Origin of the sequence: Listeria farberi, assembly GCF_014229245.1 — a bacterium.
GTDB lineage: Bacteria > Bacillota > Bacilli > Lactobacillales > Listeriaceae > Listeria > Listeria farberi.
In genome coordinates this window covers 57,672-115,342 of record NZ_JAARZJ010000009.1, presented here as the reverse complement: position 1 = coordinate 115,342, position 57,671 = coordinate 57,672, and the positions used below count along the sequence as shown (strand labels likewise).

Genomic DNA, 57,671 nt, shown 5'->3' with positions numbered 1-57,671 from the left:
ATATCATTTTTGGGTCCTAGGTTTTGTGATAAATAAGGTCCAACAATCGCCATGATAATAACAAGTGCTAATACAATAAGTGAAACTAAAGCCGCTTTATTTTTACGAATACGAAGCCAAGAATCTTGCATAAACGTTAAACTTGGACGATTAATTTTTTCCGCTTCTGCATCAAGGATGTGTGCTGGCTGGAATCTTTCTTTTGCAATTTTATGTTCTGCCATTATTTTCTACCTCCAGACACACGGATTCGTGGATCAATCAATCCGTAAAGAATATCTACTACCAAGATAACAAATACAAGCATAGCAGCAAATAATAATGTAGTTCCCATAATTACTGGATAGTCATTCATTTGAATAGAAGAAACGAACTGACTTCCGATACCTGGGATACTATAAATGTTTTCAATAACAAGGGAACCAGTCATCAGTGCAACCGATAATGGTCCTAAAACAGTAATTAAAGGAATAAGTGCATTGCGAATCGCATGTTTTACTGCTACTTCAGTTCTGCTATTTCCTTTTGCTTTTGCAAGAAGAACATAATCAGATGCAAATACATCGATTAATTCTGTTCTCATAAAACGAGCTGCTGTTGCAAGTGGGAACATAGCAAGTGCGAACGCTGGCAAAATTGTATCTGCAAACGAACCCCATCCTGCCACTGGGAAAATTTGTAATTTAGCTCCTAACCAGTATTGCAACACAGTCGCAAATACAAATGATGGAACTGATTTACCTAATATTGCTATAAATGTACTCGTATAATCCGGCCACCTATTTTGATACATGGCCGCTACGACCCCAAGTAAAATACCAAATATAATACCAAAAACCATTGCCTCAAGTGCTAATTGGACAGATGGACCAATCAGTGCACCTAAAATCTCAGACACTGGTCTATTATCAAGTTGGAAGGAAACTCCTAAATCTCCTTTTACCAAACCTGTCATATAATTTAAGTATTGGACTGGAATTGAATCATTTAGTCCATATTTTTCATTCATCATGTGAATTTGTTCGTCAGATAGTTTCTCCTGATTACGGTAAGGCGTACCAGGTAAGAATTTCATAAGAACAAACGTAACCGAAGCAATGATGAATAACGTTATAAGCATATATAATACTCTTTTTAACGTATATTTAACCATCTATCTCTACACCTCCCAGTTTTAATAAATATATAAAAAAGTTATCCCTAACCAAATTCGCAAGTTTAGTGAGCCTTTTTCTTCATTTCTAAACTTTTATTGCATAAGTGCAAATTAGTTAGGAAAAAAACTTCATTTTTCGAATGTTAGGTTCTAGATAAACTAGAAAAGGATACTTTAATTTTTAATTATAACACATCAAAATCATCAGCAAAAGGAGAGAGCATATCGAAATATACTCTCTCTTTCCGTCAAGCATTTCTTAAAGACTAATATTTTATTTAGTCAAGTATGTTTCTTTGTAAGTGTAGTCTGGACCAAATGGATTTTTTTGCAAGTTTTTAATGTAGTCTTTTTGTAGGTATGCAGTAGAACGTTGATAAAGTGGTTGAACAGCTACATCATCCGTAAGAAGGATTTTTTCTGCTTTAACCATTTCATCCCAACGTTTTTGATCTTCAGCTGCATAAGTTACAGATGCATCATTTAAAATCTTGTCATAGTCTTTGTTAGAATAACTCATTCTGTTTTGTGCACCATCAGTTACGAATAGATCTAAGAAAGTGGATGGATCTTGATAGTCAGGTCCCCAGCCGCTCATAGAGAAGTCGTAATCTTGGTTTTGATCATTTTGTAAACGAACTTTAAATGGTACGTTTTTCAGTTTAACTGTAAGACCATCTAAGTTCTTTTGTAATTGGTCTTGAATGAATTCAGAGGATTTTCTTGCATTTTCAGTATCATCACTAGTGAATTCAACTGTAATTTCGGAAACTCCAAGTTCTTTCAAACCAGCTTTCCATGCTTTTTGTGCTTCTTTTACATCATATTCTAAATGTGGACCAGATTCTTTTGTATAGTCTTCTTTGTTACCTGGATCAAAAGTGAAGCCTTCTGGTACAAGATTGTTTGCAGGTTTAGATCCGTTTTTAAGAACTGTGTCAGTGTACGATTGTTTGTCAATCGCAAGTGCAAGTGCTTTACGGATGTTTTTGTTAGCAAATACTGTGTCTTTGCCAGCACGTTTTTGGTTAAATTTAATGTAGAAAGTAGAAGAATCATTCACTGTTACATAGTCTTTATTGTTTTTGTTTTGAGCTGCATAATCAGCACTTAATACTGTGCGGTCGACTTTGTCAGTGTTGTATAAGTTAAGTCCAGTACCGGAGTCTTGAACAACTTGTACGTTGATTTGTTTCAACTTAACTTTATCTTTATCCCAATATTTATCATTTTTTACGTAAGTCCATTTTTTATTTGTTCCAGTCCAATCTTTAAGTTGGAAAGGTCCGTTGAATAACATGTTGTCACTATTTTGTGCATATTTTTCGCCTTTTTCCGTAACGAATTTTTCGTTAAGTGGGAAGAAAGTTGGGAATGCGAATAGTGAGTTAATGTAAGCAGTTGGTTTAGAAAGAGTAACTTCTAAAGTATAATCATCTACTGCTTTAATTCCTAATTCTTCAGGTTTTTTCTTGCCAGCTACGATATCGCCACCATTTTTGATTGCATCAAATAGGTAAGAATAAGTTGCTGCAGTATTAGGGTCAACCGCACGACGCCATGAGTAAACATAGTCATTTGCAGTTACAGGATCTCCGTTAGACCATTTTGCATCTTCACGAAGTTTGATAGTATAAACTGTTTTATCATCGCTAATTTTTGGCTCTTCAGCAGCACCGGCAATGGTAGGAATACCATCTTTGTTAAGCGCATATAGACCTTCGTTTGTTTGGTTTACTACGTTTAAACCAACTTGGTCATCCGCTTTTGTGCTGTCTGCAGAAGGAATTAATGCACTTTCTGTCAAGTTAAGTACTTGCTCTCCTGAAGCTTTTCCTGAGTTTGAGCCTTTTTTGTCGTCGGATTTGGAATCTGATCCGCCTCCACATGCTACCAAGACTAAGCTTAGTAATAGTGTTAATCCAAGTGTAAGAAATAATTTAGATTTTTTCACTAAGTAGACCTCCCTTTTTTATTTTTCTGAAAAATTGTTTCGATACCTATTATACTCTAAGAATTCTGGCTTTGTAAATTATTTTTACAAGATAAATGAAAACAAGGATGAAAGATACAAGTTATTAAAATATTAAGGCAAAATTGAAATTGCGTGAAAAATCTGAACAGAGATTGTTACGCTATCCGCTATTTTGCAATAACTTAAATAAATTATGTATACTTTGCAAAACCTTTTGATTAAGTTTTCAGAAAACATAACCATTTAAATTGGTAAATTTACAATCGATTATGCCAGTTATGTATAAACTCAACGAAGCCATCTATTTTTGTATAAGAAAAAATATCGAACCCCTTTAAAATTTAAAGGATTATTATATTTATATACTTTTTTTGAGCTGTTGTCTAGATAAAAATATCAAAAATTTAATTAAATTTTGTAATAAATTCGAAAAACGTTGGTATAGTGGGATTTTTTTGTTAATAATATGTAAAGACAGTTTGGCGATTTTTTTGCGAAAAAGATCTAATTTCTAACATTGTATGATAGCTTCCTTCTATCATATAGTGTTTCTGTTAGAATTGTGATAAAGTGAATTATGAATTTTAAGTAGAGGTGAAGTTATGTTTTTACGAATTACTATTTATACACTTATTCAAGAAGGTATCGTATTTGGGATTTTGCTTTTTGGAAAAAATGGTGTAAGTTTAAGCGGTTATATAGACGTCTCGTTCCTTGTATCACTCATTACATTATTAATAGGTTTGTTAGTTTATATTATGAGGAGCGGTTTTTTAGACCGAGTTCATAACGGCTTCCGAAACATTTCTCGTAAAATCAAACGCGAAGAAGAAAGTGAGTTCTCGGATATGCTCCTTTCAGAACTTGTTGGGCTACAGTATGCCGGAATTTTAATTAGTGCACTGCTTGTTATGCTCTCCAGTATTCTCTGTATGTTTTTATGATTGACAAGCCGTTTTGTAAACTGATAAAATGAATATAATATAACTGATGCGTTAATAGGAAGAATAGTACATTTTGTAGCTTTATAATAGAGAGTCTGTGGTTGGTGAAAACAGATAAAGCGCAAAATCGAATGGACTTCTGAGGACTGTTTGTGAAACAAAAGTAGCAAGCAGCGGCTAAAGACCGTTATCTTCTTTAATAGAGTTTTTCTATTACTAAGAGCCTTTAAGAGGTACTTAGGGTGGCACCGCGGATAACCGTTCGTCCCTAAACATTTATATGTTGGGATGGACGGTTTTTTTATTTTCGCAATCAGTGAAAAAATTGGAGGAATACAAAATGAAAAAAGTAATATTTTCCGGCATTCAACCTAGTGGACAATTAACTTTAGGGAATTATATCGGAGCTTTAAAACAATTTGGACAGTTTCAAGATGAATATGAATGTTTTTATTGTATTGTAGACGAACATGCGATTACGGTACCTCAAAATCGACTAAAATTACGCGAACAAACAAGAAGCCTTGCCGCTCTTTATTTAGCCGTTGGACTTGATCCTGAAAAAGCAACGTTATTTATTCAATCTGAGGTTGCAGCCCACGCACAAGCTGCTTGGATTTTACAATGTAACGTTTATATTGGCGAATTAGAACGTATGACACAGTTTAAAGATAAATCAGATGGTAAAGCCGGTGTAAGTGCTGGACTCTTGACTTATCCTCCATTAATGGCTGCGGATATTCTACTTTACCAAACAAACTTAGTACCTGTTGGTGAAGACCAAAAACAACATATTGAGTTAACTCGTGATTTAGCAGAAAGATTCAATAAAAAACATGCGGATATTTTCACGATGCCTGAAGTATTTATCCCTAAACAAGGCGCTAGAGTTATGTCCCTTCAAGATCCAACGAAAAAAATGAGTAAATCTGATGCAAACTTAAAAAATGCGATTTTCTTATTAGACCCACCTGCTACAATCAGAAAAAAAATCAAAAGCGCAGTTACTGACTCTAGTGGTATCATTGAATATAATAAAGAAGAAAAACCTGGTGTCTCTAACTTACTAACTATCTATTCTGTTATCACTGGTGAAACAATTGCTACTATAGAAGAAAAATATGTTGGTAAAGGCTATGGCGACTTTAAAACAGATTTAGCAGAGTTAGTTGTTGCTGAGCTTGAGCCAATCCAAGAAAGATATTACGCTTACTTAGAATCTGAAGAACTGGATAATATTTTAGATGCAGGAGCAGAAAAAGCGGCTCGTGTTGCTAATAAAACATTGAAGAAAATGGAAAATGGTGTCGGACTAGGACGCAAACGCAGAAAATAAATAAAAGGCGAATACTTGGTTACCCAAGTATTCGCCTTTTTACTATTAATTAACCTACTTTAATTTCCACATCAATATTACCGCGAGTAGCTTTAGAATATGGGCAAACTTCATGTGCTTTTTTAAGAAGTTCTTCTGTTTTTTCTTTATCTTGCCCTTCAATAGTTCCTTCTAATAACACTCCGATTTTGAAACCATTGTCTTCCGGGTCGCTATACAAGCTAACAGTCGCTGTTACAGTACTTTTAGCTTCAATTCCGGCTTTTCCAAGTACTAATTCTAATGCGCTATTGAAACAAGCCCCATATCCTGCTGCAAATAATTGTTCAGGGTTTGTTCCACCGCCGCCGTCTCCACCAAGTTCTGTTGGTGCTGAGATGTCAAAATAAAATACGTTATCTGGAGAATGTACTTCACCGCTTCTTCCACCAGTGTTAATAACCGTTGTTTCATAAAGTTTTTTCATTTCCTATTCCTCCTAATTGATTAGTAAGTGCTTGTAATTTAGTAAGTAATTGTGTGTAATCTTGTTCCTCGAAACCTAGTAATTGAAGGCAAGTGTCCACGCTTTTTAACACAGCTGGTTGAATTTCTATTGCTTTTTCCGTTAGCTCAATATAGACACGGCGTTCATCTTCCGGATGACGGCTCCGCGTTACATATCCCAAATTCTCCATTCGTTTTAACATCGGTGTTAATGTTCCGCTGTCTAAAACTAATCTTTTTCCAAGATCAGTAACCGTTTGTTTCTGCCCTTCCCATAAAACAAGTAAAGTAATATATTGTGGATAGGTAAGTTGGAACGGATCCAGAGCTTCGCGGTAGAGTTTGGTAAATTGTTTGGATGCATTGTAAACAGAAAAACAAAGCTGTTCCTCTAATATACGCGTGTTCGTGTCCACCATGTTCTCCTCCTTTTAAGTTGTGTGCAATTTAATTTTATACAACTTTATTGATTAAAGCTAGTTTTTTGCTCAAAAAAAGCCTTGTTTCCATTTTAGGAAACAAGGCTTTAGTTATTTTAGTCTTCTATTCTTTTGAATACTAGTGTCGCATTGTGGCCGCCGAAGCCAAAAGAGTTAGACATTACGACATTTACTTCTGCTTCACGTGCTTTGTTTGGAACATAATCCAAGTCACAAACTTCATCTTGATTTTCCAAATGGATTGTTGGTGCGATAATATTATCACGAATACTTAATAAAGCAAAAATAGCTTCAATACCGCCTGACGCACCTAAAGTATGTCCTGTCATTGATTTAGTAGAGCTAATAGCTAATTTCTTCGCATGCTCACCGAACACAGTTTTAATCGCTTGTGTTTCGTATTCATCATTGTATGGAGTACTTGTTCCGTGCGCGTTAATGTAGTCAACTTTGTCAGGAGTAAGTCCCGCATCGTCAATCGCCATTTTCATTGCACGTGCTGCCCCTTCTCCATTTGGCGCTGGTGCAGTAATATGATAAGCATCACCTGTTGCACCGTAACCAACAACTTCCGCATAAATCTTAGCACCACGAGCTTTTGCATGTTCATATTCTTCTAAAATTACAATTCCTGCTCCCTCGCCAATAATAAAACCATCACGGTCTTTATCAAATGGACGACATGCTGTTTCTGGATCTGGATTTAATGATAAAGCTTTATTTGCTGTAAAACCTGCTAATGACATTTTTGTAATTGGCGCCTCGGCTCCACCAGTAATCATTGCATCTGCATCGCCTCGTTCGATAACTTTAAATGCGTCACCAATAGAGTTGGTTGCAGTGGCACATGCTGTTACTGTAGTAGAGTTAATCCCTTTTGCTCCAAAACGAATCGAAACTTGTCCTGAACCCATATCTGGAATCATCATTGGTACAAAAAATGGGCTAACACGGCGGTGTCCACGATTTAGGAAAACTTCGTATTGAGTTTCAAATGTTTCCATTCCACCGATACCGGATCCAATCCATACCCCAACACGAGTTGCATTGGAATCATCAATAATCAAACCAGAATCTTGCACAGCCATTTCTGCACTTGCAATGGCATAATGGGTAAAACGGTCCATTTTACGAGCTTCTTTTTTCTCTAAATATTTTTCTACATCAAAATCTTTTAATTCTGCTGCAATTTTAACCGGAAAGTCATCCGGATTAAGTCTTGTCATTTCTGCAACACCATTGACACCTTTTTTAGCGTTTTCCCACGAAGTTTCTGCATCATTCCCAATTGGTGTAACTGCTCCAACTCCAGTAACAACTACTCTTCTTCTATCCATTTACTCATCTCCTTATTTTGCAATTCATAAAAAACAACTTCTGTCTAAACGACAGCAGCTAGTATAAAATTAAGGCTTTATTTAAAATAAAAATATTGCACAAACAAAATAAACCAAAAGCCTGCTCTATTATAACATAAATAAAGAAGAGTTGCCCTAACTAAAATAAACGTTAGGGCAACTTTTCTTTTGAAGTATGTTATTTATTTACCCCAACGAATGATTAGGGCCCCCCATGTTAAGCCGCCCCCAAAGCCGACAAGTAACACGTTATCATTGTCTTTAATACGTCCTTCTTCAACCGCGTCTACTAATGCAAGTGCAATAGAGGATGATGATGTATTTCCGTATTTATGAACTGTCTTCATTAGTTTTTCTTCTGGGAGATTTAAACGTTCACGGGAAGCTTCCATAATACGAATATTAGCTTGGTGTGGAATTAGTAAATCTAACTCTTCTTTTTCAAGTCCAGCACGTTCTAATACACGTAATGAAGCTTCACCCATTTGACGAACAGCAAAACGGAATACTTCACGTCCGTTCATATAGATTTTTTCATTTTCATCTAAGTTTAAATACTTGCCTCCTGAACCGTCCGAACCCAAGTCAAAGGAAAGTAGACCGTGATTATCTGATACAGGGCCCATAACAACTGCTCCTGCTCCGTCACCGAATAATACTGCTGTAGAACGGTCATCCCAGTTAGTTATTTTAGATAATTTATCTGCACCAACTACGACAATATTTTTATAAGCGCCTGTTTTGATGAATTGAGCTGCAGTAACAACACCAAATGTAAATCCAGCACAAGCTGCTTCAACATCCATGCCTGCAGCATTTTTTGCTCCTAAGCGGTCTTGGATAATATTAGCAACGGATGGAAAGGTTGCTTCTTGTGTCACTGTTGCAACAATAAACAAATCAATATCATCTGGTGTAAGTCCAGCATTTTCAATAGCTACTTTTGCTGCTTCATATGCTAAATCATGTGTATATTCATCATCACGAGCAATTCTTCTTTCTTCAATTCCAGTACGAGTACGAATCCACTCATCCGACGTTTCCATCATTTTTTCTAAATCAAAGTTTGTTAATATTTTTTCAGGTACGTATTTACCTACTCCTAAAATTCCTGCGTTCATGTGTTCTCCTCCATATCAAACTATATCAGGATAAAAGTTCTTCTCCTGGTTATTTTTATGACCTGGTACTAATTTTAACAGAGAAACTCCAATTACGCAATTGGATTGCTACTTTTTATTTTACTTCAAGTGCCTTATTCGGATTATTTTCAGCAAAACCGCCTGCTTTAGACCAACCAATTATTTTACCGTCATCTGATGTTATACGGTACCAGTACTCATTTTTCACATCTGCTCGACGGTCAATGTCCACTTCTTTTCCTAAATAATTATTTAAATCTGCTACTACTTTAGAATTATCTTCTACTGGATACGCATAGATTTTTTGGTCTGAGTCTGTTACATATTTATCTAGTTTCATATTTGTTTCATTTTTAGGGGTGTAAAAAATAGTTACTGCATCACTATCTATCCATCCAATTGTTTTACCTTGATCCTGAAGTTGATACCAAGTTCCTTTTTCGGTAACCGCTTTTTGTGTTATTCGTAGCGTTTTATTTTGGAAATCTTTAGCACTTCCTACTTGCTCTGCGCCTTCTGTGTTATATGGTTTTGTCCAAATAATTTCGCTAGCAGGATTTGTAATTTCAGCATAAGCCAATTGTTTTTCCGTTGAGGTTACTGAGTCGTATACTTGATCATAGTCATCTAAATTATATGTTTCTATAGTAGAGATTAGTTTTTCTGCATAATTCGGGTCAGTTGCATAGCCAGCGTCTTGAATTGCATGGGCTGCTTTTTTATAGTCTGTTTCTCCGATAACCGCAGAATATAAATCTGAATTTCCAGATACTCCATTAATAAAAAGTTGTGCATGATCGACTAAAGATGATTTTTTATCAGGATATTTTCTGAAATCTGCTTGGGTATGATAAGCTTTTCCATTGCTAAATTCTTGTGTACCCATTGAAACTGAATTTCCTTCATAGCTACCTTTAATTCCAAACAAGTTATTAGCAGAAGCTGATAAGCCACTTTGACCCCAGTTGGATTCTAAGATAGCTTGAGCTAAAGTAACACTCGTTAATATTTTTTCTTCTTTTTGTAAATCTTGTGCATCGCTAGCAATAGATTGTATAAATTGCTGTTGTGATAAAGTCATTCCTGCCTGACTCACTGCGGTTGCGCTTGCCTCTACCGCTCCTGTATTAGCAAAAGGTAATAAAGTAGAACTTACGATAGCACTTGCTAGTAAAATCTGCGTGAATTTCTTTTTCATTATCAGTTGGCACTTCCTATCCAAATTAGTTAATTCCCCAATTTAAATGGCTCTGTCTCTGTTAACCTTCTCCATTCTAGCATTTTCATTCTGAGATCTTACTAACTTTTTGATGAAAAACTTATCATAAAAGTTAGTAAATGGCTATTTCAAAGGGTTTGAGAATACCTATTTACATTTGACAATATTATGTCATTCCATTTAATCCTCTATACACTAGTATTCTCTGTTCTAGATTTTATTCCTCCCTATTTTACGATAATCGTATTTTCAAAAGATATATGATTGGATAATCTATTTTTATGTGCTAAAATGTATAATGAAATAGATGAAATGGGGTGTAAGGATGCGTTACGTAGTGACTGTGTTTTGGGTATTCTTACTTTCTTTAATGGCGGAATTCGTTCTTTCTTCCATGTTATATGTATCATTTGATATGACGCGGGCTATTATTTTAACAGTAGGGTTATCCTTCTTCATTATTTTAATCACTTTCTTGATGCCTAAAGATAGCGAAGTTTATGACTTTAAGTAAACATCCAACTTTCTGATAGCGAGAACTCACTTTTCGAGTGCAGCTCAAAAAAACCTCTTTCCACATGGTGGAAAGAGGTTTTTTTTATTTATCCAAGTAATATTTGTTTACTGGTTTTAATTCATCATTTAGTTCATAAACAAGCGGTACACCTGTCGGGATTTCGAGCTCCATAATCTCATCATCACTAATACCTTCTAAGAATTTTACCAAGGCGCGTAAACTATTACCATGAGCTGCAATAACAACACGACGTCCTGCTTTAATTTCAGGTGCAATGGTATCCATCCAGTAAGGAATAACTCGTTCTAAGGTTACTTTCAAGTTTTCGCCCGATGGAATTGCATGGGTATCAAGAAGTTGATAACGGCGATCATTTTTCGCTTGTCTTTCGTCGTTTTCTTCTAATAATGGTGGAAGAGTATCATAGCTTCTGCGCCATTTTTGTACTTGGTCTGCGCCGTATTTTTCAGCCGTTTCTTGTTTATTAAGTCCTTGAAGCGCTCCGTAATGCCGTTCGTTTAAACGCCATGATTTATGGACTGGAACCCACATTTGATCAGATTCTTCTAAAACATAATTAAGTGTTTTAATAGCTCTGGTTAAAACAGAAGTAAAAGCTACATCGAATTCCAAGCCAGCTTCTTTAATTCGTTTTCCAGCTGTCATTGCTTCTACAACGCCTTCTTCTGATAAGTCAACATCATGCCAACCAGTAAATAAATTCAATTTGTTCCATTCACTTTGACCATGACGAATTAATACTAATTTCATCTTCCTCATCCTTCCATTTTCGCTTATTTTCTAAACGACTAATCCAACAAAAGTTTTCCCTCTCGAGTCGTGAATCAAACATTTTCCATATTATTCTGTGACTTTAAAAGTAAATTCTTTATCTTGTATATCAATTTTAACGGAAGAATGTGGCATGATTTTACCAGATACAATTTCTCTTGCAAGCGGCGTTTCGACATGACGCACGATATAACGTTTAAGTGGTCGTGCACCGTATACTGGGTCATAAGCTTCTTCTGCAATAAAGGCTTTGGCGTTATCTGAAATAGTAATTGTAATTTCTTGATCGGCAAGGCGAATTTGCAGTTCTTCTACTAATTTTTCCACAATGCCTTTAATATCAGCGAGTGTAAGTGGTTTAAATAGAATAATATCATCTACCCTATTTAAGAATTCTGGTTTAAATTCACTTTGTAAAATTTGCATTACATCTGATTCTAACTCAGGTGAGATTTCACCTTCTTCGGTTCTTTCTAGTAATAGATTAGAGCCGATATTGGATGTCATAATAATTACAGTATTTTTAAAATCAATTAAGCGCCCCTGAGAATCCGTAATCCGTCCATCATCAAGGACTTGTAAAAGGATATTAAATACATCTGGATGAGCTTTTTCGATTTCATCAAGTAAGATAATCGAATATGGGTTGCGTCTTACAGCTTCAGTAAGTTGTCCGCCTTCCTCATATCCAACATAACCTGGAGGTGCCCCGACAAGTCTTGATACTGAATGTTTCTCCATATATTCAGACATATCAATTCGAATCATATGATCTTCAGAATCAAACATATTATAGGCTAATGCTTTGGCAAGTTCCGTTTTACCAACACCGGTTGGCCCTAAGAAAATAAAGGAACCAATTGGACGTCTCGGATCTTTAATACCCGCACGTGCACGTAACACTGCATCACTAACTAATTGAACAGCGTCGTCTTGACCAATTACTTTTTGATGAAGCATATCTGCTAATTTAAGCAGTTTTTCACGTTCCCCTTCTACTAACTTAGTCACAGGTATTCCAGTCCATCGTCCGACAATTTCTGCGATTTCATTTTCTGTTACTTCTTCTTGTAAAATTCGATCTTCTTGTGCTGTTTTTTCACGATTTTCATTTTCTAACACTAATAATTCTTTTTCTACTGCTGGAATTTTACCGTGGCGAAGTTCAGCAGCTTTGTTTAAATCGTAGTTGTTTTCAGCTTCTTCTAACTCGTGACGTAGATGATCTATTTGTTCACGTACCTCGCGAATTTTACTAATTTCGCTCTTTTCCGCTTCCCATTTAGATTTCATTTTATTTGCTTCTTCTTTATAGTCAGCTAGTTCTCGTTGTAACATTTCTAAGCGTCGTTCACTTGCTGGGTCTTTTTCTTCTTTTAATGCTGCTTCTTCAATTTCTAATTGCATCACTTTTCTTGTCACTTCATCAAGTTCGCTCGGCATAGAATCAATTTCGACACGAATAGTTGCGCATGCTTCATCTACTAAATCAATTGCTTTATCTGGTAAAAAACGATCTGTAATGTAACGATTGGAAAGACTGGCTGCTGCAACTAAAGCATTATCATGAATATTTACTCCATGGTGAATTTCAAAACGTTCTTTTAAACCACGTAAGATGGATACTGTATCTTCCACTGTTGGTTCTGGAACAAGTACTTTTTGGAATCGTCTTTCAAGTGCCGCATCTTTTTCGATATACTGGCGGTATTCGTCCAAAGTTGTGGCGCCGATACAGTGAAGTTCCCCTCTCGCAAGCATAGGTTTTAACATGTTTCCAGCATCCATAGCTCCATCTGTTTTCCCCGCTCCCACAATCGTATGGATTTCATCGATAAATAGTAAAATTTGACCTTCACTTTGTTTAACTTCTTGCAGTACTGCTTTTAAACGTTCTTCAAATTCCCCACGGTATTTAGCTCCGGCAATAAGGGAACCGATATCGAGTGAAATAATTGTCTTATCTTTCAATCCTTCTGGAACATCTTTTCTGACAATACGTTGCGCTAAACCTTCCACAATAGCAGTTTTACCGACACCCGGCTCACCGATTAATACTGGATTATTTTTGGTTTTTCTTGATAAAATTCGGATAACGTTGCGGATTTCTGCATCGCGTCCAATAACTGGATCGAGTTTACCACTTCTTACTTCCGCGACTAAATCACGTCCATATTTTGTTAATGCTTCATAGTTTTCCTCTGCGTTTTGAGAAGTCACTTTTTTCCCTCCTCTTATTTTTAAAATTGCTTCTTTAATTTGTTTTTTAGATTTGTCTTGTTTTTTCAGTTCGGTTGTAATAGGATTTGAAGACTGGTCCATTACAGCTAAGATAAGATGTTCAGTTGATACAAAGTCATCGTCTAATTGTTTTTGCTCTTTTTCTGCATCTCTCATTAATTGGAAAAGCGCTTGACTCATTGCTTGACCATAGTTAACTCCACTTCCAGAAATCACTGGGATTTTACTTAAAATGTTGTCTACTACGTTTTGAAGTGAGTCTACGTCAACTTCTGCTACATCATACACGCGTTTTGCAAAGTCACTTTCTGTTAATAACACTTTAAAAACGTGTGCCACATCTATTTCTTGGTGCTCTGATGCAATAGCTAGATTTTGGGCGTCCGCAATTGTTTGCTGAACTTGTTGCGTAAATTTTTGTAAATCCATTTATTTGTCCTCCTTAAAAAATAAGTTTGACCTTTTTTGACCTTAATATTATTATAGAATTTTAAATTGCTTTTGTCTATCAAAAACCATCTTTTTTATAGAAAAAGACCTACCAATTTTTAGGTTGGCAGATCTTCAAAATTCTTAATTACGACCTGTGAATAGGCGGAGTAATAATAAAAATAAGTTAAGAAAATCAAGGTATAAATTTAGCGCAAGCATTGGTACATCAGCAAGTTCTACATCGCGCTTCATAATTTGGTTGAAATCATACAAAATGTATAATGAGAAAATAATTGTTCCACCAGCTGAAATAATTGTTGTCAGCATAGAACCTAATGGTAAAAAGACACCTAAAAAGCTGAATAGTATTAAAATAATAAGGGAAGCAAATAGCGCACTACTTAAAAATGAAAGGTCTTTCTTCATTTTTGCGCCAACAAAACCTAGTGTTGTGAAAGTAATCGCTGCTGTTATAAAGGCCATCAGAACTGCTGCACCTAGTCCAGCCCCAAAATAATATGTCAAAGTTGGGCCAAGCGTCAAACCAGTAACTAAGGCAAACGCTAATAAAACTGGATACCCGACAACTTTATTAATTGTTTTACTACGACGTACAATAATAGCAACAACAAGTAGTGCTACTTCTAATATGATAAGAGGTAAAAAAAGTTCTGGACTTAATTTACTCCCAATCGCAGCACCGACTGCTGCAAGTAGCAAAGAAAATACAAACCAATTGAGTATTTTTTGCATAATAATTTGTTTACTCGTTCTTTTCTCTATATTTATTTGTTCGGATGTTGAGTTGATTTCGTTCATGAACATTTCTCCTCTTCAGTTGATTAGTTTTATTATAACAAACTAATAATTACAATTCTATCGGTCTTACGTTGGAAATTTTAAAAAAAGAAGTGCATAAAGCACTTCTTTAAATTAAATCAAATTGTTTCAAGCCAAGCATTATGCCATCACTGTTGTTATCTTTCGTTACAAAGGTAGCTTTTTCTTTTAATAAGGGTACTGCGTTTTCCATTGCAATAGCATTATCCACCGCACTAAACATCTCTAAATCATTCATTCCATCACCAAAAGCATAAGTTGGAACATCTTGATACCCCATAACTTCAAGCAGTTTCGAAATACCCACAGCTTTAGAGCCGCCTTTTTTTAATACGTCGTTACTAAATGGTGTGTTACGAACGAATTGCAATTCTGGAAAACGTTCTGGGAAATAATCATCCCCTGATTCAAGTAAAAGAAGTGCCATATTGATGGTTTCTTCTTTATACATATTAGGTCTTACTTCTGGCATTGGTTCGCCTAAAAAATCATAATGCGCTTTTACAACTGGTGTATTCGCCGTTGCGCCAATTCTTTTATCATTATAATAGCAGACTTCGACATTTTGTGATTTCGCTTCTTCAGTCAAACGCTCAAGCAAATCAGCATTAATCACATCTTCGTACACTTTCTCCCCTTCAAAAATGGCCATTTGTCCATTCATCATTACTGCAGACTCAATACCGGTAATTTTCATTTGATGACTTATTTCTATAAATGTTCGTCCAGTAGCAATAACAGGAATAATATTATTTTGTCGAAGTTTTTCAAGTGCTTGAAGTGAACTATCAAGTACTTTGGATTCACTATTTAAAAGTGTTCCATCCATATCAAAAAAACAAATTCCACGTGGTTTCACATTATTCATCCTTTACTAACATAATATATCCATCATACCAATCTTACGGATGCAAAGTAAAGGTTATTTGTACATAACAAAATCTCCTGTATGTTCAAAACCAAGGCGGTGGTATATCTCGCCAGCGACTGGATTATCGTAAAATAAACATGGTTTCTTTCCTTCTGCTAATACATCACAACATAATTTTTTGAGAAGCGTACTTGCATAACCGCGTTGTCTATATCCATCAGTTGTCGCCACACCTGTAATCATTGCTGAGAAGGAATTTTCTGCAGAAGTTTCAGCTACAGCAACGATTTTTTGGTCTTGTTCAATATAATAAATTCGTTTCACGCCTTTTTCAATTTGGCGAATAATTAATTCTTCGTTTTCACCGCGCGAACCAAATTCTTTAATATGTTTGCGCATATTAATAATTGGTGCCACGTCTTCTTCTACTGCCGTTCTGACGATAACCTCTTGATTTACTGGAATACGGTTTACATGTTCGCACTCACAAAAATAAGTATCTTGTCTTTTTTTGGCAAGTTCTGGTAAAAATGGTTCTAGTTCCTTTGTGACACGAGAAATGCCGCTAACCTCATAATTATCATGTTTAGCAATAATTTCCGAAAAAGCTTTTGCATCGAAATTAGCGTTTTTTGAATAAGGTAAGAAAAACGTATCGAATCGAAGTAACAATGCGTGTAATTTACCCGCTGAATCGAATTCTCCCCAAAGGTCTTGCACATCACTTTCATAACCAAAATTTTCGATGTCCCCAATAATAAATAAATTTAGGGTTGCTTCGGGTTTTAAAAGTGTCATTACTTCTTCATTATCAGATACTGTTAGTTTTCTAATCATGTGCCACACTCCTATTTGGAAAATTGTCTTCATTTTACGTGACTTAAGTAGGTTCGTCAAGCCCCGAATCTTTCTATTTTGTAACACATAAAAAAACTCGGGACAATTAGTCCCAAGCTTTTATGATTCGTAATGAATTTCGCCAATTTTTAACATTAAGCTGATAGCATTGAATTTTTCGTCTCCAAGATGCATTTTGTTTGTATCTTGAAAAGTGATAGGTGCGGCTGTAATAGTTTCTTTCGGTTGTTCAAAGAATTTTTCTTCTAATGCCAAACTTTCTGTAATTTGTGTTATGTATTTTTGGAATTTATTTTCGCTTCTCATTCTCCCAATCATTAATGCTTTTAAAGTACTTTGGGAAACCCCAACAGCAAGCGCGAATGTTCTATGAGTATATCCATTTATTTTCATATAAAGTGACAAATTAGTGGCAATTCTTTGTTTTTCTGCCTTGTTTTTCATTTGGGTGAACCTCCTGTCTTTCTATAGTTATCATTATGCCCGGCAAAGATGAGAATCTGATTAAAACTTCATAGTATTTAGCTAAAAATATTGAAACCGTTTTCTTTTATTATAAAAAAGTGCTGGAATAACAAGTATCCCAGCACATATTTTTATTTTGTGTATGCATCCCAAATGACCGTTCTTAAAACTTCTAAAAATTCAGGGTCAGCATTTGGCATTGGAGGTCGGTGGTAAGCTGCACCTACTTCATCTGTTACTACTTTACATTCATAATCATTATCATAAAGTACTTCTAAATGTTCTGCGACAAAACCAACTGGTGTATAAATAAAATGTTTGTATTTTTCCCGGCCGTATAGTTCTCTTGTTAAATCTTGTACATCAGGTCCAAGCCAAGGTTCACCGGTTTTCCCTTCACTTTGCCAACCTAGCGCATAATGAGGTACCACTACTTTATCAAAAATTAAATCTGCTGTTTCTTGTAGTTGGTCTGGGTAAGGATCATTATGTTTTTTAATTTTCTCTGGTAAACTGTGTGCGGAAACAATTAACACAGTGTCTATTAATTCGTCTGTTGGAATTTGTTTCGCTGTCTCATTAATTCTATCAGCCCACATTTGAATGAATTTTGGTTGTTTATACCAATCATTAACCGCTTTAATGTGAATATTACCCAATTTATCAGCTGCATCTTTTGCTCTTTTGTTATATGCTTCGACGCTAAAACTAGAATAATGCGGTGCTAAAACGATGGAAATGGCTTCTTCTATACCATCTTTGTGCATAGCTTCTACCGCGTCTTCAATGAATGGTTCGATGTGTTTTAAACCGATGTACGTTTTAAATTCTACTTCATTTTGCGCGTCGTTTAATGCTTTTTCTAGTCCATAGGCTTGCGCTTCAGTGATTTTCGCAAGCGGTGAAAGACCTCCGATAGCGTGGTATCTTCCGCGCAAATCTGCAATCATTTCTTCACTTGGCTTATGTCCGTGACGAATATCTGTGTAGTAACGTTCAATATCTTCGTCTTTATACGGAGTCCCGTATGCCATTACAAGTAAACCTACTTTTTTAGTCATTTTTCATCATCCTTTTTTTAATAGAATTTCGCTTCTTTCGTGGATGTACTTAGTTAATTTTTTTAGCATTTCTGGTGGTACCTCTGGAAAAACACCGTGCCCTAAGTTAAAAATGTATCCTGTTTCTAGTACACCTTCTTGTAAAATTCGTTCCGTTTCTGCTATACATTTCTCTGGTGCAAGAAGTGTGGACGGGTCAAGATTTCCTTGAATTGCTTTTGTTGGAACTTTTTTCCGAGCACTTGTGATGGTTTCACGCCAATCAACACCGACTACATCTAGTGGCATTGTTTCCCACTCTGTTAAAAGATGGCTAGCTCCAACCGCTTGCATAATAATTGGTGTTGTTGGATGAACAGCTTTCACTTCTTTAACAATCATTTCAATGACAGGTCGGATGTACTCGGCATAATCCGCTCGGCTAAGTGCCCCTACCCAAGAATCAAATAATTGAACAGCAGAAGCTCCGGCGTTAATTTGCGCTATTAAATAATTCGCAGTCATGCGTCCAAGTTTTTCCATTAAAATAGCCCAAACTTCTGGTTCACGGTACATAAAACTTTTTGTTTGGTGATAATTTTTTGATGGACCACCTTCTATCATATAACTTGCAAGCGTAAAAGGTGCTCCAGCAAATCCAATTAAAGGTACATCTAACATATCATCCGCTAGTAGTTTTATCGTATCAAGTACATAAGGCACTTCAATTTCCGGTTTAAAAATCGTCAGTTTCTCAACATCTTGGAAAGTTCTAATTGGATTATGTATGACTGGACCAATACCAGATTTGATTTCAACGTCTACTCCCATCCCCGGAAGTGGTGTCATAATATCTTTGTATAAAATCGCTGCATCAACATCGTATTGATCTACTGGTAATTTAGTGACATAAGCACATATTTCTGGTTGATGGGTAATTTCAAATAGCGAGTATTTTTCTTTTAATTTACGATATTCTGGTTGAGATCTCCCAGCTTGTCTCATATACCAAACCGGAATTCGGTCTACTTGTTCTTTTCGCGCTGCTTTTAAAAATAAATCGTTCGTTATTTTTGTCATCAAGTCACTTCCCTTCTTTGTTCATTTACACACAATAGGCAACAGAACAATAAATAACTTCTCCAGATAAAAGAATACTAGAAATCTTGTATAAAACCAAACAAATTGCCTATCTACTGTTTCAATTATGAAAAACGTGGAAAACACAGGTGTAATCATTTATCTTAATTGAATAAAACCGAAAGAAGGACTTATCATGAAAAAAGTATTTATCACAACTGGAACAGAGCATTATCTTCGTCAACTAATGGAAAATTATATTGGCGAGAATGTGACACTTCTGCAAAACTTTTCGCAATCTCTTTTGTATCAAGAGTCAACTGGAGAAAAACTTTTCCAAGAAGGTAAAGCGTATCGAGTTTTACAAAGTAGTGGTTCTTTAAAAGGTTTTGGCATTGTTGTGTTTGAATATATTCAACTTCGCGATGAAGAGATTCCGATTTTCTTACAAATGTATCAACATGCTAGTTTACATTTTAGTGAAACACCTGGGTTACAGAGCACAAAACTTACCAAAGCAATGAATACAAATAAGTTTTTAATTATTTCTTTTTGGGATTCCGAAGTTTTCTTTCAAGAATGGAAAAAAACTCCTTTGCACAAAGAAATCACAAGTATTATGAAAAAAAATAATACGCAAGTTGGTTTCTCACATGAAGATATTTATCATTATCCAGAATTCTCGCATGATGCTAAATAGGAAAAAGCGATTTGGACCAAAAATCCAAATCGCTTTTTTTATTCGTACATTTTTTTCATTCTGATTGGAGCATAAAGAAAAGTAAAAATCACTACAAATGCTAAATTTATTCCTAAGATCACCATCCCACCAATTGTGCCGTTTTGAGAAATTCCAATTATACTAAAGAGTAATGCTTGTGCAAGTAGCAAAATTCGTAAAAAGTGAATAAAACTACGATGACGATAAGCATCATCAATCGGGTAAAGACGCAGCATAATTTGTGCATCATAATGTTTTAACATCGGGATAAATTGAAAACCTGTTAAATATAAAAATAACAATGAAAAAATAATATTCAAATAAAAACCTTGTACAAAAACAAGTAGAATAACAGCGATTACAGTAAGTCGAGCGTAAAGTCCTATATATTCATTCGTTCTTACAAAGGTGCGGCTAAACAAATAAGCAAAAGTTTTTCTTTTCGCATAAGGAATTGGTCGATAAAGGAAATCTAGATAGTTCCGTCTACGAACTGTGCCGCGTAGGTGGGGCACATCTGTAAATAAATTAACTAAACGATAAAACCGATTCATTCGTGCTTCTTCTTTGTCTACTAAATATTCCCATCTAAGAGTCACTTTAGAAGTTTTCTTCTTAATCCAGTAGTAACTTGCTAAAATCACAGATAGAACAATCGGAATCGAAATATACGGTGCAGAAATTAACGAAATATAAATTAAAATGGCATTTACAATAACGCGAACAAACATCCACGTTGTATCAGCGTCTTCCAATTTCATACTTTCAAAACCAAAATAAATATTCCAAGCTTTAAGTAAAGCAAGTACTATAAATAATGTAAAGAACTGACTATAAGGTATTCCTGTTACTTCTACATACATAGGCATACAAATACCAAGAACAATTACGAATACATAAAGTTGCATAAAGAAACTCGCAATTTTAGCTTGAGAAAAATAAGCATCCATCGCTTTTTCTTGGACAATTAAGTAAACTACATCCGGTTTTTGTAAGAGCGTCGCGACTGGGCTAATTGCTATAGAAGCTGTAAGTAAAATAACCATAAGTGGGATAACCGGAAAACTAGGCTCAAGCGATTTTACCCAACCGGCATAATAAAAAATACCAGCACCAAGTCCAATAATAAGAACAAAAAGCAAATGATCATTAAACATATAACGGAGATAGCGCATTACTTCTGTAGTATAAGCGCTAAAACGTTCCTTCCAAAGCGCTTTGCTATCAAATATCATTTTCATCAGCTTCCTCTTCCTTTGTCAACTGAATATAAATTTCATCAAGTGAAGCTCCTGGCATTTTAAAGTTCGTTTGTAAGTCTTTTAAGGTTCCTTCTGCGCGAATCTCGCCTTGGTGAATAATGATAAACGTATCGCAATATTTTTCAGCAGTCGCCAAAATATGCGTTGACATTAAAATACTTGCCCCTTCACTTCGCATTTCATCCATCCAATTAAGTAGCGACTGAATTCCAAGCGGATCAAGTCCAACAAAAGGTTCATCAATAATATATAATTTAGGCTCAATTAAAAAAGCCGACATAATCATTACTTTTTGCTTCATTCCTTTAGAAAAATGCGCTGGAAACCAGTTCAGTTTTTTCTCTAAACGAAACTCTTTTAAAAGCGGGGGCATTCTTTCTTGCAATTCTTCTAGTGAAAGACCATAAGCCATTCCGGTCAATTCTAAATGTTCTTTTAATGTTAATTCTTCATATAATACTGGAGTTTCTGGAATATAAGAAAATTGCTTTCTGTATGTTTCTGTATCTTCCACTAATTGGTGACCGTTGATTTTAATTGTTCCTTGTTTCGGATGCATTAAGCCGGTTATATGTTTAATGGTAGTACTTTTTCCTGCTCCATTTAAACCAATTAATCCAACAATTTGCTTTTCTTCAATTGCAAATGAAATATCTTTTAGGACTGGTCGCTTCGTATACCCGCCCGTTAGGTGTTCTACTTCTACTAAAGCCATTATAATACCTCCTTACATATCTTTAGTTAATAATAGCATATTCATCCCTTGAACTGTCAAAATAATCCATTGTTTACTATCTCATACATGCTTTTGCCTCGTTTTTATGTTAAATTAAAGTAGTACATAATTAATATGTTGTGAAAGGTGGTCATACTGAATGGACGATTGCATTTTCTGCAAGATAGTTCGCGGTGAAATCCCTTCTGCCAAAGTGTATGAAGATGAAGAAGTATACGCATTCCTTGATTTAGGACAAGTCACAGAAGGCCATACACTTGTAATTCCTAAAAAACATGCTAGGAATATTTTTGATTTACCGGATGATACCGCTGCTGAATTATTCCGCCGCGTGCCTAAAATTGCAAAAGCGCTAAAAGAAGCTTTACCGCTACAAGGATTAAATATTTTAAATAATAATGAAGAATTAGCTTATCAATCTGTCTTTCATTGTCATGTCCATTTAATACCAAGGTATAGCAAATCAGACGACTTTGGGTTAAAATGGAAAGATAACGCAGACTGGTATACACATGAACGTTACCAAGAAATTGCTGAACTTATTGCAGCAAAAGTAGACTAAAATGACTTTATGGATGGAGTGGAGTATAAATGAATAAAAAATCACTTATTTTTGGTATTTTAGCTGGTGGGGCAATTGGAGCGGCGGCCTCGGTATTATTTGCTCCAAAATCCGGCAATGAACTTCGAAAAGATATTGTTGCTAAATCAGGGGAAGCAAGTGTTATTTTAAAAGAGTTAGCCTATAATGCAAATGAACTTATCCAATCAGTTCAAGTTCTTGGCACAGAAGGCTCAACACTACTTAAGGACGTTTCTTCTGACATCATGGAATCTGTTTCTAAGTGGAATGAGGAAATGGAACCTGAAAAGAAACGCTTAAAGGACGAAATTAAAGATATGCAAAAAACAATTTCTGACCTAGAAAAGACATTGAAAAAAGATAATAAATAAAACGGAAAACTGGGCGTATGCTCAGTTTTTTTATTTACTTGAATGCAGCTTCATAAAAATGTCAAAAACAGACCATTTTTTTATTAAAAAAGGTTGAATTCTGTTGCAATTGAGCATACAATACTATGGTGCCTTCTGATGAGACACTATTCTAGCTTTAACTGGAGGAAAGTTTACAATGCGCTGCCTAAAATCAATCAACACAGAGCGACGAGATGAATTCAATCGACTTTTTCTAAAAGGTATTCTCGTCTGGTTAGCTGTCGTATGCATATGTTTTTTGACACAACATTTAATTTATCCAGGGGAACTCACTAATGATTATCAACTAATTAGCCTTATTGGTATTGTTTTAATTTACCCTATTCATAAATTACTTCATCTCATTGGATGTTTTAAATACCGAGAGGGAACTATAATTCAGTGGCGTATTCATTTCTTTATTCTTCCCTGTATAAAATTAAATATTAAGCGGATAATTCCAAAATGGCATTATATATTTTCATTAATTTTGCCTTTTGCTGTTATTTCCAGCTTTTTAATCCTATTAATGCTTTTAACTCCTATTGGTCATTCAGGTATGTTTCTTGTATTGCTATCCGTCCATTTTGGAATGAGTTTCTCTGATTTTACTCATATTAAAAAATTATGGAAAATGCCCAAAAATTGTTTTGTCGAAAGTGCAGAACGTGGATTTTCTATTTTAATTTCTGACTAAACCATAAGAATATCATTAAATTTCTTTCATCTTTTCTTTTTATCTTTAATTTGTGTTATGATAGTTATTGTGTTAAGCGGGAATTACATCAACAACTAAGGAGTGTGTTTTATTTAATGAAGAAGAAATTAATTCTTGGACTTGTCATGGTAATGGCATTGTTCAGTCTAGCAGCGTGCGGTGGCGGCGGTAATGTCGTTAAGACAGATTCTGGCGACGTGACGCAAGAAGAACTTTATGACGCAATGAAAGATAAATACGGTTCTGAGTTCGTACAACAACTTACTTTTGAAAAGATCCTTGGTGATAAATACAAGGTAACTGATGAAGATGTTGATAAAAAATTCAATGAGTACAAATCTCAATACGGCGATCAATTTTCTGCTGTTTTAGCTCAAAGCGGGTTAACAGAGAAAACATTCAAAAGCCAACTTAAGTACAACTTGTTAGTTCAAGAAGCTACAGAAGCTAATACCGATACTAGCGATAAAGCACTTAAAGAATATTACAAAACTTGGCAACCAAATATCACAGTAAGCCACATTTTAGTAGCTGACGAGAATAAAGCTAAAGAAGTTGAACAAAAACTGAAAGATGGCGCAAAATTCTCAGATTTAGCTAAAGAATATTCCACTGACACAGCAACAAAAGAAAATGGTGGTCAATTAGCTCCATTCGGTCCTGGCAAAATGGACCCAGCATTTGAAAAAGCAGCATATGCCCTTAAAAACAAAGGTGACATTAGCGCTCCAGTAAAAACACAATATGGCTACCACATTATTCAAATGGAAAAACCAGCTACAAAAACAACTTTTGAAAAAGATAAGAAAGCTGTAAAAGAGTCTTACCTTGAATCTCAACTTACTACAGAAAACATGCAAAAAACATTGAAGAAAGAATACAAAGATGCTAATGTAAAAGTTGAAGACAAAGACTTGAAAGATGCTTTTAAAGATTTTGATGGCTCTTCTTCAAAAGAATCATCTAAATAAGTAAGATAAAAACACGTTTGGAGATTACTTCCAAACGTGTTTTTTTGAGAAAAAACTGTTCAGTAGATTTCACTGAACAGTTTTCTATTATTCAAAAGTTGGGTTATAAAAGGAGCGATTATCTAATCCAAATACTCTTTCACTAAATTCGCCTGGTTTTGTATGTTTTAATACTTTGTCCATCATGTTAAGGGAAGCATCCATTAAATCAATTTGATGTAAAATTTCAGCTTCACGGACTAGAGGCGGCTTTGGACTTCCCCACTCGCCTTTACCATGATGGGATAAAAGTACATGTTTTAAGACCACTACCTCTTCCCCGTCAATTGATAATTCTTCAGCAATTTTACTTACTTCCTCTACAACGATGGAAATATGACCAATCAAGTTACCTTCAAGTGTATAAGTGGTCGAAACTGGTCCAGAAAGTTCCATTACTTTTCCTAAATCATGTAAAATAACTCCAGCATAAAGTAAGTCGCGATTAACTGTCGGATATAAGTCTGCCACTGATTTAGCTAAACGCAACATAGAAACAACGTGAAAACTTAGTCCTGAAACAAATTCATGGTGATGGCGCATAGCAGCTGGATAATCATAAAAATCATCTTGATATTTTTTTAGCAAAGCTCGCGTAATCCGCTGCAAGTTTGCATTTTTCATTTCGAAAATATATTGGGTTATTTCGTCAGCCATTTCTTCTTTATTGATTGGAGCTGTCTCCATAAATTCACTAGCACTAACACCATCAAGTGGTGAAGCTTGTCTAATTTGGCGAATTTTCAATTGTTTTCTTCCACGATAGTTTTGTATATCTCCCATAAGATGAACAATTTGCTGTATTCCGTAATTGACTTCATCACTTTCTTTTACATCCCAAAGTTTTGCTTCTAATTCACCTGATTTATCTTGTAAAACAAGACTTAAAAATGGTTTTCCGTTACTTGCTGTTCCTTTTACACTTGATTTAATCAGCAAGAATAGTTCTACTGTTTCTCCAACTTCGTAGTCTAATAATCTTTTTTCCATTGTATCGCCTTCTTTCTTTCTGTAGTAAGAAGTTTCTCCAACTATTATAGCATGCGTATGTCTTCACTGGAAAAATATTTGCGAGTTTCTTGATGACAGGTGAAAAAAATAACCTGATTTGTACTTTTTCTTTTCTTGAGCAGCTGCATCATTTGGATCATCCTAGCAGAGTCAAAATGGACAAAGCCATCATCAATAATTATAGGTAATGGAAAATCTTTGTGAATAACATCAATTAACGCAAATCTGATTGCTAAATACAATTGTTCTTTTGTTGCTTGACTTAGTTCTTCAGGGAAAAATGAAATGACATCTTTACTTTCGACTTGAATCCGGTTTTCTTGTAAATATACTTTTGTGTAGTTTCCGTTTGTTAGGTGGTTGAAATAGTCAGTTGCTAAAGTTAAAGTTTTAGGTAATTTCCCTTCTTGTAAACTCCGCATTGTTTCTTGAAGTATTTGAAGCGCTAACTTAGTTTCTGTCCATTCCCGAGTCATTTGCTGCAATTGACTTTTTTCTGAATAGAAGTCTTGCATTAGTGTAGAAAACGTACCGCCTTCTTCTAAAGTTGCTATTTCATGATTTTTTGAAGCTAACATGGCATGAATATTTTCTTGTTCCAATTCTATTTTGCGAAGTTTTTCTTCTAGTTGAAGTTCTTTTTCTTTAATGACTTCTTGCGCTGAAAATTGACTTAAAGCTAGTCGTTTTTCTGGTTCGAGTTGCGCCTCTAGTAGAATTAGACGTTCTCGCCATTGCTGCTCTTCTTTTACTCGCATTGCTACCAAACGGAATTCGTCTTCATTATTTACTTTAGCTTGTTTTAATAAGTCTTTTTTTTCTCCGTTCACAAGCAATAGATCGTGCTTCACTAAATCTAGCTGCATTGTAATTTGTTCCATTTTTTCAGCTAGTTTGGCATTTTCTGTCAAATTATTCCGGTAGTAGAGCAAGCCTTGACGCAAAAAAGATATTTTTTCTTCCATGTTATTAGATTCTATAGGCAAATGCAGATTTTCTAATCTAACTTGGTACGAGTGTTGCTTTTCTACTAGTGGTTCTAATTTTCGTATAAGTTCAGCAGCTAATTGATTTTTTTCACTATTTTCTTTATAGTCTTGAATGATTAATTCCCAGTCTTCTTCCGGAATTTCATTAATCTCTAAATCAGTGAATAGTTGATTTAGATTTGATTGATAGTTGTATTTGGCATTGATTATGCTATTTTGTCTTTCTTTTAATTGCGCTAATTGTGAAGCAACAACATCCATTTCACTTAGTAATTGTTGCCATTCTTGCCTTATTTGTTTTTGTTCTAAAAACGTTAGAATTTCTTGGTTGCTAGAAGATGTGGATGTTTTAGTTGTAACGAATAAAAAAATAGCAATAAGAGCAGCTGTGAAAGCAAAAGCCATACTCCAAATTGATTGAAAAATCACCAAAATCACTAAAGCTACAAGAAAAATACCAACTGCTACAATAGGTTTAGTTAAAGATGATTTTTCTTTTAAATTTACTTTTTCTTTTTCTTGCTGAAATCTTTTGTTTTCCCACATGTTGCTTTCTATTTGATCTATCTTTTTCTGTAATTTTTCTTCAGTTTCTTGAAGGAGCTTTAATTCTAGTTGAATATCATGCTGTTGCTGTTTGTTTCCTTGTTCTAGCCCTTTTATTCGAAGTAGTTTTTGTTCTAACTCTTTTGTCCATTTCTTTGGTGTTTGCTTAGCATTTGTTTGGTAGTACTTGATTTCTTTCTCCAAACTATTTTGTTGTAATTCACGCTCAGTATAAGCCCCATAAGTTTCAATTAAAAAGGTTATTTCTGCTTCGTTTTCAGTAAAAAAAGAAGTATGTTCAAAATTATTTTTACTAATTAAGTTCTTTTGACGTTCTTCTAATTGAATTAATTGGTTTTGCCATTCTTTTTCTCTTAGTTGTAAATGTTCCAAACGGATAATACCATCGGGTGGAAAAGTAGCTTCGGTTGAATGTGTTGCTTTTTCATTAAGAGCTTTCCATTCTTGATAGATAGGCCATAAATCTAACAATGTATTTAGTGAATCTAATTCAACACGGATAGCAGTTTTTTCTTCTTGCAATTCAATTTGTCTCACTTTTTCTTCTTCTTTTTCAGCCAAAAGCAGCTCATATTTTGCATTTAGTTTTTTTGCTTCTTGAAATGCCAATTGGCTATCTTTAACTTTTTTTAGTTGTTGATTGATTGCTGGATTTCTTCCACTTGGTTTAAAAAGAACTTCCAATTTTTTTTGTAATATTTCAGCCGTTTTTAAAAGCGCATCTGACCCTGTTGTACCCGTAGCAAGTAAATATCGTTCAAATTCTTTTTTCTTCCATTGGTGAATATTTTGTAATCCATGAATATCAAAAGAAAAAATAGCTTCAAAAGTATTTCGGTCAATTTCTCCCATAATTTCTGTTAACTTTTCTTCTCCAGCTACTTGTCCGTCTTCGTAGTAAATACATACATCTCCAGTAGCTTTTCCTTTTAAACGTTCGACAATGACCTTACCTTTTGGAGTATCTTCCAGTGTTAATCTTCCACCATATGGTCCACCATTTTTAGGTTCCATACGAGGTATAGATTGTTGTCTCGTTGGGAAACCAAATAAAATACTATGTATAAAAGCCATAATGGTCGATTTTCCTGCTTCATTTTCTCCAAAAAAAACTTGAAAATCTGAAACATGATTAAAATGAGCATCTGACCATTTCCCGTAACCAACTATATCAATGGACGTTATTCTCATTTTTCATCACCTTCCACTTCTTTAAGCGTTGTTCCTAATTCTGTCAAAGCTGATTTTAACATTTGTTGACGATCTTCTTCTGATAAGTCTTCTAAATATCTACTTACACCACTTTCAAAATAAAGTGCCTCCACAGTTTGATAGAAAACTGATTCGTCTTGTAACCTTTCGAAAGCTTGAGTTATTTCTTTACTCGCCAGATGACGCTCCTGCCAGTTCTTTAAGTCGCTCTGATTCGTCAGTTCAATTGTGAGTTTATGGACCCAAACAAAAGTATTGCTTGTTAAGTCGGTTTCTTCTTGAAGCATTTGTAGCCAGTCCGCGGAATTTATTTTTTGTTTATCAGGCATTTGAACAATAACATGTAGAAAAAACGAATTACTCTGCCCATAATAGGCAGCTAAGCGTTTCGTGATTTCCCTGTAAAATGTATTGATTTCACTATTTTCAGGCAAACTAATTATGACTTCTTCCCAAATAATCGGATTAGTTGCTATAAAATCAATTGTTGTATTTGAATCTGATAATGTGACAATGCTTGCTCCTTTTTCACCTGATTCTTTGCGATTTCGTCCCTGAATATTTCCTGGGTAATAAATGGTTGGTGATTCGGCTAATAACTGGCGTTTATGGATATGTCCAAGTGCCCAGTAATCAAATCCTTTTTTACTTAATTCCTGGATTCGGAATGGAGCATAAACATCATGATCCTCACTGCTTGATAATTCAGAGCCATGTAAAAGGCCAATATGGAAATTCGCCTCTCCTTGTTTATTATATTCATTAACGCGGCTAACACGAATGTGGCGCTCTCCGTAACTAAAGCCATAAATATGAACATTAACTCCATTCATTGTTTCCATAGTAACCATTTCAACTTGTTCTGAAAAAACATGGACATTTTTAGGCAATTGCAATTTTTCCTTATGCTTATCTATAAAATCGTGATTTCCATGAATAACAAATGCTTTTATTCCAGCTGCTTCTAATCGTTTCATTTCTTTTAAAAAACGAGCTTGAGCACGTACACTTTGATCTTCACTATCATAAATATCTCCTGCAATTAATACAAATTCCACTGCTTCATTTATTGCTACCGTTATAATACGTTCCAACGATTGAAATGTGCTTTCTTGCACGGCAGAAAAAAGTGGTTGTGGTAATGTCGAAAGCCCAATGAAAGGACTATCCAGATGCAAATCTGCTATGTGTAAAAATTTGATTTCTTTCATGACTTTCGCCTCCTTAAAAAACCGAATATACGTTCTTATTATACCTTACTATCACTTTACGTACAAGCATTTCAAATAAAAAAGTGGTTCTATTATTTGCTAAATAAATAACAAATAATAGAACCACTTCGATTAATGAAAATTAGTCGTTTGCTACGTTATATAGGTCTTGTAATGGTGTCATAATAATGCGATTTAAATCATTAATAATTGTACTCATCGCTTGTTCTTTTTCCATTAGTTTAACGATTAATTCATTTTCTTGAACTTCTTGTGCTACTTGTTGTGCTACATTTACTGTCTCATCGTCAATTTCTTGACCAGTCATTTGTTTTTCTTGGATTGTAACTTGAACATCACGAAAACGTTCGAATTTTGCTTTTGCATCAGCATTTTCGTTTACTTCGCGGTATGCATCTTGTAAGCTTAAGAATTCAGGTGTTTCACGAATTCCTTTGTCTAAATCATGTGCTACATCATAAATATTAACTGCCATTGATAAATCCTCCAAATATCTGTATTTGTCACTTCTGTTTCACTATAACAAAAAGTCATAGGTTATTCCAGTATAAAAGAACTAAATCCACATTGCGAGTATTCCTTGAATGATTCCAATAAAGCCTCCTAAAATCCCACCTAAATAGGTTATCATTTTTAACTCTCTACCAGAAATCTCTACAACAAGTTTTTCGATTTCAGGTAATGAAAAAGTTGCTATTTGTGTTTCAACAAGTTTTGCTAAGTCCATTCGCTCCACTATTTCTGCACTATGAGTCGCTACAAAATCAAGCATTCGCTCTACTGCAAAAGGAATCATTTTTTCTGTAATGGCAGATTCATAATTGCGTAGTATGCCTTGAATAGGTTGGTTAAATAGTTTCTCATGTGGAACAGCTTGAATAATTTCTGAAGTAAGTTGTCCTGCCAAATGTGCTTGTTTTTCTGTTGGAATAAGTTCTTGGAGTTCTTTTGCTTCAAAATTATGCCATTCTGTTGATAGCAATTGGTTGATGATATTTTTAGTGTCTTCTTGGCTAATAAGCTTTAAGCCTTCTTGTTGAATTTTTTCTGAGAAACTATCGATATTAATGAACATTCTCGCCATGCTGCCCATTTTCCCATGTTCTTCAAAGAATTTTTGAAGCATTTGTTTAATCTGGATTTTGCCTGCTTCACTCGCTATAAAAACACTCATTTTATTCGTTATTCTTTCTGTTACATGGGGCAGTTTTTTAGTTAATTCGTTTTCTAGCATGGAAGGAATTAACTCGCTCATTTGTGTTGATTGTTTTGTTGTTAAAAAGCGGCTAATTTGGGTCTCTAGGGTTCTTTCTAACCATGAAATAGAACGAACTTCTGCATTATCGTATCCTAAATGGTGAAGTAATTCGTTTGGAGTTGTCTCTAATTTCATTTTTTCACGAAACATTTTTGCAATGGTTTCTGTTACTTCTTTTTGTAAATTCTCATCCAGGAGTCTGGCGCGAATGGCATCCTCTGTTAGTAAGTGACTTACCACTACTTTTCCAATATGTTCCGCTAGTTCATCACGCCGTTTAGGAATTAATCCGGGTGTAAATGGCAAACGTTTATTAAATAGATAAACGGCCTTGTACGGACGAAAGAGCATTCGGATGGCGATATAATTCGTCATTGCCCCAATGAATCCGCCAATCACCGCCATTAAAAGTATTGTAAATAATACTGACATGTTTTGCATCTCCTATATTTTGTCTAGTAAAAGTGTTTTCATTATACGTGAAAAATCCCTAGACAACAATTATTTCTAGGGAAGTTCATTCTAAAGTATGAGATTACAAATTAGTCATTTTTAATGGGTCTATCCATAAATCGAATTCTTCTTCTGTTACAAAGCCGGTTTTAATAGCAGCTTCTTTTAAAGTCGTATTTTCATCGAATGCTAATTTAGCAATTCTGGCAGCTTTTTCGTAACCAATGTGTGGATTCAAAGCTGTAACTAGCATTAGCGAATCATTTACTTTAGCTTCAATCACACTTTCATTTGCAGTTAGTCCTTCCAAACAATGAATTCGGAAGGAACGCATGCTATCAGAAAGCAATGTGATAGATTCCAAGAAATTAAAAATAATTACAGGCTTATAGACATTTAATTCAAAATTACCTTGGCTTGCAGCAATATTAATCGTTGTATCATTTCCCATTACTTGAGCGGCAACCATCGTAATTGCCTCACATTGTGTCGGGTTCACTTTTCCTGGCATGATGGAGCTGCCTGGTTCGTTAGCCGGGATTGTTAGTTCACCAATGCCACTACGAGGACCACTTGCTAGTAGCCGAATATCGTTGGCAATTTTCATTAAATCAGAAGCAAGACTGCGAATTGCTCCATGGACGAAATTAATGGGACTATGGCTCGTTAAAGCAAAATATTTATTAGAATCGGAAGTAAAAGGATATCCAGTTTGTTTCATTAACTCTTCTGCAACTTTATCACCGAAATCTTTGGAGGCATTTAATCCCGTTCCAACTGCTGTCCCGCCAATGGCAAGTGGTAAAATTGCTTTCATACTAGATTCCAGATAGTTTTTATTGTTGGTTAGACATGCTTCCCACCCACTAATTTCTTGACCAAGCGTTAGTGGAGTCGCATCTTGTAAATGTGTTCTACCAATTTTAACGAGCTGCATATATTTATTCTTCTTCATCGTTAAAACTTCTTCCATTTTAGTTATTTCTGGTAAAAGTTTCGTTACTAAAGCTTGATAAGCAGCTATATGCATCGCTGTTGGGAATGTGTCATTCGAGCTTTGCGACATGTTAACATCATCATTTGGATGAACTTTTTCCTCACCTAAAGTTAAATTGGCAACGTGCGCAATAACTTCATTGACGTTCATATTGCTTTGTGTCCCGCTTCCTGTTTGCCAAACTACTAAAGGAAAATGTTCATCTAGTTCGCCTTTAATGATTTGGTCACAAACGTTACCGATTGCTACCGACTTCAATTCGGATAACTTTCCTTCCGATGCATTCACTATGGCAGCAGCTTTTTTTAACTGAGCAAAAGCGTAGATAATTTCTTTCGGCATATAATTATCACCAATAGCAAAGTTTCTTCTACTTCGTTCTGTTTGGGCTCCCCAGTACTTAGCTGCATCAACTGAAATTTCTCCAAGTGTATCACGTTCAATTCGTTCCATTTTGCCACCCCTTTTTATTCTATTTTATTATATTCCGGATGTTTACGCAAAACCAACAAATAATGTTCGCTATTCCGTTTTTTGAAGTGGTTTTATTTTAATCATTAAAATGGTAAGAATTATTAATAAAGCAATCCAAGCTATTGAAATGAACAGTGTTGGTATAAAGTAATCCATTGTTTTTTCTGACATTATTAGCATGGTTGCATTCTTGCTTAAGTAAGCAGGATTAAACATTTGTATCCAACCGCCAAAACCGCTAATGACTCCTAAGAGAATAGCTGTAAATACGCTAATCATCGCAACTACAGCATTGCTATCAAATACAGCACTGGCAAAAACGACCAAACTAATAACAAAAACAAACCAAAGAGCGTAGACAAAAAACCCTTCCATCAAAGAATTTATATCTAAATCACCAAATAAAAAATACGTATAATATGCTGCTAAAATATAACCAATGAATAATGAGCTTAATCCAACAATACACTGCATAACCCACTTGGATAGGACATACTCTACGGCTGATACTGGTCTAGTCATAATAAAAGCAAGCATGCCTCTAGACCGGTCATTTTGAATGCATGCCATCGCTACTACAATCATAATGATAATTCCGATTTGATCAAACTGAGAGCCAAGTGTTTGCGACATTACTTCTTGCGCTGATTGATTCCCCATCAAGGCGATTACTTGCTCCGTTTCTGCGCCAGTTCCAACCGCTTTAAGTATTTCTGGTAAAAAATAAAGCATTAATGGTTGTGTAAGACCAAGAAGTGAAAAGACAATTGGCATCCAAATGATTTTCAAACTCCGCCGCTGTTCTAACCATTCTTTTCCAAGTAAAGCACTAAAATGCGTCATTATCTCACCTTCTCCATAAAAATTTCTTCTAGGCTTTGGTGTCTGTTTTCTACGCGAATCAGCTCACCTTTCGTTTTTAATAGTGCTTCTAGAATAGCTTCTGAGCCAGCTTTTTTATCTATAGCGTACACTTGGTATACCATGCCTACCTTTTCGATTTTTTCAATATGCTGATTTTGATTAAGATGTGCTAGCCAGGCTTCCTCATCTCCAATAAATTCAACATCAAATACCGGGGAGCTTTCTTCTTGCATAAGCTGTTCAACTGTTTTATCCGCAACTAATTCACCATTTTTGATAATTGCAATACGGTCACAAATCTCTTCCGCATCTTTCAAAATATGCGTTGAGAACAAAATTGTCATTTCGCTTTTCAGTTTCTCTAAAAGCACGATAATTTCTCGACGACCAATTGGATCAAGCGCTGAAACTGGTTCATCTAAAACAAGCAATTCTGGTCGATGTAATATAGCCTGAGCGATACCAAGGCGTTGCCGCATTCCACCTGAATAAGTGCTGATTTTTTTGTTAGTACTATCTGCTAAGCCAACTAGTAGCAATACCTCTTTGATTCGCTCTTCTAAATCTTGTTTCTTCATGTTAGACAGCTTTCCCATAAAATGAAGACATTCTAATGCGCTCATCCACCCATAAAATTCTGGATACTGTGGCAAAAAGCCAATTTTATCACGCACTAACTTTGCTTCTTGGCCATCTAGTTTAATTTGACCCTCGTCTTGCGCTAAGATTTGGACAATCATGTTAATCATTGTGGACTTACCCGCGCCATTTGGTCCGATTAAAGCTACACATTCTTTATTATTTATAGTTAGATTGATGCCTTTAATAACCCATTTTCCGTTATATTTTTTCTTTAGTCCTTGGATTTCTAATTTTTTCATTAACTTTCATCCTCTTTTCGCCCAAAGATAAAATAAACAATTGGACCAAAGATATTAATAAATATAATGACAACTAACCAAATAATAGGGTTTTTACGTGTTTGCCAGTTTTTAGCTAAATCTATAATCGCTGTTAAAAGTAAGGCTAAATAAAGAATTAATACGGGAATTAATAATGCTATTTGCGTTTTATCCAATGTATTCACCTCGTTTAATTGTTATATTCATTGTATAACAGTTATAATATTAAAGCAATACAAAAAAGCACATTTTACTGAGAATAAAGTAAAATGTGCTTTTTATTAGTTGCCAATAGAATCAATTAAGTTTCCAATACCATCTGATACTTTTCCACCAAATTCTTTTACTTTTTCAGCACCTTTTTTAATCGTTTCGCCTGCTTCATCTGCTTTGTCTTTTACACCACTCCAGAAGTCACTGCCACTATTATTATCGGATTCTTCTTGTTTTTTCGCAGCAGTTTCTTGTGCAGCACTTTTAGTATCAAAGTCAGCAGATTTTTGGTAACGTAAGCCACTGTTCATTACATAATGAGCTAGGCTTGATACCCCAGCAGAGCTCGTTGTAGTGAGGTAATGGTCTTTGTCTGTTTTATCAAACCCCATCCAAACAGCGCCAACTAAATTAGGCGTGTAACCTACAAACCACTGATCTTTTGTCCCACTAGTATCATTGAAAGGAACTTGAGTCGAGCCAGTTTTACCTGCCATTTCGTGACCGGAAACTGCTGCACTCTGGCCAGTCCCTGTATTGATTACATCTAGTAACATGGATGTCATTTCAGTTGAAACAGTTTTGGAGATAATTTGTTTTGTTTTTGGAACTTTTTCATAAACAGTATTTCCTGATGGATCAACAATTTTAGTAATGATATGTGATTCCGGTTTTGCACCGTTATTAGCAAATGTAGCATAAGCAGTGGCCATTTCGACAGGCGATGCCCCTTTGCTCATACCGCCAAGTGCTAATCCAAGCGTTTCGTCTTTTTCTGGTACTTCAATGCCAAATTTCTCCACAGATTTAACGCCTTTATTAATACCAATCTGATCTAACAACCAGACCGCTGGGGCATTGATAGAGTTGGCTACTGCTTTATACATTGGGACTTCTCCACTATAGATTCCACCTACATTAGTTGGTGTATAGTTACCTTTGTATGTTACTTTTTCATCTTTTAACATCGAATCCACATCATAACCAGATTGAAGTGCTGGTGTATAAACAGCAAGTGGTTTCATCGTGGAACCTGGCTGAGCCTTCATTTGCGTCGCTCTATTAAAGCCACGGAAAACATGTTCACCTCGTCCGCCAACAAGCGCTCTAATTCCTCCAGTTGCTGGATCCATTAAAACGGCACCTGATTGAACAAGCGTACCATCGTTCGCATTGTTCGGGAATAAAGAATCGTTATTATATACTTTTTCTAAAGATGTTTGATAGTTTTGATCTAATTCTGTATAAATTTTGTATCCTTTTTGCATAATTTCATCTTGAGTAATATCAGCTTCATTTACTGCTTCATTGATTACAGCATCAACATACCAAGGATATTTGTTCGCAAGCGGATCTTTTGATTGGTCATTTAAAACGATTTTGGTCGCTTTATATTTGTCACCTTCTGCTTTGGTTATATCACCGGTTTCAACCATAGCATTTAATACCATGTTCCGACGATTAGTTGCCTTATCAATATGCTCATATGGATCATAGGCACTCGGAGCTTGAAGTAAGCCAGCAATAGTCGCAGCTTCTGGAATATTTAAATCGGCTGCTGACTTCCCAAAATATTTCAAAGAAGCGTTCTCAACACCCCACTCACCGTTTCCAAAATAAGACCTATTTAAGTACATTTCCATAATTTCATCTTTGGAATAAGTTTTTTCAATTTCTCGGGCCATAAATATTTCCTTCGCTTTTCGCGTAAAGGTCTGTTCTTGGGTTAGCAAGGCGTTTTTGGCAAGCTGTTGCGTAATCGTACTACCACCGCCAGAAATCCCTCCGTTTGTAATAAGATTAACTCCAGCACGAGCAATTCCTTTTAAGTCAAAGCCTTTATGTTCATAAAAACGTCTGTCTTCAATTGATACCACTGCATTCTGGAGATTTTTAGAGATTTTATCAATTGATACGAAGGTTGCATCTGTTGAAGATAATTCTCCCGCTTTATCTCCGTCTTTATCGTAAACAATTGTGGCGGATTCTAAGCCTTTTTTCAAAGCATCTATATCTGCTGACTTGGCTACTACAACAAGATAAATAATAAAACTTAATAAAAATACGAGTCCTGCAAGTAAAAAAATCTTGCCGATATGTTTGTTTTTCCAAAAGCGTCTAAATTTCCGCCAGAAAATACCAAGCCATTTTCCAATGAATCCAAAGAATAATTTAATGTATTTAATGAGTTGTTGTTTTAATTTGTCCATGTAACTCTCCTATCTTTCTACACGGTATTAAAGAAAACTGTAAACACAGTTATACACGTATTTTACGTTAAAACACAATTTTATGCCACCAACTTTAGACCGATTTTTGTAATAATTTTGTAATAATCCATATTTCCTACATATTTATTTACTTCTTTTTTACAATTTCTTCATTTTGATGTTTCCCGTATTTTAAAAAGGGTAGATATTACTGTTACCATTACTAGTGTTTTGGTAATAACAATCACCTATATACTGTGTACAACAAGTAATGGCAGCAAGTTTTACATGGGTTCATTAATAAGCCGGAAAGGATTTGGAATATGACGCAAAAGCTAATCTACTTTTTATCACAAACGCATATTCGAAGTGCCATTGCTGAAGCTTGGGCAAAGAAACTTTCACTTAGCAATGTCAAATTCATTAGCGGTTCTTGGCATAAATCCAAAGCAACTCCATTTATTGCAGAAGCGTTGAATGAGTTTGCGATTGAGCCACCTGAAAGCTTGTCTTATTCTCCTAGCTCAAAATTACTGGCAGATGCTGATCTCATTGTTACAATTTATGATTCTGCACATGAATCTGCACCGAGTTTCCCATTAGAAATACAAGAAAAAATTATTTATTGGGACATTGATGATCCAGAACAAGAAATAGCGTTACCAAAAAAATGGGCGAGTTATCAAGAAGTGTGCGATAACATTGCCTTATCTGTAAAAAAATTAGAGCACGTATTGATAGAGGCTTAGATTTCATTGTCCCGCCACTTGTAGGCGGGACTTTTATGTTAAAAGAAAGGGGTATTTACATATTATGGACGGATATAATGATTTAAAAAAAGCAGAAAAAGCCGCCTTTTTAAGTATATTTGCTTACCTATTTCTTTCCATTTTAAAAATTGCAGCTGGTCATTTTGGAAATTCTGACGCATTACTTGCAGATGGATTAAACAATACAACAGATATAATTTCATCCGTTGCTCTTTTGATTGGCCTTAGAATTTCACGTATTCCACCTGATGCAGATCATTCCTATGGACATCGGCGAACAGAAACGATAAGTTCCTTAATTGCATCTATTATTATGTTTTTTGTTGGTGTTCAAGTCATTTGGAGTTCTATTGTTCATATTATTGAAAAAGAATTTACTACTCCTTCAACGATAACTGCTATTGTAGCATTATTTTCTGGTGTATTCATGTATGCTATTTATTTATATAACCGCAGACTTGCAAAAAAGTTGGACAGTCAGGCAGTACGGGCAGCCGCTTATGACAATCGTTCAGATGCATTTGTAAGTTTTGGCGCATTTATTGGTATAATTGGAGCAGTTCTTGGAGTTCCGTGGCTCGATTCAGTTACAGCTTTTTTCGTTGGCGTTTTAATTGTTTATACAGCTGTCAAAATTTTTTATGATGCAGCTCATACATTAACAGATGGGTTCGATGTATCCAAGCTCGAAACAATTCATGATTTGATCGCTTCTGTACCTGAAGTTAAAAAAGTCATTGATATAAAAGCGCGGATGAATGGGAATCGTATTTGGATTGATGCAACTATCGCGGTAGATCCTGATTTAAATGTAGTAAAAAGCCATGAAATCACTGAAATTGTTGAGCAAAAAATCCGAAATGAGTATAAAGGGGCATTTACGTTAGTTCATATTGAACCATTTTTTGAATAATATTCATTGTCAATAATCATAAAGTCAACTATAATTTAGATTAAAGTATCATTTGCTGGGAGGGAATATTCAATGGGGCAGAGAAACTAATTCACATAAATTATCTAACTAGAATGAAAAGTATGCAACAACACATTGGAGGTTTTCTCTTCCATGGCGACTTTTCTTCTATATAGATAGTTTTACCATAAGCTTATTTATATTAAATTAGGAGGTGTTTGCCTTAGCAGAAACTATTTCTGTCAAGGCGATTTATTGATATTAACCATTAAATTTTTAATTATAGCTTTACTTATTGCTATATCGGCGTTTTTCGTGGCAACGGAATTTGCAATTGTAAAAATGCGACCGAGCCGTTTAGATCAATTAATTGCGGAGAAAGATAAACGTGCAGTCCTCGCTAGACATATTTACAATCATTTGAACGCTTACTTATCAGCTTGCCAACTTGGGATAACAATTAGCTCCCTTGGGCTTGGTTGGTTAGGGGAATCTACTGTAGAAGCTGCTCTACATCCATTGTTTAGCTTAATGGAATTACCTCAGTCTGCTATTACGATTCTTTCCTTCACGATCGCCTTTTTATTTATCACTTTCTTGCATGTAGTTGTCGGCGAACTTGTACCGAAAACATTGGCAATCGATAAAACAGAAACAGTTGCACTTGCGGTAGCTCGTCCGCTGCATATTTTTTATAAAATAATGTTCCCATTTATTTGGATTTTAAATGGTTCTGCGGTTTTCATCGCACGTCTTTTTGGCTTAGAGCCTGCCTCTGAGCATGAAATCGCTCATACAGAAGATGAGTTAAAAATAATCGTTGGTGAAAGTTATAAGAGTGGAGAAATTAATCAATCAGAATTCCGTTATGTGAATAAGATTTTTGATTTTGATGAACGTATGGCGAAAGAGGTTATGATTCCAAGGACTGAGATTGTCACAGTTGATACCGGCTCTACTATCGGAGAGTTGTCCGACATTATGCAAAATGAACGTTATACACGCTACCCAGTTATTGATGGCGATAAAGACCATGTCATTGGCGTACTTAATTTAAAAGAAATTTTGTCAGCATATGTCGAACATGGATCGAGTCCAAGTTTTAGTATTGACCCTTACGTAAAACCAATTATCCGAGTGATTGAGACGATTCCAATTAAAGAATTACTTTTCCGTATGCAGCGTGAACGCTCTCATATTGCCATTTTACTTGATGAATATGGTGGTACCTCCGGGCTCGTTACGGTAGAAGATATTGTGGAAGAAATCGTTGGTGATATTCGCGATGAATTTGATGCTGACGAAATTCCAGAAATTCGAAAAATCAAAGACGGTCACTATATTGTTGATGCAAAACTTTTGATTGATGAAGTCAATAATATTTTAGGTACTGAAATTGAGGAAGAAGAAGTTGACACAATTGGTGGTTGGTTCTTAACGCAAAATTATGAAGTGGAAGTCGGGGATGAAATTGATTACGATGGCTTTATTTTCCGCGTAAAACAAGGTGAACCCCACCATATTGAGTATATCGAGATTATCAAAAAAACAAATGATTAATAATAAAGGTAGCTATCCTCCTCTCACTTGGATAGCTACTTTTTTAAATGCGATGATTTAACATAAATTGTTTGAACCTTTCTGCTGCTGGAGTTAAAGTTTGATTTTTTACAACTGCTAAATAAAAGAAACGTTCCCAGTTCGGGCTTCTGATTGGCAATACTTTGACGTCTATATAATTTAATATGGGCATATTAGGAACAACGGCTATCCCAAAACCTTGCGCAACCATCCCTGCAATTACTTGATCTACTTCGATTTCATAGGCTATTCTGTAATCCTTACCAATTTTTCTGAATAAATCATCGATAATTGGTCGTAAACCGCTTTTTTTCGAGAAGGCAATATGCGGATACGACACGGTTTCAATTAAATCAATCCAATCTTTTTCAGCTAATGGATGACTTTTTGGTACGATGAGCACTAATTCTTGTTTAGCAATCGGCGTAAAATGAATATTCCGTTCATTCTCGAGCTTAGAGCATATGCCAATATCGAATTTCTTTTCTTTCAGTCCTTGAATAATGTCAATCGAAACACCCGTATGAAAAACGAAATCAATTTTCTTTTCTGGTTCTGTTTGTATGAATTCTTGAACAAGCTTAGGCACAAGTGAGGTTCCAAGCGTTTGTAAAAATGCTAAATCAATCTGCCCTTCCCCGTTTGCGGCTTTTTTGGTAGTTGCTACTCCGGCATCGATCATGTCTAACGATTCTTCTACATAATCCAGAAATACCTTCCCCGCCTTGCTTAATCCAATATTTCGACCCTCTTTTTCAAATAAAGGTATACCTAATTCTTGTTCTAACGAAGAAATTGCGTGACTTAAACTCGGTTGAGTGATGAGTAATTTTTCAGCTGCTTTTGTGTAATGTTCCATGTGCGCCAATGTGACGAAATAACGTAAATGGTGTAGATTCATGACTTCTCTCCTTACTAAAAATTATCTATGCAATTTATCTATCAATTAATAGAATAATACCAATTTGTTTTTATGGAATAGTCATAATACAATTAGACTGTAGTTACACCAGCAGAACAAACTATTCCTTAAAAACCAATATACGGTAGAATACGTTAACTGTCCAGTTGAAATTTCAAACATTGAAGGCGTTACCACATCAGCGATTATTAATGAATGGAATTTTATTTTTTTACTGGTGTTTGTGAAAATATTATCAAAGTTTCTTGTAATTTTTATGCTAGAGAGGAGATAATTTTTATGACAAATGCAAATGGCAACCTAAAAAAATGCCCCATCACGATTAGCTCTTACACACTCGGAACGGAGGTATCTTTTCCAGAAAGAGTGAAAATCGCAGCCCAAAATGGTTTTGATGGAATTGGCTTACGCGCGGAAAACTATGTAGACGCATTAGCCACTGGATTAACTGATGAAGATATGTTGCGGATTTTAGATGAGCATAGCATCAAAGTAACAGAAGTAGAATACATAACTCAGTGGGGAACCGCCGAGGACCGCACTGCTGAACAACAAAAGAAAGAACAAACCACTTTTCACATGGCACGCCTATTCGGTGTCAAACATATTAACTGCGGTTTGCTTGAAAAAATCCCTGAAGAACAAATCATTATAGCACTTGGTGAACTGTGTGACCGAGCTAAAGAATTAATTATCGGTTTAGAATTTATGCCATATAGTGGTGTAGCAGACTTAGCAGCAGCTTGGCGCGTAGCTGAAGCATGTGGCAGAGATAATGCACAATTAATCTGCGACACTTGGCACTGGGCTAGAGCAAACCAAACAGCAGAATCAATCAAAAATGTTCCAGCTGACCGGATTGTTTCCATTCAATTATGTGACGTACATGAAACACCTTACAAAGAACTTCGGAAAGAATCTCTCCATGACCGACTTGCTCCTGGCGAAGGATACGGCGATACAGTCGGTTTTGCTCGAATCTTAAAAGAACACGGCGTAAATCCTCGTGTTATGGGCGTTGAAGTTATATCAGACTCTATGGTAGAAACTGGTTTAGAATATGCTGCTATCAAAGTATATAATGCAACGAAAAAAGTACTAGACGAAGCATGGCCAGAAATCTCTCCAAAATAAAAACACAAACAGATATGTGAAAATAATAACTTAATTAAAAGATTCAATTTTGAAAGGGAAGTGTTTTTTTGAAATTTCATTCGATGTTCTCACCGATTGATATCGGACCTATGAGAGTACCAAATCGTTTTGTTGTATCTCCAATGTGTAATAACTATGCGAATACAGATGGCACTTTAACAGATACTTCATTAGCTTATTATAAAGAACGTGCGCTTGGTGGTTTTGGCCTAATTACTTTTGAAGCGACAGTTGTAGATGTTCGGGCAAAAGGCGGCGCAAATAAAGCGTGTCTTTATAGCGATCATCAAATTGCCAGTTTTAAACGAGTGATAGATGCTTGTCATGACGCAGGTGCCAAAATCTCTGTTCAATTACAACACGCTGGACCTGAAGGAAATTCTAAAGTTTCTGGTTATCCTTTAAAAGCAGCTTCCGCCATCGCTTCAGCAGAAGGACGAAATACACCGGAAGCTATTTCACGGGAAGAACTTTATGAATTAATCGAACTTTACGGAGAAGCGGCTTTACGAGCAAAAAAAGCTGGGGCTGATGCTGTGGAAGTTCACTGCGCTCATGGTTATTTAGTAAGTAGTTTCCTATCTGGACGCACAAATAAGCGTGTGGATGAATTCGGCGGCTGTTTTGAAAATAGAATGAGATTACCAAGACTTATCATCGAAAGCATTCGAAAACGTGTTGGTCATTCCATCGCAATTCTATGTCGAATTAACAGTACGGATGGTGTGGACGGCGGACTAAGTGTCCAAGATAGTGCGACGGTAGCTGCTTATTTAGAAGATTGTGGTTTAGATGGTTTGCATGTTTCTCGAAGTGTTCATATTCGCGATGAATACATGTGGGCTCCCACCGTATTACACGCTGGTTTTAGTTCTGATCTTGTAACACAAATTAAACGCGCAGTTTCTATCCCAGTAATTACGGTTGGGCGTTTCACCGAGCCGCATTATGCTGAACTAATGGTTCGCGAAGGTCGTGCTGACTTAGTTGCTTTCGGACGGCAATCGTTAGCCGATCCAGAAACACCAAATAAAGCTGCTGCTGGAAAACTAGACGAATTACTTCCTTGTATCGCTTGCCTTCAAGGTTGTGTCGCTAACATGTATGCTGGAAAACCTATTACTTGTTTAGTAAATCCTCTACTCGGCCGCGAATCGGAAGCCTATTTACCAAAAACACCTAGTAAAAAAGTTGTTGTGGTCGGTGGTGGTGTTGGTGGGCTTTATGCTGGTTGGATGGCTGGCTCAAGAGGTCATGATGTTACTGTCTACGAAGCGTCAGACATTATTGGTGGCCAAATGCGCTTAGCTGCCTATCCCCCAGGAAAAGGCGACCTAACTAATATGGTTCGCAGTTACATTAAAAAATGTGAACAATTCGATGTGGAAATTAAAACCAGTACACCTGTAACGCCAGAACTTATTCAAGAAATAGCCCCAGATGCTGTTATTATTGCGACTGGCGCTACTCCACTCGTCTTGTCAATTCCAGGTATTGAAGATTCCGGCTTAATCCACGCAGTCGACTTACTTGATGGCAAAGAATCTTGTGGCAAAAAAGTACTAGTTGTTGGCGGAGGTATGGTCGGTAGTGAGACTGCTGCATTTTTAGGTGAAGCGGGTCATGATGTAACAGTTGTCGAACTCCGTGATGAAGTCGGAGCGGATGTTATTTCTGAACACCGAAAATTCCTTATGCGCGATTTTGACGAGTATAAAATTAAAAGTATTACTAATGCTAAGGTAACGAGTTTCTTTGAAGATGGGGTAACATACTCCTTAACTGACGAAAAAGAATACCGAATCGACGGATTTGACTCAGTCGTACTGGCAATGGGCTCAAGAGCTTACAACCCACTTGAGGAATCCATCAAGAAAATTGTTCCAGAAACTTATGTTATTGGTGATGCAGTCCGTGCACGCCGAGCATTAGACGCAACAAAAGAAGCGTTAGATGCTGTATTGCAATTATAATTTATGGTTGTACTCGCTGTTAGGACAGCGAGTACAAACCTGCTTGGAGGTAAATGAACGTGGAAAAAAGAATTTCAGGATCAACTCGACTTCTAAGTTTAATTGGGACACCCGTAGACCATTCAAAATCCCCCATCATGTATAATTATAGTTTTCAAAAAGCTGGTTTAGATTATGCGTACCTTGCATTTGATATTCCTGTAAGTAAAGTCGCTGATGCAATTGCTGCTATCAAGACTTTTAATCTGCGTGGCTCTAACGTAACCATGCCTTGTAAAAGTGAAGTTTTAAAATACATGGATGACCTTTCCCCTGCAGCACGAATGATTGGTGCTGTAAATACCATTATAAATGAAGATGGAAAACTAACCGGACATATCACAGACGGGCTTGGTTTTGCTAGTAATTTACGAGATTCAGGTGTAGATGTGGCTGGCAAAAAAATGACCATTATCGGTGCTGGTGGGGCAGCAACAGCAATCCAAGTTCAGTGCGCACTTGATGGGGTCAAGGAAATCTCCATTTTTAATATTAAAGATGATTTTTATGAAAAAGCTAAACAAACGATTGCTTCTATTAAACAAGAAGTTCCTGACTGCATCGTACATATTTTTGACTTAAATGATACAAAAAAATTATATGAGGAAATAGCAACTAGTAATATTTTAGTAAATGCCACACTCGTTGGGATGCATCCACACGAAAACGAAACACCAGTCAAAAATACATCTGTTTTTAGAAAAGATTTAATCGTCACCGATGTTGTTTACAATCCAAAGAAAACCAAGCTGTTGTTAGATGCAGAAGCTGCTGGTTCAAAGACAATAGGCGGACTAGGCATGCTTTTATGGCAAGGCGCAGAAGCATATAAACTGTTCACTGGTAAAGATATGCCCGTTTCAGAAGTAAAAGATTTATATTTTAATTAATAAATTCATCAGGATTTCGAGAGGAGAAAAAAATGAACGCAAAAAGATTTTATCCAACAGCAATAGCACTTTATTTCACTTATTTTATTCACGGTATTGGGGTATCCATTCTTGGCCAATACAAACAAGATTTCGCCGGAGTATGGGGAGCAGATAAGCTTTCTGACGGTACCTTTGATGTCAGTATGGTCATTGCTGTTATCGCAGCTCTCGGCCTAGGACGTTTACTTACATTACCAATTTCCGGACCTTTTTCAGATAAATTCGGGCGTAAACCTTCCGCATTAATCGGTGTGGGTTTATACGCAGTTTATTTCATCGGTCTTGCATTTGCACCAAATATGTATATCGCTTACGCTTTCGCTTTTATCGGAGGAGCGGCGAATTCATTCTTAGACACTGCTGTAACACCATCTGTGCTTGAAATTTTTACTAAAAATGGCGCTATTGCCAATATGTTTACTAAGTTCTCTATTTCTATCGGGCAATTCGTGTTACCTTTTGCTATTGGTATGGTAGCGGCGGCGAATATGTCATTCCGCACACTATTTATTATTACGATGGCATTAATTGTTATCGACGGTTTAATCATCGCATTTATGCCCTTCCCTCCAATGAATAATAATGTGGGCGGTGAAAAAGTAAAGCCTGAAAAAATGAAATTCAACGCAACCAGTTGGGCTATTATCGGTATTGGTTTCACATGTACATCCACTTTCCAACTTTGGTTAAACTGTAACCAAGAACTAGGAAAATTATACGGCATGGCTGATCCGAGTAAAATTCAATCTTTCTATTCATTAGGAACTATGTGCGCTATTTTAATTACCGCGGTTCTCGTGAAAAAATTTATTTTACCAGTACGAATTCTCATCCTGTATCCAGCAATTGCTACTTTAATGTTATTAATCATTTACATCGTACAAACGCCAACTATATGCTTAATTGGTGGATTTGTTATTGGATACGCGGCTGCCGGCGGAGTTCTTCAACTTGCTGTATCAACTGCCAACGAATTTTTCCCTACGAACAAAGGAAAAATCACTTCGATTGTTATGATTTCATCCAGTCTAGCAAACTATATCGTTTTAAATATTGCCAGCTATATTACCAAAGCTGGAGGTATCGAAGGTCCGAAATATGTGTTATTATTCAATGTAGCGATAACAGTTATAGGGATATTGCTAGCGATTTTCGTCAATATGCGTTATAAAAATGAATCTAAAATTACAACTCCATAAAAAACCCTTCAACTGAGCATTCATGTGTTCAGTTGAACCTACATATAATTTGTGAATTAAAGCACAAACTTATGAGTTTTATCTATACTAAAGTTTTAAAAGTAAGGGCATTTCTCATGAAAAGGTCTTCCAAAGTAACTACATAAAGGAGAGTAGACTATGAAAAACAAGTATTTATCTACTTCACTAGGGCTTTATATGAACTACTTCGTTCATGGTATGGCATTAATCATCATTGCACAGAATATTGATTTTTTATCTCAAAAATGGCATACAGATTTAGCTGGTGCTGCTGGTGTGGTATCTTCTTTTGGGATTGGTAAATTACTCGCTGTTTTTATATCAGGAAAGCTATCAGATAAATTCGGGCGTAAATTATCCGTTATTCTCGGCGTATTTTTCTATATTATCTTTTTAGGCGGTATTCTGTTAAGTCCAAATACTATCGTAGCTTATGCATTCGGTATTTCAGCAGGAATTGCAAACTCTTTCCTTGATACAGGTACTTACCCTGCATTAATGGAAGCCTATCCTAAAAAAGCAGCATCAGCTAACATTGTTGTAAAGGCTTTTGTGCAAGCTGGGCAGTTTCTCTTACCATTTATGATTGCTTTTATTTTAGCAAATAACTTATGGTACGGCTGGAGCTTTATCGTGTTAATTGTGATTTTACTTATTAATTTACTGTATACTTTAACTCGGACTTTTCCACCAATGACAGTTGGAAAGCCCCTCGATTTTGAGAAAGAAATAATGGAAGAACAGAAAAAAACCTTTCGTTTTAGTATTGATGAAATTTGTTTGATTCTCTTTGGATTTGTAGCTCAAACGCTTCTTTATATTATGAGTCAATGGATAGCAAAATATGGTTCTGAAGTTATTCATATGACTGATAATGCTTCTAGATTACTTGTTAGCTATGCTAGTGTTGGCGCTATATTATGCGTATGCGTAACATTTATTCTAGGAAATCGTGGGGTTAAAACACTTTACATTTTAATAACATATGTAACGATGACAATGTTAGTTTCCTTTTCGCTTTTTGCATTCCCAACTGAAATTGTATGTCTAGTGGGTGCTTTCTTACTCGGTTATTTCTCTGCTGGCGGCATTATCCAATTAGGGTTAACTTTGCTTGCTGAAGTTTCTGCACGTGGTAAAGGTTTTGTTACTAGTCTTTATACTATCGCTGAAGGTATTGCCGTATTTGTTATTCCGCTCGTCGCTGCTGCTATTTCTAGAATCGATATTGCCGCTATTTTCTTACTAAATGCTGGTATCGCATTATTTGGATTAGTTCTTTTATTAATCGTATTTGCCAGAAAGAAAAAATTTGCACGTGATTATATTTAAAAAATACCGAGGTAGGAAGTTTCTACCTCGGTACTTTTTTTATGATTTTTTTAATGTTTTCCATTTGTACATTAAAAACCAGAAAGCTATTGCAGTAATAATGAAAATCAAAATCATTTTAATAATCAAAGTCACAACTTGTGTGGTTGTTATTAGGTTTTCATAATTAAAGGTAGCGTAATGTCCTCCCAAACATATTGTTGTATAAATAGAACCAATAATGAGTATCGGCATACGTAATTTATTATTCATTAAGAATTTACCATTGTTTTCAAGAGAAGCCGTTTTTACCGCATACCAGCCAATTAGTAACATTAAAATAGATAAGCCAACCAGTACAATGAATTCGCCCATAATCAAACTCCCACTTAAAAAGGAAGTTGGTAGGGCTGAAAAAAGCATAACTGCTCCACCATCCACATCAACTAATGATTTGCCCTCTAAATAGGCTTTAAAACCCACTATCAAATTAGTTGTTGCACCTGGAAACATATAGAAAAAGCTCATCACTGAACCTAAAACCACGATACCAGCAGCGATTATTTCTCCAACAAGATTTCCAACAGCTATTGCTACTGTGAAAGAGAACAAAAATAACAGTAAAAAAGAGGTAATATACATACCAGAATCCGAAATACTCGGCAAATATACATTCGGGATTTGCTGATATACATACAAAAATCTTAAGCAAATAATAATGGGAGCTGCAATAAAGATGAGTAATGCCGGAATAAGTAATTTATGCCAAAATATCTGTTTTTTAGAATAAGGTAAGCCAAACGTAAAATAATCCATTTGTTTATTTTTTTCAAATACTGTCAGCTTTAATCCTAAAAACAAAAACACATAAATAAATAATGCTAAATTCCCTTCAAAATCATAGGGAGTTAAACTTAAATCATTTTTAATTTCGTTTGGCGTTAGTTGTTGGTCATCTACATTCGCTTTTTGAAACTCTTCCGACTGATAATACTTATAATTTTGATTAAACATATCTACTGAATTAGTAGCTGTCATTGCTTCAGAACCAATAAAAGCAATAATTATAAATAAAAAGATCCAAGCGTTTTGACGCCATTCTTTATAGAGAAGCCCTGTGCTCATTATTCTTCTCCCCCTTGTTCCTCTAAATGATAAACAAACAAGTCTTCTAACGTAACCGCAAGTTCATCCATGAAAATTGGTTTTTCTCGTTTTATAGCAGTATATAATTCTGTATTCATATCTTGGAATAAAATTGTATAAACTCGACCATATTTATTAATTACTTTACCATTTTCAAGCAAAATAGTCGGTAATTTTTTATTTTCAAACGCAATTTGTATTTTGACTGCTTGTTCACGTAATGTTTCTAGATGATAGGATTCTTTAATACGATTTCCTTGTAAAATATGGATATAATCGGCAATTGGTTCTAAGTCATTTAGGCGGTGTGAAGATATTACAATACCTAATTTCCGCTGTTCTACTTCTTCTAATAAAATCCCAGTAATTTTCTTTTGAGCGATAACATCTATGCCTTCCATAGGTTCGTCAAGCAAAATAAAATCTGCACCAATACAAAGCGCTAAAACTAAACCAAAAAGTGCTTTCATTCCTTTAGAATAAGTTTGAAACTTAACATCCGTGGCAAGGTTGACTTGCTTCATTAGTAAATCAAATTTAGTTCCATCAAATAATGGATACGTTTTTTGATAGAATTTTTTTATCGTGGGAATTTTATAGCCATCCCAGCAGCCTAAGTTATCTTGTAGCATAAATATTTTTTGTTTTAATTCGGGGTGTTTACTTATTGGTTCATCTAAGTAAACGTCTCCTTCATCTGGAATGTAAAAGCCCATCATTGTCCGAAAAAGGGTTGTTTTTCCTATGCCGTTTCGTCCGACAATACCAACAATCTCACCAGGCTTGACTTCAAATGTTATCTTATCAAGCAAAAGCTTTCCATCAATTTTTTTACTTAGCGAATCAACTCTCACCTTTTGTCACCTCCAATGATGTCTTGACTGTATTCAACAGATAATTTATGTATTTCTTCCACATTAATTCCAAGGTAAACTAAATCTAAAATTATTTCTTTTAGCTTTAGTTTAGTTTCCGCTAACTTTTTTGGCGAACTATTTTTTTCCGTTTGGTCCGCAATAAATGTTCCTTTTCCTTTAACCGTGACGATTACTTCTTGACGTTCTAATTCTTGATATGCTTTACTCACAGTATTTGGATTCACTCCTATTCTGCTGGCAAACTCACGTATAGAGAGGATTTTTTCACCTTCTTGAAGTACGCCCTTGACAACTTGTTCTTTAATTTTTTGGACGATTTGTTCATAAATTGGTAGTTGACTTTTTGTATTAATAATAAACATCTCTCCCCCCGCTTTCATGTCTTTCAACTAAAGAGAACTAATTGTACTAGCTATAATAGTACAGTAGATGTAAAAATAAATCAATTCCCTTTTTAAAAAGGGAATTGATTTACGTTCGTTTTTTCTAAATTTAATAACGCTTGTTTCATTGGAATACCGCCACTATAACCTGTTAGTTTTCCGGTTTTCCCGATGACTCGGTGGCACGGGATAACCACAAGCAAAGGGTTTTTTCCAATAGCTGTTCCTACTGCTCGTACTGCTTTTGGACGGTTAATTTGTGCAGCTATTTCTGTGTATGTCCTAGTTTCTCCGTAGGGAATCTTTTTTAAAGCTTCAAAAACTTCTAATTGTAATGCTGTTCCGGATAAATCAATAGGGGAAGTGAAATTAATACTTTCTCCATTTAAATAAGCAAGTAATTCTGCTTTATATTTCCTCATTTTCTCTGGGTCATGTGTCGCTGATTGCAAGTTTTCCTCATTTTTCCCAACATAAAACAAACCTTTATCAGTCGCGGCGAAATAAATTTTTTCTCCAGCAATCTGGATGGAATCATCATAGAACTTCTCCATTTCCCTCACCTCTTTCAATTATTAATTATACGCTTACCAGATTGTTTTTCCTATGCATTCTTGCCATAATAGCAAGATTAGAAAAGTTTTTCTCGCAATTTTACTTTATAACGTTTATGATTAAGAAGAAGTTGAGGTGATTACATTGACAGATTATTACTTAACTAAAAAAAGATGGCAAGCAATTTCAACGAATGACCACGCTGCTGATGGTAGTTTTTTCTATGGTGTAAAGTCTACGAAAATATTTTGTTTTCCTTCTTGTAAGTCACGTTTACCTAAAAAAGAAAATATTGTTATCTTTCATAGTAAAGAAGAAGCAATTACTCATGGTTATCGCCCTTGCAAACGATGCAAATCTGGAGGGAAGAATTTGCCCGATGCAGAATGGGTAGGTAACATCAAGGCTTATATTGAAGAAAATTTTGCAAACCCACTAACTTTACAAATTATTGCCGAAGATTGTCATGGTAGTCCCTATCATCTGCACCGGACATTTAAAAGGATTACTAACATTACACCGATTACTTATTTAGACAATATTCGAATGGACTATGCAAAAAATCAGCTCCAAAACACAACCTTATCTATTGAACTTATCGGAAAAATGTCTGGCTTTCCTAATTCCTCCCATTTTTCTACTACTTTTAAAAGACATACAGCTTTATCGCCAAACCAATTTCGAAAAGAACAAAAATAAATTAGAACGGATGAAACTTATATGACGCATTTAACTTTACCTATTTTAGAAGACTGGGAAGGTCTTACTTTAACAGCTATTTTGCAAGAAAAATTTCACCTTGGAAAAAAAGCACGACATGAAATTAGAATGTCTCAGGATGTTTTACTAAATAATAAACCGCTAGACGACTGGAATACCCCGCTTTTTGTGGGCGCAAGTCTTTCTTTACCAATTATCTTGCACGATAAAATCCCGGTTTACGAGTATGACTTAGAAATTATTTATGAAGATGACTTCTTACTAGTAGTTAATAAACCTACCGGGATGAAAACTCACGCAAATGACAGCTACGAAACAAATACGTGCGCAAATGCAGTGCAATATTATTTAGAAAAAACAGGACAAGAAGCAAATGCCTTAGCTGTTCACCGGCTTGACCAAACAACTTCTGGTTTAGTCCTTTTTGCTAAAAACAAGTTAGCTATCGCTGGATTATCGTGGCAAATGGAAAATAGAGCGATTCACCGGACTTATCTTGCTGCAGTTGATGGCACGTGGGGACTTGTGATGCAGACGATTAATAAACCTATTGGTGAAGACCGACATCACGGATCAAGACGTCAAATCAGTCCTTATGGTCAACCAGCCGTGACTCACGTCAAAGTTCTAGAAAATAACAATGAAAATAACACATCTCTTGTAGAATGCCAAATTGAAACTGGCCGGACGCACCAAATCCGTGTTCACTTAAGCGGAATCGGTCATCCAATCATTGGCGATACACTTTACGGTGGTTCAAGTCGTGCAAATCGAATTATGTTACACGCAGAGAAATTACATCTTAATCATCCTTTCAAAGGTAAAGAAATGAATTTTTCCGCACCTGCTGGAGATGATTGGGTATTTTAAAAAGCCACAATATTAAATTGTGACTTCTGTACAAATCTCTACTTTCAAACCATCCGGATCTTCAAAAAACACAGCATAATGATTTTTACTACCAGCAAAAGGAAACTTGTCTTCGTATAGAAGCTTGATTCCTTTTGCTTTTAATTTAGCTCGAAAGGCATCCACGCATTCCTTTGTACCACCGTGAAAAGCTAAATGGTTAAGCCCAATTCGCTTACGATGATAACCCTCTGCTAGAAATGGTTCCTCGGCTTGCACAAAGACTAAATACGTCTCTCCAAATTTATAGCTAAATCCTTCATCCCACGTTTGATTTAATTCATAAGAAAGCTCTTCTAACAGCTCAGACCAAAATAGCCGGCTTTTTTCGATATTAGCTACATAGATTTCCACATGATGTAACATTTCACGCCTCCCCAATATGTTTAAGCGCTTCTCTGCGACTAAGTGGTGCAAGTGTATGGCTGTTTACAAAGTCGCGAACTGCCTCACTATCTACTTTTGCATATTGTCTAAGCGCCCATCCAATTGCTTTTTGAATAAAAAATTCTTTGGAACCGAACCATTTCTCACAATTGGAGAATAAGAGATCTACATCTGTTTCTTCTTTATATTTTAATTGAAATAAAATGGCCGTTCGTGCTAGCCAAATATTATCTCCGTTTATCCACGCCTCATTATAGATAGGGATTAAATCGGGATATAGTTTAAAATGATTACTTACAACCGTTCCAGCTAAGCCATCCACCGTATCCCACCATGGTTTCGTCGTAATTAATTGCTCATAGATTTCAATTGCTTCACTGGCTTGCTTTTTCCCATAGCGACTTAATAAATCAATTGCCGCGTATTGAAATTCACGCTCTTCTTCTGCAAACAATTCCACAACAAGTCCCAGTAAATCATCCGGCATACCATTTCCTCTTAAAAAATCAGCTACTAATTTTTTTCGTTCAGCGGCTCTAATTCCTAAAAATGAGAATTGGTTTTTCATGTATGCTTCCATTGGCTTGGCATCTACTACAGAACGATTAGCACGAAATAACGTTTGAATAGTCGTCATTCGGTTTCCCTACCTGTTAAATAAGCACGTTCTCGTTCAATACTGCTTAAAAAGTATTCTAAATCATCTGGGTCTGGCCCAACTCGTTTACCTGTTTCTAGTCGGTCGACCTTTTCCATATCACTTGCATCCAGCTGGAAGTATGAAAGTCGCGAATTTTCTTCAATGCGGCTAGACGTAATCGATTTAGGGAAAATAATCGTATTTCGGTTCAAATGCCACTGTAAAATCACTTGGTCAACAGAAGCTTGGTGTTTTTTCGCAATTTCTGTAATAACCGGATTTTGCATTAATATTCCTTTAGCGAGCGGTGACCAGGCAGCATGCGCGATATTCTGTTCCGCCAAATATTTCCGAAGGTCATTTTGCGGTAAAAGTGGATGCGTTTCCACCTGGTTTAAAACTGGTTTTTCATTTGCGGTAACCAATAAATCACTTAAATGATGTTGTTTAAAATTCGCAACCCCAATAGATTTAATAAGTTTTTCATCATGAAGTCGCTCCATAGCTCGCCATGAATCTCGGTATTTACCCGCTACTGGCCAGTGAATTAAATACAAATCCAAATAATCCAACTTCAAATTTCGAAGCGTACGTTCAAAAGCAATTAAGGTTTCATCATAGCCAAGATCCCCGTTCCACACTTTCGAACTAATAAATAATTCTTCTCGCGAGACTGCACTACTTGCAATCGCCTGCCCAACAATGGCTTCATTATTGTAAACTGCCGCTGTATCAAACAACCGATAACCAACTTCAATGGCCTTCTCTACAGCGCCAGCGATAAATTCTTGCTCAGTTACTTGAAAAACGCCAAGCCCAATATAAGGAATTGTCTCATTCCCTGGTAATACCATTCTGTCTTGTAAAGTTTTTGTCAAAACAAAACCCTCCTCACGAAAACTATTTGTGAACTTTTTCTCTTAAATGAATTATACACTATTTTCGCAAATTTATATTTTAAAACCAGTATACCGAAATGCACCTTACTCTCCTAATAAAAAGCCACAAAAAATCCACTTTTTTTATTCATTTAATGAAACACCTAAAAACAGCCATTGGAAACGCTGTCAGGTCGTTTATTTGCGCTTTCAGCAAAAAAAAGTTTCCTATTTATTCCCATCCTATGTTAGTATTAATTTGTGGTAAAGATCTATCAAATTTTTTATTTGTTTTTGTTAACTTATCGTTAAGAAAAAAGCTCCCTTTTCAAAGTAAAAGCGAGCTGATTATTAATGACCAAAAATGATCGGGGGAATTAAGAAAATGGCTTTTAAAAATAAAAAAGACCGTTTTGCTTCGTTGTTGCATGACATTGCAGTAAATTTACATGAAGGTGCAAATTTCTTTGCAACTTACAACATTAATTCGGTGGAGGATTTACATACTTTCTCGAATAAAATCAAAGAATATGAAACAGCTGGGGACTCCATGGTTCATAAAATGATTATGGAATTAAATGACGCTTTTATCACACCAATCGAACGTGAGGATATGTTAGAACTTACTAACCGCCTTGATGACGTGATGGATGCACTTGATGAAACAGCTTTCTCACTTGAAATCTGCCAAATCACTCATTACGATGAATACATGACTAAATTTATCCAAGCTATCCAAGCAAGCACTGTTGAAATTGAAAAAGCAGTTGACCTTGTTTTTGATAAAAAATTAAAAGATGTTCGTAAACTTGCAATTCAAATTAAAGATTACGAATCTCAATGTGATGATGTTTACCGCGAATCACTAATCCAACTTTTCCAAAACGAAAAAGATCCAATTAAACTTATTCGTCTAAGAGAAGTTTATGAAAAATTAGAAGACATTGCTGATAGTTGTCAAAGCGTTGCCAATACGCTTGAATCAATTGTCATGAAAAATGCGTAAGGGACCTAGATAGATGGAAGGAATGTTTCTAATCACCCTTGTCATCGTACTTGCTGCGCTTGCATTTGACCTAATCAATGGGTTTCATGATACAGCTAACGCAATTGCGACTAGTGTCTCTACAAAAGCCTTAAAACCACGACATGCGATTATTCTTGCAGCAGTAATGAACTTTGTGGGTGCTATTTCATTCACAGGAGTTGCCAAAACTATTACAAAAGACATTGTTAACCCATTTGATTTAGGTCACGGGGAACTTGTTATTTTAGCAGCATTACTTTCGGCAATCGCATGGAACTTAATTACTTGGTATTTCGGGATTCCTAGTAGTTCCTCTCATGCCTTGATTGGTTCCATTGCAGGTGCAGCTATTGCATCAGCCGGATTTGCAGCTATCGAATATAGTGGATTTACTAAAATCATTGTTGGTTTATTAGTATCTCCTGTACTTGCTTTCGTAGTCGGTTACACGATATATTCACTCTTCAAGATTTTCTTGAAGAACTTAAACTTAGCCACGACCAATCGGCGCTTCCGAATGATTCAAGTCGGTACAGCCGCCCTACAATCCTATACACACGGAACAAATGATGCACAAAAATCAATGGGGATAATCACAATGGCTTTAATTGCCAGTGGTTTCCAATCAACAGATGATGTGCAATTATGGGTTCAAGTATCCTGTGCGGTAGCTATGGCAATTGGTACGAGTATTGGTGGTTGGAAAATCATCAAAACAGTTGGTGGTAAAATTATGAAAATCAAACCCGTTAACGGTGTAGCAGCTGACTTAAGTTCTGTTATTATTATTTTCGGTGCGACTTTCATTCATTTACCAGTTAGTACAACACACGTAATCAGCTCTTCTATCCTTGGTGTTGGAACAGCTCACCGTGTTAAAGGAGTAAAATGGGATACAGCCCAGCGCATGATTATTACATGGGTTATCACACTTCCTATTTCTGCAACGATTGCAGCTCTTATCTTCTACGTACTAAGATTCATCTTATAATTTATTTAGAGCCTTGTTATAGCAAGGCTCTTTTTATACATTTTTTTGAATAAAACTAATAAAAACAAGAACAAATCAAGATTATCTTAAAAACTTATTGCATATTTACTCATTTTGATGTATTATAATAAACATCGATAATAACGATTCATTTATTATAAATTACTCAAATATTAAAGGGAGTTGTACTTATGCAGAAGCATGTATTACAAAAGTTCACAGCAATTTTACTTATTTTTATATTTGTATTTTCTGGCTTCACAACAGTGTTAGCCGCTGATACGCAAGATGAAACTTTAACTAAAATTCAAGAAAAAGGTGTTTTAACAGTTGGACTTTCTGCTGATTATCCGCCGTATGAATTTCATCAAACCATCGACGGTAAAGATAAGGTTGTCGGTTTTGATGTAAGTATCGCTGAAAAAATTGCCAAAGATTTAGACGTTAAGTTAGATATTAAAGAAATGAACTTCGATAGCTTGCTCGGTTCACTAAAAACTGGCAAAATTGATATGATTATTTCTGGTATGTCACCAACTCCAGAACGTCAAAAAGAAGTCGATTTCTCTGACCCGTATATGTTTGTACAACAACGCGTTGTAATTAGAAAAACGGATAAAGAGAAATTTACAAGTGTAAATGATTTTAATGGCATTAAAGTTGGTGCCCAAAAACAAACAACGCAAGAAGAATTAGCTAAAAATGAACTAGTTGGTTCAGACGTTGTTTCCCTTCAAAAAGTACCCGATTTAATCCTGAACCTTAAAAGCAATAAACTTGATGCAGTAGTATTAGAAGGTCCAGTTGCAGAAGCTTATATTAGCCAAGATAAAACACTCGCATTAGCAGATATTAAATTTGTCAATGGTAGCAAGGAGACAGCCATTGCAATGCCAAAAGGTTCCACCGCTTTACAAGAAAAAGTTAACGCTTCTATTAAAAATATTCAAGATACCGGCTTACTGAAGAAATACCAAAACGAAGCCAACAAACTAATGTTCCAAGACGGTAGCTTTTACGAAAAATACGGTAATTACTTTATCACTGGTACATTAATTACGATTGCTCTTGCTGCAATTGGCGTATTATGTGGCGCAATTCTCGGATCATTACTAGCCCTTATGAAACTTGCGAAAACAAGATGGTTACGCTGGCCAGCAGCATGTTATATTGAATTTGTTCGTGGTACGCCACTTCTAATTCAGATTTTCATCGTCTTTTTCGGGACACAAATTATCGGTATGGATGTATCCGCCTTTGTTTCTGGTTGCATCGCCCTATCGCTAAACAGTGCTGCTTATGTTGCTGAAATTATCCGCGCAGGTATTTCTGCTGTCAATAAAGG

57 protein-coding genes and 1 other annotated feature (2 of these 58 cut by a window edge) are annotated in these 57,671 nt (G+C 35.7%); of the genes, 21 read left to right on the top strand and 36 right to left on the bottom strand.

The window, feature by feature from the left end:
• From opp3C to HCB45_RS09675, 3 genes are all read right to left on the bottom strand, one after another.
• Positions 1-224: the 5' end (the start) of an oligopeptide ABC transporter permease gene (gene opp3C, locus HCB45_RS09685; RefSeq protein ID WP_185619699.1), read on the bottom strand. It extends 811 nt beyond the left edge of the window; 224 of the gene's 1,035 nt are visible here — the first part of the coding sequence; it begins with the start codon at positions 222-224; its stop codon lies off the left edge, out of view.
• Positions 224-1,153: an oligopeptide ABC transporter permease gene (gene opp3b, locus HCB45_RS09680; protein ID WP_185619698.1), complete on the bottom strand. Its 930-nt coding sequence runs from the start codon at positions 1,151-1,153 to the stop codon at positions 224-226. Before opp3b ends, opp3C begins: the two co-directional genes overlap by 1 nt.
• Positions 1,154-1,430: 277 nt before the next feature.
• Positions 1,431-3,110: a peptide ABC transporter substrate-binding protein gene (locus tag HCB45_RS09675; RefSeq protein ID WP_185619697.1), complete on the bottom strand. Its 1,680-nt coding sequence runs from the start codon at positions 3,108-3,110 to the stop codon at positions 1,431-1,433.
• A gap of 623 nt (positions 3,111-3,733) precedes the next feature.
• Here HCB45_RS09675 and HCB45_RS09670 point away from each other — a divergent pair.
• Both HCB45_RS09670 and trpS read left to right on the top strand, forming a co-directional pair.
• A complete protein-coding gene (locus tag HCB45_RS09670; RefSeq protein WP_185319351.1) occupies positions 3,734-4,075 on the top strand; it encodes a DUF3899 domain-containing protein in 342 nt (113 codons plus the stop codon).
• A gap of 42 nt (positions 4,076-4,117) precedes the next feature.
• Positions 4,118-4,348 (top strand) — a binding site (T-box leader).
• A gap of 67 nt (positions 4,349-4,415) precedes the next feature.
• On the top strand, positions 4,416-5,411 hold the full coding sequence (trpS, locus tag HCB45_RS09665; RefSeq protein ID WP_185619696.1) for a tryptophan--tRNA ligase: 996 nt from the start codon (positions 4,416-4,418) through the stop codon (positions 5,409-5,411).
• 49 nt (positions 5,412-5,460) lie between these two features.
• On the opposite strand, the gene HCB45_RS09660 is transcribed toward trpS, so the two are convergent.
• The 5 genes from HCB45_RS09660 to HCB45_RS09640 form a co-directional block, all read right to left on the bottom strand.
• Complete coding sequence (locus HCB45_RS09660) at positions 5,461-5,877, bottom strand: organic hydroperoxide resistance protein (protein ID WP_003767979.1); 417 nt, start codon at positions 5,875-5,877, stop codon at positions 5,461-5,463.
• Positions 5,861-6,313 (bottom strand): MarR family winged helix-turn-helix transcriptional regulator, encoded by a 453-nt coding sequence (locus HCB45_RS09655; RefSeq protein WP_185619695.1) that lies wholly within the window; start codon positions 6,311-6,313, stop codon positions 5,861-5,863. The genes HCB45_RS09660 and HCB45_RS09655 overlap by 17 nt, the downstream gene beginning before the upstream one ends.
• Before the next feature lie 119 nt (positions 6,314-6,432).
• The gene (gene fabF / locus HCB45_RS09650) at positions 6,433-7,674 is read right to left on the bottom strand and encodes a beta-ketoacyl-ACP synthase II (RefSeq protein WP_185319353.1); all 1,242 of its coding nucleotides are present in this window, start codon (positions 7,672-7,674) and stop codon (positions 6,433-6,435) included.
• 203 nt (positions 7,675-7,877) lie between these two features.
• Positions 7,878-8,816 carry a 3-oxoacyl-ACP synthase III FabH gene (gene fabH / locus HCB45_RS09645; RefSeq protein WP_185319354.1) on the bottom strand — a complete coding sequence of 313 codons (939 nt, stop codon included), beginning with the start codon at positions 8,814-8,816 and terminating at the stop codon, positions 7,878-7,880.
• 115 nt (positions 8,817-8,931) lie between these two features.
• Positions 8,932-10,059, bottom strand: a complete 1,128-nt coding sequence (locus HCB45_RS09640; protein WP_185319355.1) for a GW domain-containing glycosaminoglycan-binding protein — start codon at positions 10,057-10,059, stop codon at positions 8,932-8,934.
• A 322-nt stretch (positions 10,060-10,381) separates the two neighbouring features.
• Between HCB45_RS09640 and HCB45_RS09635 the strand changes: the two genes are divergently transcribed.
• Positions 10,382-10,570: a YjzD family protein gene (locus HCB45_RS09635; protein ID WP_003763532.1), complete on the top strand. Its 189-nt coding sequence runs from the start codon at positions 10,382-10,384 to the stop codon at positions 10,568-10,570.
• Positions 10,571-10,654: 84 nt separating this feature from the next.
• Here the strand turns inward: HCB45_RS09635 and gpmA are convergent, their stop codons facing one another.
• From gpmA to hemE, 8 genes are all read right to left on the bottom strand, one after another.
• A complete protein-coding gene (gene gpmA, locus HCB45_RS09630) occupies positions 10,655-11,344 on the bottom strand; it encodes a 2,3-diphosphoglycerate-dependent phosphoglycerate mutase (RefSeq protein WP_185319356.1) in 690 nt (229 codons plus the stop codon).
• A gap of 90 nt (positions 11,345-11,434) precedes the next feature.
• Entirely contained in the window at positions 11,435-14,035 is a 2,601-nt protein-coding gene (gene clpB, locus HCB45_RS09625) for an ATP-dependent chaperone ClpB (protein ID WP_185619694.1), read from the bottom strand.
• 144 nt (positions 14,036-14,179) lie between these two features.
• Positions 14,180-14,857, bottom strand: coding sequence for a Bax inhibitor-1/YccA family protein (locus HCB45_RS09620; protein ID WP_185319358.1), 678 nt, complete (start codon positions 14,855-14,857; stop codon positions 14,180-14,182).
• Between the two features lie 109 nt (positions 14,858-14,966).
• Positions 14,967-15,737 (bottom strand): Cof-type HAD-IIB family hydrolase, encoded by a 771-nt coding sequence (locus tag HCB45_RS09615; RefSeq protein ID WP_185619693.1) that lies wholly within the window; start codon positions 15,735-15,737, stop codon positions 14,967-14,969.
• 63 nt (positions 15,738-15,800) lie between these two features.
• Positions 15,801-16,586 (bottom strand): GNAT family N-acetyltransferase, encoded by a 786-nt coding sequence (locus tag HCB45_RS09610; RefSeq protein ID WP_185619692.1) that lies wholly within the window; start codon positions 16,584-16,586, stop codon positions 15,801-15,803.
• Between the two features lie 120 nt (positions 16,587-16,706).
• Positions 16,707-17,051, bottom strand: a complete 345-nt coding sequence (locus HCB45_RS09605) for a hypothetical protein (RefSeq protein WP_185319361.1) — start codon at positions 17,049-17,051, stop codon at positions 16,707-16,709.
• A 152-nt stretch (positions 17,052-17,203) separates the two neighbouring features.
• Entirely contained in the window at positions 17,204-18,133 is a 930-nt protein-coding gene (gene hemH, locus HCB45_RS09600; RefSeq protein ID WP_185619691.1) for a ferrochelatase, read from the bottom strand.
• Positions 18,134-18,139: 6 nt separating this feature from the next.
• Positions 18,140-19,192: a uroporphyrinogen decarboxylase gene (hemE, locus tag HCB45_RS09595; protein ID WP_185619690.1), complete on the bottom strand. Its 1,053-nt coding sequence runs from the start codon at positions 19,190-19,192 to the stop codon at positions 18,140-18,142.
• A 196-nt stretch (positions 19,193-19,388) separates the two neighbouring features.
• Between hemE and HCB45_RS09590 the strand changes: the two genes are divergently transcribed.
• On the top strand, positions 19,389-19,892 hold the full coding sequence (locus HCB45_RS09590) for an antibiotic biosynthesis monooxygenase family protein (protein WP_185319364.1): 504 nt from the start codon (positions 19,389-19,391) through the stop codon (positions 19,890-19,892).
• Positions 19,893-19,930: 38 nt separating this feature from the next.
• Here the strand turns inward: HCB45_RS09590 and HCB45_RS09585 are convergent, their stop codons facing one another.
• Both HCB45_RS09585 and HCB45_RS09580 read right to left on the bottom strand, forming a co-directional pair.
• Positions 19,931-21,154: an ABC transporter permease gene (locus HCB45_RS09585; protein WP_185319365.1), complete on the bottom strand. Its 1,224-nt coding sequence runs from the start codon at positions 21,152-21,154 to the stop codon at positions 19,931-19,933.
• Positions 21,138-21,890, bottom strand: a complete 753-nt coding sequence (locus HCB45_RS09580) for an ABC transporter ATP-binding protein (protein WP_185319366.1) — start codon at positions 21,888-21,890, stop codon at positions 21,138-21,140. Before HCB45_RS09580 ends, HCB45_RS09585 begins: the two co-directional genes overlap by 17 nt.
• A gap of 160 nt (positions 21,891-22,050) precedes the next feature.
• Between HCB45_RS09580 and HCB45_RS09575 the strand changes: the two genes are divergently transcribed.
• The 4 genes from HCB45_RS09575 to HCB45_RS09560 all read left to right on the top strand — a co-directional run bounded on the left by HCB45_RS09575 (position 22,051) and on the right by HCB45_RS09560 (position 24,575).
• Entirely contained in the window at positions 22,051-22,473 is a 423-nt protein-coding gene (locus HCB45_RS09575) for an HIT family protein (RefSeq protein WP_185319367.1), read from the top strand.
• Between the two features lie 29 nt (positions 22,474-22,502).
• The gene (locus HCB45_RS09570) at positions 22,503-22,865 is read left to right on the top strand and encodes a YtxH domain-containing protein (RefSeq protein ID WP_003720598.1); all 363 of its coding nucleotides are present in this window, start codon (positions 22,503-22,505) and stop codon (positions 22,863-22,865) included.
• Between the two features lie 178 nt (positions 22,866-23,043).
• A complete protein-coding gene (locus tag HCB45_RS09565; protein WP_185319368.1) occupies positions 23,044-23,583 on the top strand; it encodes a DUF3267 domain-containing protein in 540 nt (179 codons plus the stop codon).
• A 116-nt stretch (positions 23,584-23,699) separates the two neighbouring features.
• Positions 23,700-24,575, top strand: coding sequence for a peptidylprolyl isomerase (locus HCB45_RS09560; protein WP_185319369.1), 876 nt, complete (start codon positions 23,700-23,702; stop codon positions 24,573-24,575).
• Between the two features lie 87 nt (positions 24,576-24,662).
• Here the strand turns inward: HCB45_RS09560 and yhaM are convergent, their stop codons facing one another.
• From yhaM to HCB45_RS09510, 10 genes are all read right to left on the bottom strand, one after another.
• Positions 24,663-25,604, bottom strand: coding sequence for a 3'-5' exoribonuclease YhaM (gene yhaM / locus HCB45_RS09555; RefSeq protein ID WP_185319370.1), 942 nt, complete (start codon positions 25,602-25,604; stop codon positions 24,663-24,665).
• A gap of 44 nt (positions 25,605-25,648) precedes the next feature.
• Positions 25,649-28,372: an ATP-binding protein gene (locus HCB45_RS09550; RefSeq protein ID WP_185619689.1), complete on the bottom strand. Its 2,724-nt coding sequence runs from the start codon at positions 28,370-28,372 to the stop codon at positions 25,649-25,651.
• Positions 28,369-29,604: a metallophosphoesterase family protein gene (locus tag HCB45_RS09545; RefSeq protein ID WP_185619688.1), complete on the bottom strand. Its 1,236-nt coding sequence runs from the start codon at positions 29,602-29,604 to the stop codon at positions 28,369-28,371. Before HCB45_RS09545 ends, HCB45_RS09550 begins: the two co-directional genes overlap by 4 nt.
• A gap of 142 nt (positions 29,605-29,746) precedes the next feature.
• Positions 29,747-30,100, bottom strand: a complete 354-nt coding sequence (locus tag HCB45_RS09540; protein ID WP_185319373.1) for a YlbF/YmcA family competence regulator — start codon at positions 30,098-30,100, stop codon at positions 29,747-29,749.
• An 81-nt stretch (positions 30,101-30,181) separates the two neighbouring features.
• Entirely contained in the window at positions 30,182-31,315 is a 1,134-nt protein-coding gene (locus tag HCB45_RS09535; RefSeq protein ID WP_185619687.1) for a DUF445 domain-containing protein, read from the bottom strand.
• A 103-nt stretch (positions 31,316-31,418) separates the two neighbouring features.
• A complete protein-coding gene (fumC, locus tag HCB45_RS09530; RefSeq protein WP_185319375.1) occupies positions 31,419-32,786 on the bottom strand; it encodes a class II fumarate hydratase in 1,368 nt (455 codons plus the stop codon).
• 69 nt (positions 32,787-32,855) lie between these two features.
• Complete coding sequence (locus tag HCB45_RS09525) at positions 32,856-33,650, bottom strand: ABC transporter permease (protein ID WP_185319376.1); 795 nt, start codon at positions 33,648-33,650, stop codon at positions 32,856-32,858.
• Entirely contained in the window at positions 33,650-34,552 is a 903-nt protein-coding gene (locus tag HCB45_RS09520) for an ABC transporter ATP-binding protein (RefSeq protein WP_185319377.1), read from the bottom strand. The genes HCB45_RS09525 and HCB45_RS09520 overlap by 1 nt, the downstream gene beginning before the upstream one ends.
• A complete protein-coding gene (locus tag HCB45_RS09515; RefSeq protein ID WP_185319378.1) occupies positions 34,552-34,749 on the bottom strand; it encodes a PLD nuclease N-terminal domain-containing protein in 198 nt (65 codons plus the stop codon). The genes HCB45_RS09520 and HCB45_RS09515 overlap by 1 nt, the downstream gene beginning before the upstream one ends.
• A 105-nt stretch (positions 34,750-34,854) precedes the next feature.
• Entirely contained in the window at positions 34,855-36,996 is a 2,142-nt protein-coding gene (locus tag HCB45_RS09510) for a penicillin-binding protein 1A (RefSeq protein WP_185319379.1), read from the bottom strand.
• 323 nt (positions 36,997-37,319) lie between these two features.
• On the opposite strand from HCB45_RS09510, the gene HCB45_RS09505 reads away from it, so the two are divergent.
• The 3 genes from HCB45_RS09505 (at position 37,320) to HCB45_RS09495 (ending at position 40,239) form a co-directional block, all read left to right on the top strand.
• Entirely contained in the window at positions 37,320-37,745 is a 426-nt protein-coding gene (locus HCB45_RS09505; RefSeq protein ID WP_185319380.1) for a low molecular weight phosphatase family protein, read from the top strand.
• 64 nt (positions 37,746-37,809) lie between these two features.
• Positions 37,810-38,679 (top strand): cation diffusion facilitator family transporter, encoded by an 870-nt coding sequence (locus HCB45_RS09500; RefSeq protein ID WP_185619686.1) that lies wholly within the window; start codon positions 37,810-37,812, stop codon positions 38,677-38,679.
• Positions 38,680-38,934: 255 nt separating this feature from the next.
• A complete protein-coding gene (locus HCB45_RS09495; protein ID WP_185319382.1) occupies positions 38,935-40,239 on the top strand; it encodes a hemolysin family protein in 1,305 nt (434 codons plus the stop codon).
• A 43-nt stretch (positions 40,240-40,282) separates the two neighbouring features.
• Here the strand turns inward: HCB45_RS09495 and HCB45_RS09490 are convergent, their stop codons facing one another.
• Positions 40,283-41,161, bottom strand: coding sequence for a LysR family transcriptional regulator (locus HCB45_RS09490; protein WP_185619685.1), 879 nt, complete (start codon positions 41,159-41,161; stop codon positions 40,283-40,285).
• A 300-nt stretch (positions 41,162-41,461) separates the two neighbouring features.
• Between HCB45_RS09490 and HCB45_RS09485 the strand changes: the two genes are divergently transcribed.
• From HCB45_RS09485 to HCB45_RS09465, 5 genes are all read left to right on the top strand, one after another.
• On the top strand, positions 41,462-42,316 hold the full coding sequence (locus HCB45_RS09485) for a sugar phosphate isomerase/epimerase family protein (protein ID WP_185619684.1): 855 nt from the start codon (positions 41,462-41,464) through the stop codon (positions 42,314-42,316).
• Between the two features lie 68 nt (positions 42,317-42,384).
• On the top strand, positions 42,385-44,310 hold the full coding sequence (locus tag HCB45_RS09480) for an oxidoreductase (protein ID WP_185619683.1): 1,926 nt from the start codon (positions 42,385-42,387) through the stop codon (positions 44,308-44,310).
• A 59-nt stretch (positions 44,311-44,369) separates the two neighbouring features.
• Positions 44,370-45,239, top strand: coding sequence for a shikimate dehydrogenase (gene aroE, locus HCB45_RS09475; protein ID WP_185319386.1), 870 nt, complete (start codon positions 44,370-44,372; stop codon positions 45,237-45,239).
• 32 nt (positions 45,240-45,271) lie between these two features.
• Positions 45,272-46,480: an MFS transporter gene (locus tag HCB45_RS09470; RefSeq protein WP_185319387.1), complete on the top strand. Its 1,209-nt coding sequence runs from the start codon at positions 45,272-45,274 to the stop codon at positions 46,478-46,480.
• A 159-nt stretch (positions 46,481-46,639) separates the two neighbouring features.
• Positions 46,640-47,833 (top strand): MFS transporter, encoded by a 1,194-nt coding sequence (locus tag HCB45_RS09465; RefSeq protein WP_185319388.1) that lies wholly within the window; start codon positions 46,640-46,642, stop codon positions 47,831-47,833.
• Positions 47,834-47,872: 39 nt separating this feature from the next.
• Here HCB45_RS09465 and HCB45_RS09460 read toward each other — a convergent pair whose 3' ends face one another.
• From HCB45_RS09460 to HCB45_RS09445, 4 genes are all read right to left on the bottom strand, one after another.
• Positions 47,873-48,937, bottom strand: a complete 1,065-nt coding sequence (locus tag HCB45_RS09460; protein ID WP_185319389.1) for a hypothetical protein — start codon at positions 48,935-48,937, stop codon at positions 47,873-47,875.
• On the bottom strand, positions 48,937-49,812 hold the full coding sequence (locus HCB45_RS09455; protein ID WP_185607827.1) for an ATP-binding cassette domain-containing protein: 876 nt from the start codon (positions 49,810-49,812) through the stop codon (positions 48,937-48,939). Before HCB45_RS09455 ends, HCB45_RS09460 begins: the two co-directional genes overlap by 1 nt.
• Positions 49,809-50,198 carry a GntR family transcriptional regulator gene (locus HCB45_RS09450; RefSeq protein WP_185607826.1) on the bottom strand — a complete coding sequence of 130 codons (390 nt, stop codon included), beginning with the start codon at positions 50,196-50,198 and terminating at the stop codon, positions 49,809-49,811. The genes HCB45_RS09455 and HCB45_RS09450 overlap by 4 nt, the downstream gene beginning before the upstream one ends.
• A 92-nt stretch (positions 50,199-50,290) precedes the next feature.
• On the bottom strand, positions 50,291-50,773 hold the full coding sequence (locus tag HCB45_RS09445; RefSeq protein ID WP_185319392.1) for a methylated-DNA--[protein]-cysteine S-methyltransferase: 483 nt from the start codon (positions 50,771-50,773) through the stop codon (positions 50,291-50,293).
• 145 nt (positions 50,774-50,918) lie between these two features.
• On the opposite strand from HCB45_RS09445, the gene HCB45_RS09440 reads away from it, so the two are divergent.
• Positions 50,919-51,473 carry a bifunctional transcriptional activator/DNA repair enzyme AdaA gene (locus HCB45_RS09440; protein ID WP_185319393.1) on the top strand — a complete coding sequence of 185 codons (555 nt, stop codon included), beginning with the start codon at positions 50,919-50,921 and terminating at the stop codon, positions 51,471-51,473.
• Positions 51,474-51,494: 21 nt separating this feature from the next.
• The gene (locus HCB45_RS09435) at positions 51,495-52,364 is read left to right on the top strand and encodes an RluA family pseudouridine synthase (protein ID WP_185319394.1); all 870 of its coding nucleotides are present in this window, start codon (positions 51,495-51,497) and stop codon (positions 52,362-52,364) included.
• Between the two features lie 12 nt (positions 52,365-52,376).
• Here HCB45_RS09435 and HCB45_RS09430 read toward each other — a convergent pair whose 3' ends face one another.
• Genes HCB45_RS09430 through HCB45_RS09420 form a run of 3 tightly spaced genes read right to left on the bottom strand, consistent with a single transcriptional unit; the run spans position 52,377 to position 54,308 of the window.
• A complete protein-coding gene (locus HCB45_RS09430) occupies positions 52,377-52,769 on the bottom strand; it encodes a VOC family protein (protein ID WP_185619682.1) in 393 nt (130 codons plus the stop codon).
• Position 52,770: 1 nt separating this feature from the next.
• Positions 52,771-53,427: a DNA alkylation repair protein gene (locus tag HCB45_RS09425; RefSeq protein ID WP_185319396.1), complete on the bottom strand. Its 657-nt coding sequence runs from the start codon at positions 53,425-53,427 to the stop codon at positions 52,771-52,773.
• On the bottom strand, positions 53,424-54,308 hold the full coding sequence (locus tag HCB45_RS09420; protein ID WP_185619681.1) for an aldo/keto reductase: 885 nt from the start codon (positions 54,306-54,308) through the stop codon (positions 53,424-53,426). The genes HCB45_RS09425 and HCB45_RS09420 overlap by 4 nt, the downstream gene beginning before the upstream one ends.
• Positions 54,309-54,693: 385 nt before the next feature.
• Here HCB45_RS09420 and HCB45_RS09415 point away from each other — a divergent pair, with 385 nt between their 5' ends.
• From HCB45_RS09415 to HCB45_RS09405, 3 genes are all read left to right on the top strand, one after another.
• The gene (locus HCB45_RS09415; RefSeq protein WP_003723380.1) at positions 54,694-55,314 is read left to right on the top strand and encodes a DUF47 domain-containing protein; all 621 of its coding nucleotides are present in this window, start codon (positions 54,694-54,696) and stop codon (positions 55,312-55,314) included.
• A 13-nt stretch (positions 55,315-55,327) separates the two neighbouring features.
• Positions 55,328-56,326 carry an inorganic phosphate transporter gene (locus tag HCB45_RS09410; protein ID WP_185319398.1) on the top strand — a complete coding sequence of 333 codons (999 nt, stop codon included), beginning with the start codon at positions 55,328-55,330 and terminating at the stop codon, positions 56,324-56,326.
• A 191-nt stretch (positions 56,327-56,517) separates the two neighbouring features.
• Positions 56,518-57,671 carry the 5' portion of an ABC transporter substrate-binding protein/permease gene (locus HCB45_RS09405; RefSeq protein ID WP_185619680.1) on the top strand. The gene runs 307 nt beyond the window's last position, so 1,154 of the gene's 1,461 nt are visible here — the first part of the coding sequence; the start codon lies at positions 56,518-56,520; the stop codon falls past the right edge of the window.

Coding starts and splice junctions, on each gene's coding strand:
- HCB45_RS09570 (WP_003720598.1), top strand. CDS start 22,503: ATGAATAAAAAATCACTTATTTTTGGTATTTTAGCTGGTGGGGCAATT.
- HCB45_RS09505 (WP_185319380.1), top strand. CDS start 37,320: ATGACGCAAAAGCTAATCTACTTTTTATCACAAACGCATATTCGAAGT.
- HCB45_RS09560 (WP_185319369.1), top strand. CDS start 23,700: ATGAAGAAGAAATTAATTCTTGGACTTGTCATGGTAATGGCATTGTTC.
- hemH (WP_185619691.1), bottom strand. CDS start 18,133: ATGACTAAAAAAGTAGGTTTACTTGTAATGGCATACGGGACTCCGTAT.
- HCB45_RS09510 (WP_185319379.1), bottom strand. CDS start 36,996: ATGGACAAATTAAAACAACAACTCATTAAATACATTAAATTATTCTTT.
- HCB45_RS09575 (WP_185319367.1), top strand. CDS start 22,051: ATGGACGATTGCATTTTCTGCAAGATAGTTCGCGGTGAAATCCCTTCT.
- HCB45_RS09485 (WP_185619684.1), top strand. CDS start 41,462: ATGACAAATGCAAATGGCAACCTAAAAAAATGCCCCATCACGATTAGC.
- HCB45_RS09540 (WP_185319373.1), bottom strand. CDS start 30,100: ATGGCAGTTAATATTTATGATGTAGCACATGATTTAGACAAAGGAATT.
- HCB45_RS09470 (WP_185319387.1), top strand. CDS start 45,272: ATGAACGCAAAAAGATTTTATCCAACAGCAATAGCACTTTATTTCACT.
- HCB45_RS09620 (WP_185319358.1), bottom strand. CDS start 14,857: ATGAACGAAATCAACTCAACATCCGAACAAATAAATATAGAGAAAAGA.
- HCB45_RS09520 (WP_185319377.1), bottom strand. CDS start 34,552: ATGAAAAAATTAGAAATCCAAGGACTAAAGAAAAAATATAACGGAAAA.
- HCB45_RS09435 (WP_185319394.1), top strand. CDS start 51,495: ATGACGCATTTAACTTTACCTATTTTAGAAGACTGGGAAGGTCTTACT.
- HCB45_RS09490 (WP_185619685.1), bottom strand. CDS start 41,161: ATGAATCTACACCATTTACGTTATTTCGTCACATTGGCGCACATGGAA.
- HCB45_RS09590 (WP_185319364.1), top strand. CDS start 19,389: ATGAAAAAAGTATTTATCACAACTGGAACAGAGCATTATCTTCGTCAA.
- HCB45_RS09460 (WP_185319389.1), bottom strand. CDS start 48,937: ATGAGCACAGGGCTTCTCTATAAAGAATGGCGTCAAAACGCTTGGATC.
- HCB45_RS09545 (WP_185619688.1), bottom strand. CDS start 29,604: ATGAAAGAAATCAAATTTTTACACATAGCAGATTTGCATCTGGATAGT.
- HCB45_RS09425 (WP_185319396.1), bottom strand. CDS start 53,427: ATGACGACTATTCAAACGTTATTTCGTGCTAATCGTTCTGTAGTAGAT.
- HCB45_RS09500 (WP_185619686.1), top strand. CDS start 37,810: ATGGACGGATATAATGATTTAAAAAAAGCAGAAAAAGCCGCCTTTTTA.
- HCB45_RS09565 (WP_185319368.1), top strand. CDS start 23,044: ATGCGCTGCCTAAAATCAATCAACACAGAGCGACGAGATGAATTCAAT.
- opp3b (WP_185619698.1), bottom strand. CDS start 1,153: ATGGTTAAATATACGTTAAAAAGAGTATTATATATGCTTATAACGTTA.
- hemE (WP_185619690.1), bottom strand. CDS start 19,192: ATGACAAAAATAACGAACGATTTATTTTTAAAAGCAGCGCGAAAAGAA.
- yhaM (WP_185319370.1), bottom strand. CDS start 25,604: ATGGAAAAAAGATTATTAGACTACGAAGTTGGAGAAACAGTAGAACTA.
- HCB45_RS09585 (WP_185319365.1), bottom strand. CDS start 21,154: ATGAAAATGATATTTGATAGCAAAGCGCTTTGGAAGGAACGTTTTAGC.
- fumC (WP_185319375.1), bottom strand. CDS start 32,786: ATGGAACGAATTGAACGTGATACACTTGGAGAAATTTCAGTTGATGCA.
- fabH (WP_185319354.1), bottom strand. CDS start 8,816: ATGAACGCAGGAATTTTAGGAGTAGGTAAATACGTACCTGAAAAAATA.
- HCB45_RS09535 (WP_185619687.1), bottom strand. CDS start 31,315: ATGTCAGTATTATTTACAATACTTTTAATGGCGGTGATTGGCGGATTC.
- HCB45_RS09525 (WP_185319376.1), bottom strand. CDS start 33,650: ATGACGCATTTTAGTGCTTTACTTGGAAAAGAATGGTTAGAACAGCGG.
- HCB45_RS09635 (WP_003763532.1), top strand. CDS start 10,382: ATGCGTTACGTAGTGACTGTGTTTTGGGTATTCTTACTTTCTTTAATG.
- HCB45_RS09660 (WP_003767979.1), bottom strand. CDS start 5,877: ATGAAAAAACTTTATGAAACAACGGTTATTAACACTGGTGGAAGAAGC.
- gpmA (WP_185319356.1), bottom strand. CDS start 11,344: ATGAAATTAGTATTAATTCGTCATGGTCAAAGTGAATGGAACAAATTG.
- HCB45_RS09415 (WP_003723380.1), top strand. CDS start 54,694: ATGGCTTTTAAAAATAAAAAAGACCGTTTTGCTTCGTTGTTGCATGAC.
- HCB45_RS09445 (WP_185319392.1), bottom strand. CDS start 50,773: ATGGAGAAGTTCTATGATGATTCCATCCAGATTGCTGGAGAAAAAATT.
- HCB45_RS09450 (WP_185607826.1), bottom strand. CDS start 50,198: ATGTTTATTATTAATACAAAAAGTCAACTACCAATTTATGAACAAATC.
- HCB45_RS09670 (WP_185319351.1), top strand. CDS start 3,734: ATGTTTTTACGAATTACTATTTATACACTTATTCAAGAAGGTATCGTA.
- HCB45_RS09580 (WP_185319366.1), bottom strand. CDS start 21,890: ATGGCTTTAGTAGAAGTAGAACACCTAACGGGCGGGTATACGAAGCGA.
- trpS (WP_185619696.1), top strand. CDS start 4,416: ATGAAAAAAGTAATATTTTCCGGCATTCAACCTAGTGGACAATTAACT.
- HCB45_RS09430 (WP_185619682.1), bottom strand. CDS start 52,769: ATGTTACATCATGTGGAAATCTATGTAGCTAATATCGAAAAAAGCCGG.
- HCB45_RS09410 (WP_185319398.1), top strand. CDS start 55,328: ATGGAAGGAATGTTTCTAATCACCCTTGTCATCGTACTTGCTGCGCTT.
- fabF (WP_185319353.1), bottom strand. CDS start 7,674: ATGGATAGAAGAAGAGTAGTTGTTACTGGAGTTGGAGCAGTTACACCA.
- HCB45_RS09550 (WP_185619689.1), bottom strand. CDS start 28,372: ATGAGAATAACGTCCATTGATATAGTTGGTTACGGGAAATGGTCAGAT.
- HCB45_RS09465 (WP_185319388.1), top strand. CDS start 46,640: ATGAAAAACAAGTATTTATCTACTTCACTAGGGCTTTATATGAACTAC.
- clpB (WP_185619694.1), bottom strand. CDS start 14,035: ATGGATTTACAAAAATTTACGCAACAAGTTCAGCAAACAATTGCGGAC.
- HCB45_RS09610 (WP_185619692.1), bottom strand. CDS start 16,586: ATGATTAGAAAACTAACAGTATCTGATAATGAAGAAGTAATGACACTT.
- HCB45_RS09605 (WP_185319361.1), bottom strand. CDS start 17,051: ATGAAAAACAAGGCAGAAAAACAAAGAATTGCCACTAATTTGTCACTT.